This is a genomic window from Acinetobacter sp. XH1741 (assembly GCF_041021895.1).
GTDB lineage: Bacteria > Pseudomonadota > Gammaproteobacteria > Pseudomonadales > Moraxellaceae > Acinetobacter.
The window spans coordinates 2,593,454-2,651,124 of sequence record NZ_CP157428.1; the positions used below are offsets into that span (position 1 = coordinate 2,593,454).

The 57,671-nt window shown below is 37.4% G+C and carries 57 protein-coding genes and 1 pseudogene (2 of these 58 running past the window's edge); 19 read left to right on the forward strand and 39 right to left on the reverse strand.

Annotated elements, in window-relative coordinates; translation table 11 throughout:
- Positions 1-195, forward strand: partial view of an acyl-CoA dehydrogenase family protein gene (locus tag ABLB96_RS12325; protein WP_348897115.1) — the end only. It extends 1,011 nt beyond the left edge of the window; only the last 195 of its 1,206 coding nucleotides appear in the window; the start codon falls outside the window, past its left edge; it ends in the stop codon at positions 193-195.
- Between the two features lie 116 nt (positions 196-311).
- Here ABLB96_RS12325 and ABLB96_RS12330 read toward each other — a convergent pair whose 3' ends face one another.
- On the reverse strand, positions 312-1,535 hold the full coding sequence (locus ABLB96_RS12330; RefSeq protein ID WP_348897116.1) for an alkane 1-monooxygenase: 1,224 nt from the start codon (positions 1,533-1,535) through the stop codon (positions 312-314).
- 171 nt (positions 1,536-1,706) lie between these two features.
- Between ABLB96_RS12330 and ABLB96_RS12335 the strand changes: the two genes are divergently transcribed.
- Positions 1,707-2,675 (forward strand): AraC family transcriptional regulator, encoded by a 969-nt coding sequence (locus ABLB96_RS12335; protein WP_348897117.1) that lies wholly within the window; start codon positions 1,707-1,709, stop codon positions 2,673-2,675.
- A gap of 36 nt (positions 2,676-2,711) precedes the next feature.
- Here ABLB96_RS12335 and ABLB96_RS12340 read toward each other — a convergent pair whose 3' ends face one another.
- The 3 genes from ABLB96_RS12340 to ABLB96_RS12350 form a co-directional block, all read right to left on the reverse strand.
- The gene (locus tag ABLB96_RS12340) at positions 2,712-4,577 is read right to left on the reverse strand and encodes a SurA N-terminal domain-containing protein (protein ID WP_348897118.1); all 1,866 of its coding nucleotides are present in this window, start codon (positions 4,575-4,577) and stop codon (positions 2,712-2,714) included.
- 130 nt (positions 4,578-4,707) lie between these two features.
- Positions 4,708-4,980: an HU family DNA-binding protein gene (locus ABLB96_RS12345; protein ID WP_001043034.1), complete on the reverse strand. Its 273-nt coding sequence runs from the start codon at positions 4,978-4,980 to the stop codon at positions 4,708-4,710.
- Positions 4,981-5,149: 169 nt separating this feature from the next.
- Positions 5,150-5,605 (reverse strand): phasin family protein, encoded by a 456-nt coding sequence (locus ABLB96_RS12350; protein ID WP_272346916.1) that lies wholly within the window; start codon positions 5,603-5,605, stop codon positions 5,150-5,152.
- A gap of 210 nt (positions 5,606-5,815) precedes the next feature.
- Here ABLB96_RS12350 and ABLB96_RS12355 point away from each other — a divergent pair, with 210 nt between their 5' ends.
- From ABLB96_RS12355 to fdx, 8 genes are all read left to right on the forward strand, one after another.
- Entirely contained in the window at positions 5,816-6,460 is a 645-nt protein-coding gene (locus tag ABLB96_RS12355) for a hypothetical protein (protein ID WP_348897119.1), read from the forward strand.
- A gap of 110 nt (positions 6,461-6,570) precedes the next feature.
- Positions 6,571-7,044, forward strand: coding sequence for an Rrf2 family transcriptional regulator (locus tag ABLB96_RS12360; protein ID WP_002050146.1), 474 nt, complete (start codon positions 6,571-6,573; stop codon positions 7,042-7,044).
- A 1-nt stretch (position 7,045) separates the two neighbouring features.
- Entirely contained in the window at positions 7,046-8,263 is a 1,218-nt protein-coding gene (locus ABLB96_RS12365) for an IscS subfamily cysteine desulfurase (protein WP_004701914.1), read from the forward strand.
- Between the two features lie 66 nt (positions 8,264-8,329).
- Positions 8,330-8,716 (forward strand): Fe-S cluster assembly scaffold IscU, encoded by a 387-nt coding sequence (iscU, locus tag ABLB96_RS12370; protein ID WP_000331713.1) that lies wholly within the window; start codon positions 8,330-8,332, stop codon positions 8,714-8,716.
- A 30-nt stretch (positions 8,717-8,746) separates the two neighbouring features.
- On the forward strand, positions 8,747-9,067 hold the full coding sequence (gene iscA / locus ABLB96_RS12375) for an iron-sulfur cluster assembly protein IscA (protein WP_348897120.1): 321 nt from the start codon (positions 8,747-8,749) through the stop codon (positions 9,065-9,067).
- A gap of 84 nt (positions 9,068-9,151) precedes the next feature.
- Positions 9,152-9,670, forward strand: coding sequence for a Fe-S protein assembly co-chaperone HscB (hscB, locus tag ABLB96_RS12380; RefSeq protein ID WP_348897121.1), 519 nt, complete (start codon positions 9,152-9,154; stop codon positions 9,668-9,670).
- A gap of 38 nt (positions 9,671-9,708) precedes the next feature.
- Positions 9,709-11,568: a Fe-S protein assembly chaperone HscA gene (gene hscA / locus ABLB96_RS12385; RefSeq protein ID WP_348897122.1), complete on the forward strand. Its 1,860-nt coding sequence runs from the start codon at positions 9,709-9,711 to the stop codon at positions 11,566-11,568.
- Positions 11,569-11,586: 18 nt separating this feature from the next.
- The gene (gene fdx, locus ABLB96_RS12390; protein ID WP_174744058.1) at positions 11,587-11,925 is read left to right on the forward strand and encodes an ISC system 2Fe-2S type ferredoxin; all 339 of its coding nucleotides are present in this window, start codon (positions 11,587-11,589) and stop codon (positions 11,923-11,925) included.
- A gap of 56 nt (positions 11,926-11,981) precedes the next feature.
- On the opposite strand, the gene ABLB96_RS12395 is transcribed toward fdx, so the two are convergent.
- The 8 genes from ABLB96_RS12395 to ABLB96_RS12430 all read right to left on the reverse strand — a co-directional run bounded on the left by ABLB96_RS12395 (position 11,982) and on the right by ABLB96_RS12430 (position 21,230).
- On the reverse strand, positions 11,982-13,445 hold the full coding sequence (locus ABLB96_RS12395) for an adenylate/guanylate cyclase domain-containing protein (RefSeq protein ID WP_348897123.1): 1,464 nt from the start codon (positions 13,443-13,445) through the stop codon (positions 11,982-11,984).
- A 52-nt stretch (positions 13,446-13,497) separates the two neighbouring features.
- On the reverse strand, positions 13,498-13,932 hold the full coding sequence (locus tag ABLB96_RS12400) for an HIT domain-containing protein (protein WP_348897125.1): 435 nt from the start codon (positions 13,930-13,932) through the stop codon (positions 13,498-13,500).
- A 200-nt stretch (positions 13,933-14,132) separates the two neighbouring features.
- Positions 14,133-17,594, reverse strand: coding sequence for a transcription-repair coupling factor (gene mfd / locus ABLB96_RS12405; protein WP_348897126.1), 3,462 nt, complete (start codon positions 17,592-17,594; stop codon positions 14,133-14,135).
- Positions 17,595-17,728: 134 nt separating this feature from the next.
- Positions 17,729-18,085, reverse strand: coding sequence for a hypothetical protein (locus ABLB96_RS12410; RefSeq protein ID WP_348897128.1), 357 nt, complete (start codon positions 18,083-18,085; stop codon positions 17,729-17,731).
- A gap of 78 nt (positions 18,086-18,163) precedes the next feature.
- Positions 18,164-19,096 (reverse strand): Dyp-type peroxidase, encoded by a 933-nt coding sequence (locus ABLB96_RS12415; protein WP_348897144.1) that lies wholly within the window; start codon positions 19,094-19,096, stop codon positions 18,164-18,166.
- A gap of 144 nt (positions 19,097-19,240) precedes the next feature.
- Entirely contained in the window at positions 19,241-20,020 is a 780-nt protein-coding gene (locus ABLB96_RS12420) for a glutathione S-transferase N-terminal domain-containing protein (protein ID WP_348897129.1), read from the reverse strand.
- A gap of 25 nt (positions 20,021-20,045) precedes the next feature.
- A complete protein-coding gene (gene rraA / locus ABLB96_RS12425; RefSeq protein WP_348897131.1) occupies positions 20,046-20,552 on the reverse strand; it encodes a ribonuclease E activity regulator RraA in 507 nt (168 codons plus the stop codon).
- Positions 20,553-20,564: 12 nt separating this feature from the next.
- Positions 20,565-21,230, reverse strand: a complete 666-nt coding sequence (locus tag ABLB96_RS12430) for an NAD(P)H-binding protein (RefSeq protein WP_348897132.1) — start codon at positions 21,228-21,230, stop codon at positions 20,565-20,567.
- A 212-nt stretch (positions 21,231-21,442) separates the two neighbouring features.
- Here ABLB96_RS12430 and rpsT point away from each other — a divergent pair, with 212 nt between their 5' ends.
- The gene (gene rpsT, locus ABLB96_RS12435) at positions 21,443-21,709 is read left to right on the forward strand and encodes a 30S ribosomal protein S20 (RefSeq protein WP_002117906.1); all 267 of its coding nucleotides are present in this window, start codon (positions 21,443-21,445) and stop codon (positions 21,707-21,709) included.
- A 55-nt stretch (positions 21,710-21,764) separates the two neighbouring features.
- Here the strand turns inward: rpsT and ABLB96_RS12440 are convergent, their stop codons facing one another.
- A complete protein-coding gene (locus ABLB96_RS12440) occupies positions 21,765-22,499 on the reverse strand; it encodes a phosphoglycerate mutase family protein (RefSeq protein WP_348897133.1) in 735 nt (244 codons plus the stop codon).
- Between the two features lie 57 nt (positions 22,500-22,556).
- Positions 22,557-23,414, reverse strand: a complete 858-nt coding sequence (locus ABLB96_RS12445; protein ID WP_348897134.1) for a 3'(2'),5'-bisphosphate nucleotidase CysQ — start codon at positions 23,412-23,414, stop codon at positions 22,557-22,559.
- 307 nt (positions 23,415-23,721) lie between these two features.
- On the opposite strand from ABLB96_RS12445, the gene ABLB96_RS12450 reads away from it, so the two are divergent.
- Entirely contained in the window at positions 23,722-24,090 is a 369-nt protein-coding gene (locus tag ABLB96_RS12450; RefSeq protein ID WP_348897135.1) for a hypothetical protein, read from the forward strand.
- Between the two features lie 55 nt (positions 24,091-24,145).
- Here the strand turns inward: ABLB96_RS12450 and ABLB96_RS12455 are convergent, their stop codons facing one another.
- From ABLB96_RS12455 to ABLB96_RS12485, 7 genes are all read right to left on the reverse strand, one after another.
- Positions 24,146-24,805 carry an SOS response-associated peptidase family protein gene (locus ABLB96_RS12455; RefSeq protein ID WP_348897137.1) on the reverse strand — a complete coding sequence of 220 codons (660 nt, stop codon included), beginning with the start codon at positions 24,803-24,805 and terminating at the stop codon, positions 24,146-24,148.
- A 108-nt stretch (positions 24,806-24,913) separates the two neighbouring features.
- Positions 24,914-26,644 carry an ABC transporter ATP-binding protein gene (locus tag ABLB96_RS12460; protein ID WP_348897138.1) on the reverse strand — a complete coding sequence of 577 codons (1,731 nt, stop codon included), beginning with the start codon at positions 26,642-26,644 and terminating at the stop codon, positions 24,914-24,916.
- A 12-nt stretch (positions 26,645-26,656) separates the two neighbouring features.
- Complete coding sequence (locus ABLB96_RS12465) at positions 26,657-27,799, reverse strand: ABC transporter permease (RefSeq protein ID WP_348897139.1); 1,143 nt, start codon at positions 27,797-27,799, stop codon at positions 26,657-26,659.
- A 7-nt stretch (positions 27,800-27,806) separates the two neighbouring features.
- Positions 27,807-28,745: an ABC transporter permease gene (locus ABLB96_RS12470; protein WP_039251373.1), complete on the reverse strand. Its 939-nt coding sequence runs from the start codon at positions 28,743-28,745 to the stop codon at positions 27,807-27,809.
- 12 nt (positions 28,746-28,757) lie between these two features.
- Positions 28,758-30,791, reverse strand: coding sequence for a M3 family metallopeptidase (locus ABLB96_RS12475; RefSeq protein ID WP_348897140.1), 2,034 nt, complete (start codon positions 30,789-30,791; stop codon positions 28,758-28,760).
- A complete protein-coding gene (locus ABLB96_RS12480; RefSeq protein ID WP_348897145.1) occupies positions 30,792-32,615 on the reverse strand; it encodes an ABC transporter substrate-binding protein in 1,824 nt (607 codons plus the stop codon).
- A 15-nt stretch (positions 32,616-32,630) separates the two neighbouring features.
- Complete coding sequence (locus ABLB96_RS12485; RefSeq protein WP_348897141.1) at positions 32,631-34,421, reverse strand: ABC transporter substrate-binding protein; 1,791 nt, start codon at positions 34,419-34,421, stop codon at positions 32,631-32,633.
- Positions 34,422-34,583: 162 nt separating this feature from the next.
- Here ABLB96_RS12485 and ABLB96_RS12490 point away from each other — a divergent pair.
- The 6 genes and pseudogenes from ABLB96_RS12490 to ABLB96_RS12515 all read left to right on the forward strand — a co-directional run.
- A pseudogene (locus tag ABLB96_RS12490) lies at positions 34,584-34,676 on the forward strand (hypothetical protein); the annotation flags it as partial.
- A 519-nt stretch (positions 34,677-35,195) separates the two neighbouring features.
- Positions 35,196-37,868, forward strand: coding sequence for a TonB-dependent receptor (locus ABLB96_RS12495; protein WP_348897146.1), 2,673 nt, complete (start codon positions 35,196-35,198; stop codon positions 37,866-37,868).
- Between the two features lie 109 nt (positions 37,869-37,977).
- A complete protein-coding gene (locus ABLB96_RS12500) occupies positions 37,978-38,700 on the forward strand; it encodes an energy transducer TonB (protein WP_348897147.1) in 723 nt (240 codons plus the stop codon).
- Positions 38,701-38,740: 40 nt separating this feature from the next.
- Positions 38,741-39,622, forward strand: a complete 882-nt coding sequence (locus ABLB96_RS12505) for a MotA/TolQ/ExbB proton channel family protein (protein WP_348897148.1) — start codon at positions 38,741-38,743, stop codon at positions 39,620-39,622.
- Positions 39,623-39,637: 15 nt separating this feature from the next.
- Positions 39,638-40,060, forward strand: coding sequence for a biopolymer transporter ExbD (locus ABLB96_RS12510; protein ID WP_348897149.1), 423 nt, complete (start codon positions 39,638-39,640; stop codon positions 40,058-40,060).
- Between the two features lie 19 nt (positions 40,061-40,079).
- Positions 40,080-40,493: a biopolymer transporter ExbD gene (locus ABLB96_RS12515; RefSeq protein ID WP_348897150.1), complete on the forward strand. Its 414-nt coding sequence runs from the start codon at positions 40,080-40,082 to the stop codon at positions 40,491-40,493.
- A gap of 70 nt (positions 40,494-40,563) precedes the next feature.
- Here ABLB96_RS12515 and ABLB96_RS12520 read toward each other — a convergent pair whose 3' ends face one another.
- The 3 genes from ABLB96_RS12520 to ABLB96_RS12530 all read right to left on the reverse strand — a co-directional run bounded on the left by ABLB96_RS12520 (position 40,564) and on the right by ABLB96_RS12530 (position 45,343).
- Entirely contained in the window at positions 40,564-42,729 is a 2,166-nt protein-coding gene (locus tag ABLB96_RS12520; protein ID WP_348897151.1) for a malate synthase G, read from the reverse strand.
- 368 nt (positions 42,730-43,097) lie between these two features.
- Positions 43,098-44,240 (reverse strand): cell division protein ZapE, encoded by a 1,143-nt coding sequence (gene zapE / locus ABLB96_RS12525; RefSeq protein WP_348897153.1) that lies wholly within the window; start codon positions 44,238-44,240, stop codon positions 43,098-43,100.
- An 83-nt stretch (positions 44,241-44,323) separates the two neighbouring features.
- Positions 44,324-45,343, reverse strand: a complete 1,020-nt coding sequence (locus ABLB96_RS12530; protein WP_348897154.1) for a helix-turn-helix domain-containing protein — start codon at positions 45,341-45,343, stop codon at positions 44,324-44,326.
- A gap of 684 nt (positions 45,344-46,027) precedes the next feature.
- Here ABLB96_RS12530 and ABLB96_RS12535 point away from each other — a divergent pair.
- Positions 46,028-46,939 (forward strand): lysine exporter LysO family protein, encoded by a 912-nt coding sequence (locus ABLB96_RS12535; protein ID WP_348897155.1) that lies wholly within the window; start codon positions 46,028-46,030, stop codon positions 46,937-46,939.
- Here the strand turns inward: ABLB96_RS12535 and pyrF are convergent.
- The 15 genes from pyrF to ABLB96_RS12610 all read right to left on the reverse strand — a co-directional run.
- The gene (pyrF, locus tag ABLB96_RS12540) at positions 46,936-47,634 is read right to left on the reverse strand and encodes an orotidine-5'-phosphate decarboxylase (protein ID WP_348897156.1); all 699 of its coding nucleotides are present in this window, start codon (positions 47,632-47,634) and stop codon (positions 46,936-46,938) included. The genes ABLB96_RS12535 and pyrF overlap by 4 nt on opposite strands.
- Before the next feature lie 167 nt (positions 47,635-47,801).
- A complete protein-coding gene (locus ABLB96_RS12545) occupies positions 47,802-48,167 on the reverse strand; it encodes a lipopolysaccharide assembly protein LapA domain-containing protein (RefSeq protein WP_348897157.1) in 366 nt (121 codons plus the stop codon).
- A 24-nt stretch (positions 48,168-48,191) separates the two neighbouring features.
- Positions 48,192-48,494 (reverse strand): integration host factor subunit beta, encoded by a 303-nt coding sequence (locus tag ABLB96_RS12550; RefSeq protein ID WP_002050043.1) that lies wholly within the window; start codon positions 48,492-48,494, stop codon positions 48,192-48,194.
- A gap of 156 nt (positions 48,495-48,650) precedes the next feature.
- On the reverse strand, positions 48,651-50,324 hold the full coding sequence (gene rpsA / locus ABLB96_RS12555; RefSeq protein WP_002050239.1) for a 30S ribosomal protein S1: 1,674 nt from the start codon (positions 50,322-50,324) through the stop codon (positions 48,651-48,653).
- A gap of 104 nt (positions 50,325-50,428) precedes the next feature.
- Positions 50,429-51,115, reverse strand: a complete 687-nt coding sequence (gene cmk / locus ABLB96_RS12560; RefSeq protein ID WP_348897158.1) for a (d)CMP kinase — start codon at positions 51,113-51,115, stop codon at positions 50,429-50,431.
- Positions 51,116-51,125: 10 nt separating this feature from the next.
- Positions 51,126-51,566: an SRPBCC family protein gene (locus tag ABLB96_RS12565; protein WP_348897159.1), complete on the reverse strand. Its 441-nt coding sequence runs from the start codon at positions 51,564-51,566 to the stop codon at positions 51,126-51,128.
- 70 nt (positions 51,567-51,636) lie between these two features.
- Positions 51,637-52,140: a tRNA adenosine(34) deaminase TadA gene (tadA, locus tag ABLB96_RS12570; protein WP_348897160.1), complete on the reverse strand. Its 504-nt coding sequence runs from the start codon at positions 52,138-52,140 to the stop codon at positions 51,637-51,639.
- A gap of 8 nt (positions 52,141-52,148) precedes the next feature.
- Complete coding sequence (locus tag ABLB96_RS12575) at positions 52,149-53,273, reverse strand: enoyl-CoA hydratase/isomerase family protein (RefSeq protein WP_348897161.1); 1,125 nt, start codon at positions 53,271-53,273, stop codon at positions 52,149-52,151.
- Positions 53,270-53,983 carry a uracil-DNA glycosylase gene (gene ung / locus ABLB96_RS12580; protein WP_348897162.1) on the reverse strand — a complete coding sequence of 238 codons (714 nt, stop codon included), beginning with the start codon at positions 53,981-53,983 and terminating at the stop codon, positions 53,270-53,272. The genes ABLB96_RS12575 and ung overlap by 4 nt, the downstream gene beginning before the upstream one ends.
- A 50-nt stretch (positions 53,984-54,033) precedes the next feature.
- Positions 54,034-54,630: a 6-carboxytetrahydropterin synthase gene (locus ABLB96_RS12585; RefSeq protein WP_348897163.1), complete on the reverse strand. Its 597-nt coding sequence runs from the start codon at positions 54,628-54,630 to the stop codon at positions 54,034-54,036.
- 229 nt (positions 54,631-54,859) lie between these two features.
- Complete coding sequence (gene gspK, locus ABLB96_RS12590; protein ID WP_348897164.1) at positions 54,860-55,819, reverse strand: type II secretion system minor pseudopilin GspK; 960 nt, start codon at positions 55,817-55,819, stop codon at positions 54,860-54,862.
- Positions 55,819-56,634 (reverse strand): type II secretion system minor pseudopilin GspJ, encoded by an 816-nt coding sequence (gspJ, locus tag ABLB96_RS12595; RefSeq protein ID WP_348897165.1) that lies wholly within the window; start codon positions 56,632-56,634, stop codon positions 55,819-55,821. Before gspJ ends, gspK begins: the two co-directional genes overlap by 1 nt.
- Positions 56,634-57,014, reverse strand: a complete 381-nt coding sequence (gene gspI, locus ABLB96_RS12600; RefSeq protein ID WP_348897166.1) for a type II secretion system minor pseudopilin GspI — start codon at positions 57,012-57,014, stop codon at positions 56,634-56,636. The genes gspJ and gspI overlap by 1 nt, the downstream gene beginning before the upstream one ends.
- Positions 57,004-57,558 (reverse strand): type II secretion system protein, encoded by a 555-nt coding sequence (locus tag ABLB96_RS12605; protein WP_348897167.1) that lies wholly within the window; start codon positions 57,556-57,558, stop codon positions 57,004-57,006. The genes gspI and ABLB96_RS12605 overlap by 11 nt, the downstream gene beginning before the upstream one ends.
- Before the next feature lie 9 nt (positions 57,559-57,567).
- Positions 57,568-57,671: the end of a TetR/AcrR family transcriptional regulator gene (locus tag ABLB96_RS12610; RefSeq protein WP_000375838.1), read on the reverse strand. It continues 505 nt past the right edge of the window; 104 of the gene's 609 nt are visible here — the last part of the coding sequence; its start codon lies off the right edge, out of view — the gene reads right to left on this strand; the stop codon is at positions 57,568-57,570.

A 57,671-nucleotide genomic window follows, 5' to 3' on the forward strand; every position in this document is an offset into this window, starting at 1 on the left:
GCTGGCCGTGTAGGTAATGAAATCACTTTAAAATGTGTCGAGTTGGCAGCAAGTGTGGGCTATAACGAAGATGAATTACTTGAAAAATGGGCGCGCGATTCAAAAATTCTTGATATTTTTGAAGGAACTCAACAAATTCAACAACTTATTATTGCTCGACGCGAGCTTGGCAAATCTTCAAGTGAGTTAAAATAAGAATATTGCAAGGGGGTTTAAACTCCCTTGTTTCTTAGTACTATGAATTATCTGCAAAATAAAAACCCTCTAATCACATGATTAGAGGGTTTGGTATTTCAGGAATATATTTTTATTTAGTTAGCTTGTGTAACTTCTAATGACTTATCGACTACACCAAATTTTTTAAAGATTTTTGCACGACGTTTTGGTGAAATATTTGCTTTATTTAAATCACCTTTGTAGTGATCAAATACACGCTTGTCCATCATTTTAAACCACAATGAAGGAATCAACGCTGGTAATAACATACTTGCATAACCACTTGGTAACTCAGGAGCTTCATCGAAATGACGAAGTGCTTGGAATGGACGAGTCGGATAAGCATGATGGTCTGAGTGGCGTTGCAGCTGATATAAGAACAAGTTTGTCACTACGTTGTTATTATTCCAGCTATGCTCTGGCATTGTACGCTCATATTGGCCATTTTCCTTTTTCTGGCGTAGCAAACCATAATGCTCAATATAGTTAATAATCTCAAAAAGACTAATACCGTAAAATGCTTGCGTCGCTAAATAAGGAATCGTGCCTTTACCAAAAATTCCTACCATAGAGGCATGAAAAGCAGCGGTCATACCCCAGCCTTGTAACAACTCATTATCAAGTGACCAGAACTCTTTGCCTTTACGCTTTAAACGATTTTTTTCAATTTCAATTGCTGACTTGAAAGATCCAACAACTGTACGTGGCCAGAACTCATAGAATGTTTCACCCATACGAGAAGAAGCTGGGTCTTCAGGTGTCGCTGCACGTTTATGATGTCCGTATGGATGCTCAATACGGAAATGGTTGTAACCAGTAGGTACTAAAGCAAGATGAGATAAAATATGATCTATACGATCATGTTTATGGCTTAATTCATGGGCTGTATTAATTGCAATACCATTAATTGCACCCATGGAAATTCCAAGCAAAATTTTATCAATAAATGAAGTAGTTTTACGGCTAGTTAAATAACATGCATAAACATTTGCCGCATATTGTAATGGAATAAAACTCTTTACCAGTCGTGAATAATACGGGTCTTTCTCAAGAAGTTTAATTTCTTCATCAGTTGGATTACGCGCATCTTTACCAATAAGTGTATCAATTGCAGGAATCACAACATGTAATAAAAGTGGTCCACCTAGAGCAAATACTTTCTTTAATGGGCGGGGACCAAAGTGGTAACCAGCTAAAATACCTAAACCAATTACAGGTAATGCTGGACTAATCATCCATAAATAGCGTTTGCGATCTATTTCACGCATAGACACTGGCACTGGCATAAGTTCTTGCTGAACATTTACTGGTGCATTCATAGTCATATTTCCTTTTTCTATATATCTATATAGTTAAAGAAATACCATTTGCTTAACAGTAGTAACCGTCCAAAAAACCTATGTCAAAGTCTTTGGCATTTTCTTCCACTTTTTTGTCCTAAAAACACATGTTGATCTATTTCTATAGCTCACTATAATTTTATTAAAATAATGATTGATCACATAAATATGGATGCACTAAGTAAATTTTTTGATGATATCCACTTAAATAAGTCTGAATACATCTATATAAAAGCACAAGATGAATGGGCTTTTAAAACACAAGATCAATCCGCTTTACTTGCTTATATTGTTTTAACTGGTTCTGTCTATATACAACTGAATGCATCAGAAAAAATAACAGCAACAGCTGGGGATATTATTTTAATTCCTTCAGGAAAAGCTCATCATGCTACAGATTCAAAAGCGACTGCCAATAAACTGATAGATCCTGTCGATATTACCCCTTTGTTTATCGGGCATCGACAAGATCCAATTGAATTAGGTTCATCAGCATCTGAAAATACATTATTGCTCTGCTTACGCTGTCAAGTTGACACGTATATGGCAGGACCACTTATTAATGCATTACCATCTATCATGCATATTCAACCAGAGAATCAAACCACTCCTCCTGAATGGTTGCAAATCGGACTTTATTTTTTAGCAGTCGAAACACAAAAGATTCAACCCGGACATGACAAAATTATTGATCACTTAGTCAGTATTCTTTTAATTGAATGTATTCGTGATCATATTCAACAAATGTCTGATCAACAAAACTGGCTGGGAGCCTTAACACATCCTGAGTTAAGTAATGCCCTATCTGCAATTCACAGCCAACCAGAAGCAAACTGGACTGTTGAATCACTTGCGGAACAATGTTGTATGTCACGTTCTAAATTTGCCAATCTTTTTAATAGTATTATTGGTGAACCACCACTCACCTATTTGCAACATTATCGCTTTCGTTTAGCAAGCCAATATTTACGTACAAGTAATTTATCAATTCAACAAATTTCAAATAAAGTAGGCTATTCATCAGAAACAGCATTTAGTCAGGCATTTAAGAGAATATTTGATTTATCACCTAAGCAATATAGACAAAACTATATTGGCACTAGTCTAGATCAGGAATAAAAAAAGCGCCGAAGCGCTTTTTTTATTCGTTCAATTTTATTTGATTTTAGCGTGTGACTTTAAATATTCACTATAGTCTTCGAGTATTTGCTGTCCACGAGATTGACGATAAAGCTGTTTTAATTGCTGTAATTGATCGGCTGGCATAGCGTTTACAGCAGCTGAATTTACATTAGAAACAGCAACAACGACTAACTCATTTGGTAAGTTCGCTGTTGTAACAGACCACATACCAGGTTTTGGCACAGGAACACTAAATGCAGCACGTTCAATCGCACGTTTTAAACCTTGTGAACGAGTAAATACACCCGCTGATTCAAAAGCAACTTTATTTTTTGCTACGACTTGTTCAGCTGGCTGAGTTTTAAATTCAGTCAACATTGTAGCAATTTTAGCTTGAGCTGCATTACGTGCCTTTTCATCAATAACTTTAGCTTTTGCTTCATTCATCGCTTGAGCAAGTGGTTTAACACCAGCTGCATGATAATCACGCACTTTGATCCAAACCGTGTCTCCATTCGTTAATTGAATATTTGATGAAGCGTTACGATCGCCATTTTTTACATCATCATTAAACAATTTAACTTTTACGTTAGGATCACTTAATTGTGGATTTTGAGTGGCTAAAGTTACACCTTTTAATGATTCAATTTTTGTACCTTTCACTTGCTGTACAACTGCATCTAAAGAATCATTACCAACAATCGTTTCATTTAAACTATTTACAGTATCTGAATAAATATTAGCAACTTTATTCTTTTCAACTTCAGCAGTTAAACGTGCTTTTTCAGCTTCAAATGAAGGAATTTGGGTAGCTTGAGTTTCAGCCTCAATAATATGATAACCATATTGTGTTTTTACTGGCTGTGAAACTTGCCCACTTTTCAAACTTAAAACAGTTTTATCAAATGCATCAGAGAAAACGCCAGGTGCATATGCTTCAACTAAGCCACCTTTTGCTTTCGAACTTGGATCTTCAGAGAACTGAGATGCAGCCTGTGCAAATGAAAGACCACCTTGAATTTTTGCATATACATCTTTAGCAAGTTTTTGAGCTGCTGCATCATCACGACCATCAGTCGTAATAAGAATATGCTTCACTATACGTTTAGCATCTTTTTGCTGAGTCTTTACAAACTTTGCATACGCTTGTTTAAGCTCGGCATCTGTTGCTGGTGCTGGCTTAGTCATTAAAGAAGGAGATAAAACAACATAATCTACATCAACAGAAGCAGGTTGCTTAAACTCATTTTGATGCTTGTTGTAGTAGTCAGTCGCTTCTTGATTAGAAGCTGTTAAGCCCGCTTTATAAGCGTCTAACTTAATACTAGACAAGTGCAAGGTACGTTGTTCGGTTTGCAAATTCGCAATTTGCATTACGTCAACTTTACTTACTAAAGCATAATCTGAGAAAGTTGAAGTCAACATTTTTAAAGCATGATCTTGACGCAAACTCGCAATTAACCCTTGGCTTGTCATTCCGATCGAACGCAAATAATTTTCATATAATTTTTGTGAAAACTGGCCATTTTCTTGCAAGCTCGGCTGTTGCGATAACATTTGCTCAATTTGAGCATCGCTTAAAGAAATACCTAATTTTTCAGCTTGCTGAATAAGTAAATTACGAGACACCAATATATCAAGAGCTTTGGCTTGAATTACAGGTAAATTAAGTAAACTCTCATCACCCTTTACGGCAGCTAAATATTGTTCTTTATACCTTTGCGTTAAAGTTTCAAGGTCTTTTTTTGATATCTCCTGTCCATTTACAGTTTTTGCGACATCTGCCTTGTTTCCCCTATTAAAATATCCATTAATACCTACAAGCGCTAAAGGGGTCAAAAACAAAATTAAAAGGACTTTGCCTAGCCAACCCTTAATGACTGTACGAAACGATTCCATAAGTATTCCAATATTTTATTTCGGGAGAATTTTAACTGAAAAACCACAATGAATGAATGAGCAATATTGGTCAATTCAGATTTTTAATAAAAAACGCGCCTATATTGGCGCGTTTAATCATCTTAAAAGATTAAGCAACTGAATCTTTAAGACCTTTACCAGCTTTAAAGCTAGGTACTTTTGTTGCTTTAATTTGAAGCTCTTCACCAGTTTTAGGGTTACGACCAGTACGTGCAGCACGCTCTTTTACACTGAAAGTACCAAAACCAACTAAAGTTACTGTGTCACCCTTTTTAAGTGCTTCAGTAATTGACGCAATTGTCGCATCGAGTGCCTTGCCTGCATCAGTCTTAGATACTCCCCCTTTTTCAGCAATTGCATCGATTAATTCTGATTTATTCATGAATAAAACATCCTCTTAATATCGTTTGTTTAAGGTCCAAGGCTATAGTTTAAAAGGCCATGACGCCTTTATAGCAATGCTTTGGGGGAAAACGCAATACTAGAGCAGAGCTTTTAGCAAAAATAAATGCTAAAAAACTGTTATATATTTGCTAAATCCCTACATTTTTTTACTTTTCATTCAATTTTGCTTTCAATTTCTGATTTTCTTCAATTAAAGCATCAACCTTAATATGCAACTGAACTAGAAGCTGTTCGATGTGCTGTAAATCCTTTGGTGTAACCAATCCAATTCGATTTAAAGAATGATTCACACTCGTATCTAGAATCTTTTCAACCTTATCTTTTGTATCAGATACTGACTCTTTTGCTTTTTCGGTTACTTTACCAACAGTTGTATCTGCTAAATCACCTGTTTTAGACTCTAGCTCTTCTCCTACTTTGACTAGAGAGTCAAATAGTTTGTTCCCTTCTTCTTCAGCGCGAGAAAAAGCACCCAGACCCGCTAACCAAATTTGTTTGGTATACTTTCTAAAATCTAATGCAGATTTTCTAGAACTTTTTGATTTTAATTTATTTTTTTCTCCTTGCTCTTCTGCTTGTGTTTCTATATTCGCATTATCCATTGATCTAAGCTCCTGATCGGATGAGACAGACTAAGTCTTATTTAACCACAAAATATTCTTATAATAACAAAGTCAAGACTTGATACATTTATGAAACTGTTCTACAAAACAATCATGTCATGTAAATATATTTAACAGGACATTGTGTTAAGTTTGAGATAGGATGTCTCAATCCCTCAATTAATCTCTAATATTTAAGGATAAACTTTTATGAGTGAAACGCAACAAAGACAAAAACATCCCCGTCTGTTGCTGAATATTGTTCTAATTATTTTAGAAACTTTTTTCTCATTTATTCTCACCCACGATGGTGTGCTTCGCTTGCAAGCGAAAAAGTTTATCTCAAATAAAACAACGATCCGTATTAACAGTTATTTACCCTTTTTTAACTTTTATGTGCAATTTACTGAAAAAGGTCTTTTATTCGATATCCACTCACATGATCGTCGTATTGATTTAGAAATTAATAGCACCCTCATTGATCTTATTAAAATTTTTGCTTTTTCAAATCAACGCAGTCTAAACAACATGCGAATTGATGGGGATGCAAAAACAAAAAAAGAACTTATCGATTTAATTTCTCACCTGACTTTGCCTAAGCTATTAGCAGACTGGAAACAGTGGTTCAATACAAGCGATGAAGCTGAAGCACTTGCCTCACATAAAAGAATTGCTCCACTGCTTGAAAAAATTGATCAGCAACGTTCTGAAATAAATTCACTACAGGTGGAAATTAAACAGTATCAAAATCGATTAGCGCGCCTACAAAAGCGTCAACGAAACATTAACTTGTGCTTTGGTATAATTAGCCTAATATTTATTGCTTATTTCATATATAATTTGTGGGTAGCCTAACTTATTTTTTCTATCTTGATCCTACACTTGAATTAAAAATAAAAAAACTTGACTATTTTAGTCGGGATTCATAAAATCCTATTATCTAGTCTTAACATGTGTATCGAATCATGCGCCTTACAACTCGCGGTCGCTACGCAGTGACTGCTCTACTTGATTTAGCTTTGCAGCCAACTGAACAAACGATCACGCTCGCCGAAATTGCCGCACGCCAATCTATTTCAGTTGCTTATTTAGAGCAGTTGTTCGCTAAACTTAAGCGTCATGGGTTAGTTTCTAGTGTTCGTGGTGCAAATGGTGGTTACCATTTGGCTCGAAACGCTGATGAAATTACTGTGTTAGAAATCATTGAAGCCGTAAATGAAACTGTTGATGCAACACGTTGTGACCATAAAGGTAACTGCCAAAATGGAGCGATGTGTCTTACTCACGATTTATGGCAAGAACTCTCTCATCATATTGCCGACTATTTAGCTAAAATCACTCTTGCCGACCTCATTAGCCGAGACAACGTTCAAACTGTTGCATTACGCCAAAATGTGACTGGCACAGATTCAGCTCTTTTATCGGGTACAGGTATTTGATATGAAACGTCCAATTTATCTTGATTACGCAGCAACCACTCCAGTAGATCCGCAAGTTGCAGAACGTATGATGGAGTGTTTAACTTTCGACGGTACCTTTGGTAATGCTGCATCTCGTTCCCACGCTTATGGCTGGCAGGCAGAAGAAAAAGTTGAATATGCACGTGAACAAGTCGCAAATTTAATTAAAGCTGATCCACGTGAAATCGTTTGGACTTCTGGTGCAACTGAGTCTGACAACCTTGCTCTTAAAGGTGTAGCTCAATTCTATGCATCTAAAGGCAAACATATCATTACAAGTAAAATTGAACATAAAGCTGTTCTAGACCCTTGTCGTGAATTAGAAGAACAAGGTTTTGAAATTACCTATTTAGAGCCACAACCACAAACAGGTTTGATTACTCCTGAGATGGTTAAGGCTGCCCTTCGCCCAGATACTATTCTTGTTTCTCTTATGATGGTAAACAATGAAATTGGTACAGTTACAGATGTAGCGGCGATTGGTGAATTAACACGTGCCAACAAAACATTTTTCCATGTAGATGCAGCTCAAGCTGCTGGTAAAGTTGATATCGACTTATCTACTATGAAAATTGACCTAATGAGTTTCTCAGCTCATAAAATTTATGGACCAAAAGGCATCGGTGCATTATATGTTCGTCGTAGCCCGCGTGTTCGTTTAAAAGCACAAATTCATGGTGGTGGTCATGAGCGTGGTATGCGTTCTGGTACTTTAGCGACTCACCAAATCGTTGGTATGGGTGAAGCTTTTGAAATTGCAGGCAAAACAATGCATGCAGAACAAGAACGTCTTCGTAAACTCCGCGACAAACTTTGGAATGGCTTACAAGATCTTGAACAAGTTTTCTTAAATGGTCACCCAACTCAAAACGTTGCTAACTATTTAAATGTCAGCTTTAACTTTGTTGAAGGTGAATCTTTAATGATGTCTCTTAAAGATGCTGCTGTATCAAGTGGTTCTGCTTGTACTTCTGCAACTTTAGAACCTTCATATGTTCTTCGCGCATTAGGTTTATCTGATGAGCTAGCACACAGCTCAATTCGCTTTAGTTTTGGTAAATACACAACTGAAGAAGACATTGACCACGTGCTTACAATTACCAAAGCCGCTGTTGAGAAATTACGTGAACTTTCTCCGCTTTGGGACATGTACAAAGAAGGCATCGACCTTTCTACAGTTGAATGGGCAGAACACTAATTATTGAAATTAGTGTTTTAACCCTCATATTAATATTAGGCTGACCCCGAGGTTTGGAGAAGCGAAATGGCTTATAGCGAAAAGGTAATTGATCATTACGAAAATCCACGTAATGTTGGCGTTTTAGACAAAAACTCTGAAAATGTTGGTACAGGCATGGTGGGTGCACCTGCATGTGGCGACGTGATGCGTTTACAGATTCAAGTAAATGACAACGGTGTAATCGAAGAAGCTCGTTTTAAAACTTATGGTTGTGGTTCTGCAATCGCATCAAGTTCTCTTGTAACTGAATGGTTAAAAGGTAAAACGCTTGATGAAGCTCAGGCAATCAAAAACATTGATATTGCAACTGAGTTAGCTCTTCCACCAGTAAAAGTCCACTGCTCTGTACTGGCTGAAGATGCGATTAAAGCTGCGATTGAAGATTATCGTAGTAAAAAATCAAAAGTTTAATTTGTTACCATTATAAACGTTGGAGTTTTCATGATTCATTTAACTGAAAATGCTGCGACTCATATTAGCAATTACCTTAAGAACCGAGGTAAGGGTGAAGGCATTCGCGTTGGTGTGAAAACTACTGGTTGTTCTGGGTTGGCTTATGTGCTCGAATTCGTAGATGAAATCGATGAACATGATCAAACTTTCGAACAGTTCGGCGTTAAGGTTTTTGTAGATCCGAAAAGCCTAGTTTATTTAGAAGGCTTAGAAATGGACTATGTTAAAAATGGCCTTAACGAAGGGTTCGAATTTAACAATCCTAATAAAAAGGGTGAATGTGGTTGTGGTGAGTCATTCACTGTTTAACCGTCTCCTTTCCTTTTTCTCATTAAAACAGTGTCTTTAACAGCACTGTTTTAATGTATTTAATTTACGTGGACCCCATTTCTAATGAATCATTTTGAGTTGTTCAATTTACCTGTGGCACTCGATATCGATTTGGCAAGCTTAAAATCAAGTTTCTTGAGTTTGCAGCAGCAATATCATCCAGACAAAGCCTCAGATAAAGATCAAGCATTGATCAAATCAAGTGAAATCAATCAAGCTTTTAAAACGCTTTCACAAGTTGATAGCCGTGCCGCTTACCTTTTAGCTCTTAAAAAGCAAGATCATCACCTTGATCAATCTATTAGTGATTTTGAATTTCTACAATCTGCTTTAGAACTTCGTGAACAACTTGATGAGGCTGCATCATCTGAACATTTACGTACTTTAAGGTTAGAAGTACAGCAATGGATTGATGGTTTGGTCCGTGAATTCAAAATCGATTACAGCGAAGAAGATTGGGCAGAAGCACGTGATACCGTACGTAAATTACGTTTCTTTCAACGTGTTTTAAACGATATTGATAAAGCAGAAGATCAACTGTTAGATGAAGAAGACAGCTTTGATTTAGATGATGATTTTTAATTTTGCTTTCTCTACTTTATTTTCAAGGGATTTAACTCATGGCACTTTTGCAAATTGCTGAACCGGGTCAATCCAGTGCCCCACACCAACATCGCATTGCGATTGGTATTGACCTAGGAACAACACACTCTTTAGTTGCGACAGTGTTATCAGGCAAACCTAAAGTACTCAATGATGTTCAAAATAGAAGATTACTCCCTTCTATTGTTCATTATGGAGAAAATACGACTCATTATGGTGAAGAAGCAAAACCATTTATCATTGCAGATCCTAAAAATACAATTGTATCTGTTAAACGATTCATGGGACGTTCAAAAGCCGATATAAAGTTTCAGCACCCTTATGAATTAGTAGGCTCAGAAAATGAAATGCCTGCTTTTGAAACCCGTGCTGGACGCAAAACACCAGTAGAAATTTCAGCAGAAATTTTAAAACAATTAAAAGATCGTGCTGAAGACAGCTTACAAAATCCTGTTAATGGAGCTGTGATTACAGTCCCTGCCTATTTTGATGAAGCTCAGCGTCAAGCAACTCGTGATGCAGCTCAACTTGCTGGCTTAAACGTATTACGCTTATTAAATGAACCTACAGCCGCTGCGGTAGCTTATGGATTAGATCAAGAAAGTAATTTAGCAACCGATCGTAATTATGTAATTTATGATTTAGGCGGTGGTACTTTTGACGTATCAATCTTACGTTTTTCTCAAGGTGTATTTGAAGTTTTAGCAACCGGTGGCCATACGGCTTTAGGTGGTGATGATTTAGATCGTCTCATCGTAAAATGGGCAAAAAAACAACTTAATCTTGATGTATTAAGTAATGAAGATTATGCCGTATTTATTGTAGCTGCACGTCAAGCCAAAGAGCAATTATCAACTCAAGATTCAGTTGAATTAAAACTACTTGAAAATGTACTAACTCTTGATCGTCCAACTTTTGAAAGCATTATTCAAATTGCTTTAGATAAAACGATTAGTGTTTGCAAGCGTGTACTACGTGATGCAAAACTTGAGTTAACCGATATTCAAAATGTTGTTTTGGTTGGTGGTTCTACTCGTTCTTATGCAGTTCAAAAAGCAGTACGTGACGTTTTTGACCAAGAACCTCTTTGCACGATTAACCCTGATGAAGTTGTAGCAATTGGTGCTTCTATTACTGCTAACCAATTAATTGGTAATAGCCAAGATGGTTCGCTTCTTTTAGATGTAACCCCTCTTTCTCTTGGTTTAGAGACTATGGGAGGTTTAGTTGAGCGACTAATCTCTCGTAATACAGCTATTCCTGTTGCACGTCGTCAAGAGTTCACGACCTATCAAGATGGCCAAACCGCTATGTTAATTCACGTGGTGCAAGGCGAACGTGATTTAGTTGAACATTGCCGTTCATTAGGTAGATTTGTGCTTCATGGCATTCCTCCAATGACTGCTGGTCAAGCTCGTATTGAAGTCACCTTCCAAGTCGATGCAGATGGGTTACTCACTGTTTCTGCTCGTGAAGCTACTTCTGGTGTGCAAGCTCATATTGATATCAAACCGTCTTATGGTTTATCTGAAGCAGACACTGAACGCTTATTAATTGAAGGTTTCCAACATGCCGAAGAAGACAAAAATCTTCGTCATCTAAAGGAAACTAAAGTTGAAGCAGAACGTGAACTTGAAGCTTTAGAACAAGCTTTAAAGGTAGATGCAGATTTACTTGATGAAGAGCAGCTTGAAGCACTCAACTCTGCAAAAGAATCATTAAAAGCTCAACTTGAAGGCAGTGATATCCAAGCGATTGAGCAAGCAGTTCAACAGCTTAAAGTACACAGTGATGCTTTTGCAGCACTACGAATGAATCGTCATATTGACCATGCCTTAAAAGGCACGAAGCTCGATGATTGGTCAAAATCAAATTAAAAGGTATAGGTGATCAATATGCCACGTATTAAAGTACTTCCTCATGCTCAGATTTGTCCAGAAGGCGCTGAATTTGAGGTTGAACAAAATGCAAATCTTTGCCAAAGTTTGCTTAGCAAAGGAATCAAAATCGAACACGCTTGTGACATGTCTTGTGCATGTACAACCTGTCACGTAATTGTTCGCAAAGGTTTTGATAGTTTAGAAGAAATGAATGATGTTGAAGCCGATCTTTTAGATCGTGCTTGGGGACTAGAACCTGACTCTCGTCTTTCATGTCAGGTTAAAATTGTAGATGAAGATCTTGAAATTGAGATTCCGAAATACACTATTAACCATGCTTCAGAAAATCATTAATTTCTAATAATAAAAAAAGCTGCTTTAGCAGCTTTTTTTATGGATGTGATTTATATCTAATCTTGCTCTTGATCTACATTTATTGGCTTAATCTCATCTTCGAGTCTAAGCTGAGCAACGCCATGAGTATTCACCAAGGTTTGTTGAACTTTAATGCGTTGAATCATTTTTTCAAGCACTTCAACTAATTCAGGATATTCGTAGTTCTGTACTTCTTCTAAGTTCAATACTAAATGGAAACCTTTATATTCATAATCAAACCATTGCTGATGATCTGACTTGTTGCCAGTATATTTTTCCATGACTTGCCATGTTTTTACTGCACCTTGGATACCCTTTAAATAGATTGGTGTTTTAGGTGCACATAGAAAATCACTTTTAATGAGCTGATAAGTATCATCCGAAATAAGTATTTCATCGATTTCAGCAGCATACTGTAAACGTGCTGCTAAATTTACATCACGACCTACGATTGTATAAGCCATACGATGTGTTGCCCCATAGTTCCCAACGTGGCAATAACCTGTACTAATCCCCATACGGATATGTAAGGCTGAATATCCCATCTTTTTCCAGCGCTCACGCAACAATTTCATTTGTTGACGCATAGCAATTGCCATCTCTACACAAGATTTGGCATCTTGTTCAACCCCTTGCGAATTCGGATCTCCAAAAAATATGAGAATGGCATCTCCCATAAATTTATCGACCGTTGCCTCATATTGCTTCGCAATTTCAGTCATATGACTTAGATAGTCATTAAGCAAGAAAGCTAAATCATCTGGGATTAAAGTTTCCGACAATTCAGTAAAACCCTGAATATCAGAAAAGAACACAGTCATTTTTTTACGTTTATATTCAATTTTTGCCTCAGCCTCACCACGCATAATCGATTGCCATAATTGTAATGGCGCATAACGGCTTAACTGATTAGCAAAAGCGATATAACGCGTCATTTGGTCATAGTAGTGCTGACGCTGCTGACTAATCTTTTTAACCCAACGATGTTGGTAATAATTTCCAATGGTGATAAACATTACCAAGCCAAGTAAGGTAATGACCGTTAACTCTTGGCTTGTGGCTTCAAAATATGGATGAAAACCAAATAGGAAAAAAGTGCTTAAATAGAAAATAATCGCACCAAGCAGACTTGTTAAACAAATTACTGCAAACGAAATACGACTATTAATTGCTGAGTAAAACAAAGCAAAAAGCGCAATAAATGTGGGAACAAGATTGAGGTGTACTCCCGCCAGAGTAACCGCCACCACAATTGCATCTATAGCAAAAAAAACACTTTTTTGGGTTTTCTTATCAAATTGATATTGTAGCCAATGTTCTAATTTAGAACTAACAAAAAGTAAAAATAGGAAGAAAGGTGGAATATAGATTTGATAATTAGTATTAGGTGAGGTAAAGGCATAGATCACTAAAATTAATGACAGAATCGAATATCCCATCAAACGATGAAAATATGCAAACTGCTTAGGTTCCCGATCTATAAACCTCTCTAATTGCACCCTATCCTCCACATTTCAATGTTGCCACATTGGCATGTGGCATAACATTGATTTAGTCCATGCGCCAATCAAAAGGCATATCACCTTGACCACGTAAAGCTAGCATAAGGGTCTGACGCATGTGAGCCAAAACATCACTTGTGTATGGCACAGCCGGTGTTCCCCACACTGGTTTAGGCCAAACTACGTCATTTTGATAGCGGACAACATGATGGAAATGTAATTGAGGCACCATATTACCTAAAGCTGCCACATTCATTTTGTCAGCACGAAAAACGCGAGATAATTGGCTCGATAACCAACTTGATTCACGTAAAAATTGTTCTTGGTCAGCTTGACTCAATTCATATAATTCCGTGATTCCAGGTACACGAGGTACTAAAATCAACCAAGGAAATTGCATATCATTCATTAAACGACATGTTGAAAGCGGAAAATCGCCTACAAAAAAAGTATCTTGAGCAAGTTGTGGATGCAAACTAAACATATCTTTTATAAATGACAATAAACAATAATGGCTAATACTATCACATCAGTTTTGATGTGAATATTATTAGTAGCCCGTTTGCTTACAAATAACAATGTTTTTATGCACTTATTCATATCTCAAGGTATAAATTGTGCATAAAATCCAATCACATCACTACAAATTACTGAGCTAACTATCGCAGCCTAAAAAAACAAATCTTAAGCATGTAACTCACTCATCAATTTCTGTAATAAATCATTGATAAATTGAATCCGTTTTTCATAGTCTTCGAGCTGAACCATAACCTTCAAACGTTGGCCACCTTCCATCCGATAATATGTTGGATTCTTTTGCATTAACTGAATAATACTAATGGCCTGAACTGGGGTATCTGGTGAAAATTCAATGTTTCCACCTTGAGTATTGATATCAACTTTTGTAATACCCAATTGTTCTGCTTTTAAGCGGATCTGGTGAACACTAAACAAATGTTTAACCGATTGTGGCGGCACGCCAAAACGGTCAATAAGTTCCATTCGAATATTATCGAGTTTTTCTTGAGTATCTGTATTACTAATGCGTTTATAAAATAATAAACGTTGGTGAACATCGCCTAAATAATCATCTGGAATAAGTGCTGGTATGTGTAAATTGATTTCAGCAGTTAAAGATAGCGGTGCATCAAAATTCGGTGTTTTACCTTGTTGAATGGCCTTAGTCGCTTTCTCAAGCATTTCCATATACAAACTATAGCCTATTGCCTGCATTGAACCGCTTTGTTGTTCACCCAACAACTCACCTGCACCACGAATTTCTAAATCTTCCGTGGCAAGCATAAAGCCCGCACCTAAAGTAGAAGCACGTTGAATAGCATCCAGACGTTTTTCAGCATCACCTTTTAAGTGTTTTATTGAAGGGACTAATAAGTAAGCATAAGCTTGATGGTGTGAACGCCCTACACGTCCACGCAACTGGTGTAACTGAGCTAGACCCAGTTTATCAGCACGCTCAATTAAAATTGTATTGGCATTTGGAACATCAATACCCGTTTCAATAATAGTCGAGCATACCAAGACATTGTATTCTTTGTGATAGAACTGCTGCATAACTTGCTCTAGTTCACGTTCACGCATTTGTCCATGTGCTACAGCGACACGAGCTTCTGGTACAAGAATACGAACATTTTCGGCAGCTCTTTCAATGGTATCGACTTCATTGTGTAAGAAGTAAACTTGCCCACCACGCAATAACTCACGCAAAATCGCTTCTTTGATTGAAGCATCTGTATGTTCTTGTACAAAAGTTTTTACGGCTAAACGACGTGCTGGTGGAGTAGCAATGATGGATAAATCACGCATACCCGAAAAAGCCATATTAAGCGTACGAGGAATTGGTGTTGCAGTAAGTGTCAACATATCAACATCAGCACGCAGTGCTTTAATTCTTTCTTTGTCACGCACACCAAAGCGATGCTCTTCATCGACGACCATTAAGCCCAAATCTTTAAACTGGACATTTTCTTGTAAGAGTTTATGCGTCCCCACCACAATATCGACTTTACCATCTGCCAAATCTTCAATGTTTTTCACATGCGTTTTATTTGAACCAAAACGTGATAACACTTCGATACGTACAGGCCAATCAGCAAAACGATCTTTAAAAGACTCATAATGCTGTTGAGCAAGCAAAGTAGTAGGAACTAAAACAGCAACCTGTTTGCCATTTTGCACTGCGACAAATGCTGCACGCATGGCTACTTCTGTTTTACCAAAACCCACATCGCCACAAACCAATCTGTCCATTGGTTTTGCTTGCTGCATATCATAAAGAGTCACCTCAATTGCATTGGCTTGATCAAGTGTTTCTTCATAAGCAAAGCCACTCACAAATTGCATATAGAGCGACTGATCTAATTCAAAAGGGAATCCTGGTTTAGATTGTCGACGTGCCTGAATATGTAAAAGTTCAGCCGCTACATCATGGATTTGTTCCAAAGCTTTACGTTTAGCTTTATTCCATGCATCAGTCCCAATTTTATGTAATGGTGCTAAATCTGGGTCACCGCCACTGTAACGGCTAATGAGATGTAAATTAGTTACAGGAACATAAACTTTTGCTTCTTCAGCATAGTCTAATTGCAAGAACTCATAATCTTGCCCCTCAATCGCTAAAGTAATTAAGCCAGCATAACGCCCTACACCATGATCAATATGTACAACCGGAGCACCAATGCTTAACTCGGTTAAACTGCGAATAAGAAACTCTTCAGAAACTTCTTGCTGACGTTTCCGACGACGCTGTACAACACGATGCTCGTAAAGTTGGTTTTCTGAAATAACGGTTAACTGGTTGGTTATCAGCAAGCCCCGATCTAGCGGTGCATTAGTAATCGCAATTGCAAATTGACTCGTTTTGAATTGCTCAAAACTCTCAACGCTTGGAATTTCACCTAAACTCGAACGCAACGCGTCTTTTAAGCTTTCACGACGACCAGCACTTTCCGCAACCAATAGAACGGGGTGATTTGCATCATCAATATATTTTTTTACAGCGGTAAATGGTTTTTCTTTTTTTGGATCGACCGGTAATTTAGGGGGCTGTTCAGTTTTAAGATTAAGCGCACCAGCTTTTTCCTCAACAACCTCTGCACTTACCAGCATGCGCGGAAATTGATTTAAAGCACTGAGCAAATGATTTGGAGAAATAAATAACTCTTCTGGAGGAAGAATGGGCTGGTCCATATTATGTCGTCGGTCTTCATAACGACGCATAACTTCTTTCCAGAAATTTGTTAAATCAGCATCAATATCATTATTTGTAATTACAATGCAATTCTTTGGTAAGTATGTTGTAAATATACTTTGAGATTGCATGAGCTGTTTATCAAAAAATAATGGTAAATAAAATTCTATTCCTGGCGAAGCTATCCCATCCAAAACATCTTGGTAAATCGGATTTTTCTTAGGGTTCGCTGTAGGAAAAAATTCTGAATACCGGTCTCTAAAAACAGAACGCGCTTCTTTTAATGGAAATTCTTTGGCGGGTAAAACTGTAAAACTTTTAAGTGTTGTGGTTGTTCTTTGCGTTTCAGGATCAAAGAATTTCAAAGAATCAATTTCATCATCAAATAGGTCTATACGGATAGGTGCTTCTTGCCCAGATGCAAAAATATCCATAATACTACCGCGCACAGCAAACTCACCATGGTCATAAACTGTGTCTACTAAGTGATAGCCCGCCTGAACCAATCTTAATTTTTGTTGTTCCAGATCAAATTTTTGTCCCACTCGTATATCAAAGTGCTCACCTAGAACCCATGAATAAGGTGCGACCCTTTGAGCTAAAGTACTCGCTGAAATCAGTAACACACCTTGCTGTGGCATATTAGATAAAATGGCAAGACGTTCCGACACAATATCTTGATGAGGAGATAAGCGGTCATAAGGTAAAATTTCCCAATCGGGAAAAATAGTCGGTTTTATTCCATAAAATTCAAGTTCACTTTCTAATTGAGCAACATGCTGGTTATTTCGAGCGACTAAAACCAATAAAGAAGAATGCTGGTTAACAATTTCTTTAAATAATAAGGCTGCGGATGAACCTAATAACGACCCCACCCAACGCTTTTCACCTGCCTTGAGCTGTTGCAAATTCAATTGAGAGATTTCTTGTTGAAACATGTATATGGCTTTTATGAGCTAAAAAGATATGAGGTTAATAGTAGCATGATGTTTTTAGTGAATTGAGTTATTTTTCTGAAATCAAGCTACTAGTTTATGATGCTTTTTTAGAGTTATTGAATAATTCTTTGAGCTTATTTGTCCCGTAAAAACATCACATAATATTGGTTTAATACTTGGATGACAGCTTTAAGTTCAAGTAACTTTTCTTGCGTATTACCTAGTCGTTCAGCATATCGTTGAGTCGCAATCTCTAAATCGATTTTTTCATTAATTTGTGGCGTAATCAGAAATAATTTACGTAAATCATTAAAATTCTGTAATTTGCGATTTGAAAAATACTCAAGATGCTCTGACCATTTTTCATTAATCACCATATCTTTAATGATTGGCCCATGTTCAAAATCAAAATGTAACTGATTTTCTTGTAAATAAATTTGCTCAGGTGTTTCTTTTGAGTTTTGAAAGAGCTGGGTTAACTTTTTAAACATTTCATCACATCATATTAATTTAAATTTACGTGAGGGAGGCAATCTATACCTCCATCACTTAAGCTTAATTCTTAACGATTAGTCATCGCCCAAATCATCAAGAAAATCTACTGTCGGCACAAAGAATAATGTTCCAGTTTGCGCGGTACTAAAGTCAAGTAATCGATCAAGATTACCCTGCTCATTTCCTAAGAACATGTTTTCAAGCATTTGGCGTGTTGTGCTAAATTTACGTGAGTAACCAATAAAAAAAGTACCATATTCATTTTTTGAAGGATTGGCAAAAGGCATATTCGCACGCATAATTTTTAGTTCATTGCCTTCTGCATCGTGAGCTTTACTGACTACATTATGTGCTGTTAAAGGCTTTTCATCATCACCAAGTTCAATATCATTAAACTTTTTACGCCCAATCACTTTTTCTTGTTCTTCATCGCTTAATGCACGCCATTTTTCCATGTCATGCGTATATTTTTGAATAAAAGCATAACTCCCTCCTACAAAGTCTGGGTCTTCACTACCCACTAAAGCCCATTGTGCAGCAATTACAGGTTCAGGGTTTTCTGTGCCATCAACAAAACCAATAATTGCACGTCCATCGAAATAACGGAAACCATGTACTTCATCAATTGGATAAGTCACATTGCCCAATTTTTCATTAATTATACTTCCGAGCTCATAGCACAAAGCTTGTCGATCAGCTCGAATATGAAAAAATAAATCACCTGGTGTTGAAACAGCGGTGTACTTTGGCCCTTTAATTTCTTGAAATGTTTCTAATTCTTGAGGCTTTGCTTGCTCTGGAAATAAAACATCCCATGCATTTGAGCTAAAACCGAATGTGGCATTAAATTTACTTTCTGGATAACGATTAGATAAACTTCTAGTTAGTGCTGAAAAATTAGCAGCAAAATCTTTTACTTTTTCTACAACAGAATCACCTTGAGCTAATCCTAATACAATAAATAATGCATTTTCTCCAGGATGACTCGTTACAGGCTGAATTCTCATACATTCCATAAAACAGGCCTTATTTTGGTAATTTACGGTAGTAATTTAGCATATTCATGTTTTTATCGTACGATTTCTTATTGTTCTCATCTCTTAAAAGAGACTGAGTTTCCCCAATCTCTAGTAAGTTTTTCTAATTTATATTTAGCTGCCATATTGCTTTTTTAAGTATTTTACAATTTTGGCAGATTCAAACATTTTAACGCCAGTATTTGGATCCACTAAATAAGGCACTTGCATTTTACCTTGCATAATCGGCAACATTTTTTCTCGTTTTCCACCTTTTAAAGGCACATATTTGCCTGGTTTTAAACGAAGAATTGCTGGCCCTTGATCTTGCCATCTTTCCTTTGCCACATTGTGTAAAACATAAGGAATTTCAAGCTCACATAGCAAACTTCTTACGACTCTCGAATATGGGCTGGCTTCAAAGCTCCATAGTTCAAGTTTTTGCTTGGGTGCAGCTCTATTTACTATTTTCTTATTAATCCAAACTCCACGAGCACCATTCAATAAAGTACCCGCAATTGCGAGATATGGCTTTGAAGGATAATGTGAAAATTTCTCTGGTGTTTGTCCAGTTTTGCCATAGTGTTTAAATAAGTGATGAATAATTTCTTGTGATTCGTATAGCTTATCACCTGTATTTTCATCAACTAAAAAAGGAAACTGTAATTTACCACCTGTTTCTTTGACAATAGAGCGGTATTTCAATCCTCCTTTAGGACATGGATGAATTTCAACATCCAGATTTAGAAGCGTAATGACTTCCCGAACGCGACGACAAAATGGTGAACCTTCAAATTCATATAACTTTAAAGTTTTATCAGGTTGATTAGGAAATGCTGTACCCGTCACCCCTCTACCACCTTGAGCAATTGCGGATGCAACTGCTTGTAGTACTTTAATTTGATGATTCACCATTAACACTTTCCTTTATATTGTGGAACTAGACTAATTTTTCTTTTGCAATCACGATTCCATTGTTATCTGCATAGATAAAATCGCCAGATTGAATTGTGACTCCACCAAAATACAAAGGAATATCTACTTCACCAATGCCCTTACGATTACTTTTTTGTGGAATTGCAGCCAATGCATGTACACCTAAATCTAAGGTTGCAAGTGCATCAACATCTCTTACACAGCCGTAAATAACCACACCACTCCAGTTATTTTTAACTGCCGATTCCGCAATCATATCTCCCATAAGTGCGCAGCGCATTGAAGCACCACCATCCACTACTAAAACTTTACCTGTACCTTCTGTTGCTAATAACTCTTTTACACGCGAGTTATCTTCAAAGCACTTTACAGTTACAACCTGTCCACCAAAAGTTTGACGTGCACCATAACTTTTAAAAAACTTTCCATCCATGGATGGTGTGACCACCTGTAAATCTTTTTCCGGGTTATCATCTAATAAATCACATGTTACAAATGGTACTGTCGACACTTTTATTCTCCCTTATCGAGTTTGTTGTATGCTCAGATTATCATATCGTTTAAAGGCTTCAATTTGCGTTAGCGCCGCTACGACCATAGTATGAGCCAATTGCTCAGCTGTAACAGGCTTATATTTGAAAGGTTTATTCCATTTATTTTCAATAAACTTAAATAAGCTTTGTCCTAGGTCTTCAATAAAACGTACATCACTACGCTTACCAATTAATAACGAAGGTCTAAAAATAGACAATTTTTCAATATCTAAACTTTGAAGATAGTCTTCTAACTGTCCTTTTACTTTATTGTAGAAAATGGGTGAATGAGCATTTGCCCCAAGAGCACTCACAATTAAAAAATGAATATGTTTGTCTTGGATCAAATCTGCAAAATGAGCATTTATTTCATAGTCAACTGCATAAAAGCCCTGTTTTGAACCTGCGATTTTTAATGTTGTCCCTAAGCAACTAAATGCATGAGTGTGGTCATTTACATCTTCATCATTAAGCAATAAAAAATCTTCTACAACCAACTGAGTAACTTTCTTATAAGTATTAAATAGTTGTGATTCTTTTCTTACCACCACGGTTATTGCTTCAAATTCTGGTGTTTGCTCAAGTTGTTCAACTAGCGCTAAACCAACAAGTCCTGAAGCACCAATTATAATTGCTTTTTTTGCGCTTATAGTCATTTTTTATCCAACCCTCTTTAAGTTTGTTTCAAATTTAACCTTTTCTTACGGTTTTAGCAGCCCCTAAAACCGCTTAAAATGCTCGCAAGGCTTGACTTCACGGTATTGATTCATCACAATATGGCACTTGTTTACGGGCTGGTGATGGTTACACCAGTTTACTGGATTGACCACAGCCCGCCCAGACCAACTTATTTTCAAGGAGTGCAAGAGTGGCAAACTCTGCTCAAGCTAAAAAACGTGCGCGCCAAAACGTAACAGCGCGTAAACACAACGCAAGCTTGCGTTCTATGGTTCGTACTTACATCAAGCGTACTTTAAGTGCAATCGCTGGTGGTGATTATGCAGTTGCTACAGAAGCTTATAAAAAAGCTGTTCCTGTAATCGACCGCATGGCTGATAAAGGCATCATCCACAAAAATAAAGCTGCTCGTCATAAGAGCCGTTTAAATGCTCAAGTTAAAGCGTTAGCTAACTAATTTGAAGTATGTAAAAAAAGCCCAATCGGGCTTTTTTTATTGTCTATATTTTTGCTTATTGTTCTTTATGAAACTTAGATACATCTAGTTCGTAAGCTTCACTTCTCCAAATCCACTTTAATTTACAATTTGGAAACTCATCACCTTCAAACCACACAAATAGACCTTCCATCATTTCAGGCCAATCAGCTTTTTGTATCTGATTATTACCCGAAATTACAGCGACAATAGCAGCAATAATCGTGTCGTGACTTACCGCTAAACTTAGCCCACTTTTAGTTTTAGGATGAGTTCGATAAATCAGCTCTAGAACATCTAAAACGCCTGTAATTGGATGTTTCATGCCAGGCAAAGCATTATTCACAAAACTATTAATAAAACCGAGCGCTCCCTGTTTGCGAAAATAAGGCGCGGCCTGTTGAATATCGAGTACAAAACTACCAGGCTCAACCAACAAACCCTGTTCTACGATTTCTATTGTATGTGTATTAGATTGAGGGCTCACTCCATCTGCGCCTTCAATCATAAGCGCGGCAGTATCTACACAACGTTGAATTGGGCTAGAAATGCAGTGCTGAATCACACGATCCGTATTTTTAATTAAATAGCTTCCCCAAGCCTCTGCAAGCTCACGACCTTCTGGAGTCAGTTGAAGATCATATCCTGCCAAACCTTGCCCATCGACTAACTCTCTTAAAGAGTGTCGTGTAAAAAGCGTGACTGGGGTTGAAGCATCAGGCAATAAATCAATTGCTTCAAACATGCTTTTAGGCAATAAATCGAGTGCCATTTTTATCTTTTCGTCTTTTCTCAATACTTTGCCACTATAACATGTCTACCATAACTCTCAATCCAAAACACCTGATTGAGCCAAAGCTTCAAATGCTATTTTTTTGCTTTCTTGATCACGAAATGCGATAAAGCCGCCATTTAATACAGTATCTCTTTGATTATATTCAAAAGGGCTACCTTTTAAGGTAAGTAAACCGCCTCCTATACTTTCCAATAACCCCTGACCCGAACTTGTATCCCATTCAGATGTAGGATGAAATCTAGGATAAATATCAATCTCACCTTCTAGCATCATACAAAATTTATAAGCACTACCTGCTTCACGGCGAATCACCGTACGACTCTTTTCAATAGGTTGAATAAATTTTTGATATTTCGGGTTTTTACTACTATGGCTTAAACCAATTTGGACTGGTGCTTGTGTGGAGTAAGGTGTTTTTTGATATTGATACCATTGTTGTTGACTAAAGCTATATTTAAAGGGTAAATCTTTTAAATACCCCAAATAAACAACCTGTTCACAAGGCACAACGATCACCGAGAAAACGGTTTCATGCCCTTCAATCAGACTCAAATTTATCGTGAACTCATCTCGTTCATGTATAAACTCTTTTGTGCCATCAAGCGGATCTAGCATCCAGCAAGACGTCCAATCATGGCGAGCGCTATAGTCACTTTCTTCTGATAAAACTGGCAACTCAGGTGTAATCTGTGCAAGGCGATTTAATAAGAAACTATTTACCTTTAAATCTGCTTGGGTTACAGGTGAATCGTCATGTTTTTCTTGAATAGTAAATTCATATCCAGCCGAGTAGCTCTGATATTCTTGTAATAGGATCTGGCTAGCCTCTTCCAAGATAGGTAGCAGTTGTTCAATCAGGGGATCTGTGGGGCGTGTTGTTGTTATAAACATAAATAAGCTCTATTTACTTTCCTTTTCATTATAAGTGAATTATGACAAATTCAGTATTCACCAACAGTCTAGTATCTTTATAAGAATACTTTAACTCTCATTAAGAATCCTATTATTCCTTTAAAAGCTGAGTTCTTATATTTTAACTGGGTAGGTGCTTATCACTTAGAAGAAAATAACGTTATTTTTTGTATAGAAACTAGCTATAACTTATGAAAAATAAACAACTTAAAGCAACTTCAACCATTTCCTTTTCACACATTTCTTGCTATGTTCAATAGCACAATAACAAAATGGAAGATTAAATATGATGCTATATGGATATCACTTCTCAACAATCGAAAATAACTGGGAAGACTTAACACCATTAAATGAGTTTTTACAAACATTTGCAGATGATGATGGTGACGTCTCTCAACGAGACAAAGAATCACTTAAAGAAATTATTGCTAAATCAGATACAGCTTTGGCCTTAGCCAAAGAAATGGGCTGGGATGGTAGTTATACAGGCTGTCCTTATCTATTTTGGTTACCAAGTAAAAATACTCAATCGTTTGAATATGGCTTTGTCTTTAAACAAACCTCAGATAATTCAACTTTTGTGATTTCACCGATTGAACTGGCTTATTTAGCACAAGACACTCAAGTACAAACTTTAAGTAAAAATATTGAATAAATATAAAAAGGTTATTGGCTAAAAAATGAAGGCCAATAACCTAACCAGACTGTATTTATTCAAACATGCTTAATTGAGGTGTAGGTTTTAGAATTTTCTCTTTAGGTACATGTAAGCACTCAAACTCCTCAACAGGAAAACCTTCAATAAAGCTTGAAATATCGGGCGTTTCTAAACTTAGCCATTCATCTAAACGGTCATGTGGAATCACAATCACCGATCTTTTGACATCGCCCGGTTCATGAAAATCCTTCATCATGGGATGGTCTATAGCATCCATAGTTAACATGCTTGCTGAACGGATAATATTTTCATTCATTTTGCAAATTTCATAGATTGCAGCAATGAAAAAAGCTTGCCCATCCTTACGGCGCACACCCCACCGCTCTGGCTTATCATTTATATATTTACTTTCATAAAACTCAGTCACAGGGATTACACCGAACTTACATTTAAGAGCAGCTTCTTGAAAACTCGGTTTTTGGAAAATCGTTTCATGACGGGCGTTATAAGTATGTTTTGCTATATTTGTATCTTCAGCCCATTTTGGAACCAACCCAAACATCACTTCCCGCCACTCAAGCCCTTGTGGAGATTTGAATAGTAATGGCGTTGTTCCAGCAGGATAAACCTCTTCGGCATAGCTAAACCCAACCATAGGTAACTTAAGTTGCTGTAATTGAGCTAGCGTTAAAGGCTTAAAGTTGGCACACATAGTAAGATTAAAGATACTCTAATTTCCCATACCTTATTTTATAAGTATTTACCCTACAAACCAAATAAAAAGGCACTCGAAAGTGCCTTTAACGACACAACTTTACGCTTATGAAACGTGTTGAAGCCCTTGCGGAATCGCCTGCAATAGACGTTTAGTATAATCATGTTGAGGATGTGCATAGAGTTCATCCGAATTGCCAATTTCCACAACCTCCCCATGATTCATGACCATGACTTGATCAGAGATATATTTCACAACCGATAAATCATGAGAAATAAAAATATAGCTAAGTCCAAACTCATCTTGTAAGTCTTGTAATAAATTAAGTACTTGCGCCTGTACCGAAACATCTAAAGCCGAAACAGACTCATCACAAATCAAAATTTCAGGCTTTAGCGTTAAACAGCGTGCAATCGCAATACGCTGACGCTGCCCACCCGAGAACTCATGGGGGTATCGATAATACGCTTGTTCAGGCAAATTGACTCTCTCAAGTAACCCAAGTGCAATTTGCTTACGCTCAGCATCATCTTTACCTATGCCATGAATTTGCATAGGTTCCAATAAAATCTGTCCAATAGTAAAACGTGGATTCAGTGAAGCATACGGGTTCTGAAAAATGATCTGAATTTTCCGCTGATATTTAGCAAATTCTTTTTCAGTTAATGAAAGAATGTCTTTACCTTTAATAAAGGCTTCCCCACCTGTTGCTTCATGTAAACGCATGAGCAACAAGCCCACAGTAGTTTTACCTGAGCCTGATTCTCCCACCAAGCCAAGTGTTTTTCCTTTAGCAAGTTTAAAAGACACACCTTTTACTGCCTGAAACTCTTCTTTGCCAAATAATCCTTTACGACTATAAAAGCTTTTTTTAAGATCTTTTACTTCTAAAATAATTTGCTCATTGCCATTTAAACCGCGTTTACGCTGTGGAATTTCTGAAGCATCAAAGCTTTGCTCTACCAATACATTATCTTCTTGACGCATAAAATCGCTGGTTACAGGTAAACGATAAGGTCGCTGTGACATTTGAGGACGACAGTATAATAACGCTCGGGTATATACATCTTTAGGTTGTTCTAGAACTTGTTCAGCAAGACCTTGCTCTCGAATTTCACCATGACGCATCACAATGACTTGGTCTGCAATTTCACCCACTAAGGCCAAATCATGCGTAATAAAAAGCATCGACATTTGACGGCGCTTACGCAATGACTCAAGTAAATCAATAATTTGTTTTTGAATCGTGACATCAAGTGCTGTAGTTGGTTCATCGGCAATGAGTAACTTAGGTTCACAAGCAATCGCCATTGCAATCATGACACGTTGCTGCTGACCACCAGAAAGCTGGTTAGGATAGGCATCAATCTTAGTTTCCGGTGAAGGTATACCTACTTCTTTGAGTAACTCTAAAACACGTTGACGAGCCTGTTTACGGCTCATGCCCATATGTAAGCACAAGACTTCTGCAATTTGGGTGCCAACCGTAAAAACAGGATTTAATGATGACATGGGTTCCTGAAAAATCATGGCAATATCTTTACCGCAGATTTTTCGCATCTCTTTACGAGATAAGCTTAGTAAATCTTGCCCTTCAAAAACAATCTTACTTTTTTCATCAATTTTACTTTGGCCTACAGGCAGTAAACCCATCGTGGCTAAAGAAGTGACTGATTTACCACTACCGGATTCACCGACTAAAGCAACAGTCGTATTCGCGGGAATATCAAAAGAAATTCCTTTTATAGTTTCGATATACTGCTTATCTTCACCTTTAAAGCTTACTCGTAAGTTTTCAATATGGAGTAATGGAACACTTTTTTGTTGTTCTGACATTAGCGTTTCCTCTTATTTTAATTTTGGATCTAATGCATCACGAAGTGCATCAGTAAACATTGAAAATGCTGTGACCAAAACAGCCATCGCGACAGAGGCTGCAACAAGCTGCCACCATTTTCCTAAAAGTAGTTCACTTTGAGCTTCATTTAACATGCTGCCCCAAGACACTACGCCCACTGGTACACCAAAGCCCAAGAAGCTCAAAATAACTTCCGATTTAATAAAAGAAACCACTAAAATCGACATTTGGACTAAAGCAATATGACTGACATTAGGAAAAATATGAATAAACATACGGCGAAAATGTCCAACTCCAATTGCTTTGGCAGCCAGTACATATTCACGTGCTGTATGTTTCATATACTCAGCACGAATTAAGCGGTAAACACCCGTCCAACCTGTTAGCCCTAAAATCAGAACAATAGATAAAACACCTTTTTGTTGTAATACAGCAGCAATCGCAAGCACTAATAATAAATATGGAATGGAAGTAAAAATATTATAAAACCAGTTAAGAATGTCATCGACCCAGCCACCAAAGTAGCCTGAAACTGCCCCTAACAGTGTTCCTATAGTTACTGCGAGTAATGCAGAAACAAGACCTACAATAATTGAGGTTTCAGCACCTTTGATGGTTTTTTTAAGAACATCTTGCCCCCATTTGTCGGCTCCAAATATAAGTGTGCTTTTAAGTTCACTTTGTTGATCGAGCAAATGTCCTCCTAGTTGATGATCAATTGCTTTCATGTCATCAGCTAATGGGTCCACTACACCATAATAATCAATCGTACTTCCAGAACCCTTCTCTTGCTTAATTTCAGTTTTAAGCTGATGAATAACATCTTTTAAGGGGTCTACTGGATTTTCCGGCAAATCTTGATCTACAGCAGCTGTATTTTTCAAAGCTTCGGTTGTCTTATCTGTACCTATAAATGTAGGGGGTGCATAGCTCACTGCAACTTCTTTATTCCAGTCAGATGCAATTACACCTGTAAGTGACAGTAGTAATATAACCAAATAGAACAGCACAACAATGAGCGATGCGATTGCAATTTTGTCGGCCCGAAGACGGCGCATTGCAAGTCGCCATAACCCAGCTGATGCCGGAGCTTTCTGGCTTTCTAATTTTCTTTTTGATAGAACACTTAGCATAAGCCACCTACTTCAACTGTACACGTGGATCAACCACTTTGTAGACCAAATCGGCAATCAAGTTAAAAATCATGGTTGCTGCGGCGATATATACTGTAATTGCTTTAATAACAGGAAAATCACTTCGCTCAACCGCAATAATGACTTCTCGACCAATCCCGGGAATACCAAAAAAACGTTCAATTAAAAATGCACCTATGAGCAATGCAGGTAGAGTCGCCATTACATCGGTAATAATAGGAATTGAGGCATTACGTAAAACATGTACACCTAAAATTCGGCTTTCTCCTACCCCTTTAGCCCGTGCTGTTCTAACGTAATCTTGATTAATCTCATCGAGCACAAAACTACGGTATAACCGTAAAGTAGGTGCAATACTCACCACCAACATGATTAAAATTGGTAGTAAGGCAAACTTAAATAAATTATCGGTAAAATTATCGCTCCAGCCCTGTACTGGAAACCAACTTAACTGATAAGCCAAAACATATTGAAAAACAATAATGTAAACTAATATGCTGATTGACATGCCGATGGTACATAACATCATGACCATACGATCTGTTAAAGTGCCTCGTACGGCCGATACAGCCAATGCCAAGCCAATTGAAATAACGGTTTGTAAAATAGTCAGTGGAATTAAAAGAGTTAACGAAGGACCTAAGCGAGTTAAAATAATTTGTGAAACTGGCTCACCTGTGCTCCAGCTTGCGCCATAGTCAAAAGTGAGAATCTGCTTAATAAAAATCCAGAGCTGGACATAATAAGGTTGATCAACACCTAACTGCTTACGGATATTTTCAATCTGCTCAGGATTAGACATCTTACCTGCCAGAATATAAGCAGGATCTCCACCCACCCAGTTAAAAAGAATAAAGATAAACAGTACTACTCCCAACATGGTTGGAATCATCTGCCATAAACGCCGAATAACATATGCCAGCATAGTGATAATTCCTTATTTAACCCGTTGCCCGGTAATTTCATTAAAGAATGCTTTATTGTCAGGATCACGACCAAGGAAATCTTTAACCAACTCAGCTGCTGGTTTTTGGCTACCCTGCGATAAAATCGTCTGGCGGTAACGTTGCCCGACTTGTGGGTTATTCAAGTTATCTCCATAAGCGGAAAGCATGTCTAAAGCTAAAACTTCTGACCACATGTAACCGTAGTAGCCTGCTTGATATCCACCCATCAAATGTCCAAACTGCCCTGGAAATTCAGTTGTTGGCACATAACCAAGTGTGGTTGCTGCTTCCATTTTTTGCCAAGTTTCTAAAGGTTTTACTTTTAGGGCATCGGCTGTATGAAGTGCCATATCATACTGTGCATAAAGAGTTTGACGTGCATAACGCAAACCACGACCATAGTTATGTACGGCTTTTAAACGGGCAATTAACTCATCATCAACTCCTGGACATGCTGGGTCACAATAATCCGCTACTTTAGATAAAGTTTCTTTACGGCGTGCCCACTCTTCATACATCTGAGATGGCGCCTCTACAAAATCACGCTCTACAGATGTTCCAGACTGACTGGCATAACGAGTATTAGATAAAATGCCATGCAGAGCATGACCAAATTCATGAACAAAAGTTTCAAGCTCATCACTGTTTAATCCTTTACGATTAAAGTTAGTGACTAGTGCTGAAACAGGTAAGCGGTTGGTTAACGTACTGCCACCATATACTCCCCAAACGGCAGCATGCCCATATTTCCCTTCGCGAGGGAATTTATCCATATATAACCCACCAAGAAGCTTTCCTGTCTTTTTATCAACTACATCATAATATTCAACTTCGCTCTGCCATGCTTTCACTTTGACAGGTTTAAAATCAATACCGTAAAGGTCAGACGAAATCGCAAATAACCATTTTTGTGCAGCTAAAGTAGGGAAATAATCACGGAGCTTTTCCTGATCAATCTGATATTTGCTCTTACGAAGTTTTTCGCTCCAGTAAGCTTCACTCCAACGCGTTATTTCGGTTTTATCTAATGGTGTTTTTAAGGTTTGAGATTTAAACAAACGAAGTTCTTCTACTTCTTTACGCTCAAGTGGTGCTACCGTTTTTTGTACTTCTGCCAAAAATTGATTTACGGCTTCGGGCGTTTTTGCCATACGGTCTTTTAACACCCAATCTGCGTAACTTGCCTTTCCAAATAATTGAGCAAGCTCATAGCGTAAATCTATTGCCTGTTTGAGTAGTTTTAAGTTTTGTTCAGTACCGCGTCGTGTAAAGGCGATTTGATATCTTTTTCGGGCGTCATCATTATCTGCCAGTTCCATAAATGGGCGATATTCAGGATACTCAAAGCCTAATAGATAATTGCCTTTCGCATTTTTCTTTAACCCAGAAATATAACTTTCTGGTAGTCCTTTCATCTCTTCAGGAGTAAATTCTATTTTTTCAGGGTTATCACGAATATTGCGGTTATATTCTTGCTCGAGTTTAGTCAACTCGTCCAGAATAGCTTTCATTCTTGCACGTTTTGTTGGTTCTAATTGAACCCCTGTGTCTTCAAACTGATCCAGAATATCCTGACGGTATTTTTTATCTATCGGATCAGTCGCTTTTGTATTCTTAATGAAGTTATATAATTTTGAATTTTGGAATATATCAGTATGAAACTGATTAATCTTGATTTCACAGTCTTCTGCCGCTTTACGTAATTTTGCATCTGGGTCTACATTACTATAGAGACCTACGGGTCCTGAAAAATCTTCAAGATGAGCAAAAATTTTATCCCACTTTGCTAGTATCGGAGCGGCAGCAGCATCGGTTTTAACAGGTATTTTTTCAAAACTTGAAATCTCTTGCTGGATTTTCTTTAAATTAGAATCGCACCATGTGGGAAGTTGCTCTGCTTTAAGTAATGGTAACGTCGCACGTGTCGTCTCTGCTGATGCAAACTGACTTATACCTATCGTCAACATACATAAACTAGTCATTTTCAGTGTGTTATTTTTCATCGTGTCTCCAATTTTTTTCATTTAATGATTAGATTTCGTATTTGTATCAATATCGAAGTACATCCATTCAGCATGTAAAATCGGATGCTTCTTATATCCAATGATTCTTGGTTGAGCCAACATATTTCTATAACGTGCATACAACACTTGCACTGGCATATACACTTCTAACAAACGTGTCATTTTTCGATAAATCACGTCTCTCTCAGGGCCTGGCTTAACCTGTTGAGACTGACGGTATAATTGATCAAACTCTGGTATTGAACCGCAAGACCAGTTGGTCATATGAGTATTGGGGCCATAAAAATTCTGCATAAAATTATCCCCATCTGGATAATCGGCAATCCATGCAGAAGAACCAAACATTCCGTCACACTGTTTTTGTGCCCGAATGAGATCTGAAAAAAGCATAGGCTTGTACACCATACGGATATTCAAACTGTCAAAGTTCTTTTTCCAAAGCTCAGCGCTTTGTTGACCAATACTGTCATTACGCGCCATATATTCAATGACCAGAGGCTTGCCATTTGGTTGTGTACGCCATCCTGATGCATCTTTTTTATAGTTATATTTATCTAATAATAGATTTGCTGCTTTTACCGAATATGGGGTACTGCTTCTATATTGCGGGTCAGCCCCCACTATACCTGGCGGTACTGGAAAATGTAGACGCTCAGCATCACTATTACGTACTAATTTAATTTCTTGATCTATTGAACGAGACATTGCAATTGCACGGCGTAAAGCGATTTTCTCTTTACTCATTCCTCCAACAACAGGATTCTTAAGGTTCCAATAGTTGTAACTAATTTCCGGATCAACAATACGAGATAAATGCACACCATCTTTTGCAAGTTTAGGTCTTAACTTGCCATCTTTAATGGCTTTCGAAACTAATTGCCCTTCAAGTTGAATAATATCAACTTCACCATGTTGGAATGCCAACCATCGTGACTGGTTTTCTTCCATTACCTGAATATCAATTGTGCCGATTTGAGGCATTTGTTTACCTTTGAGGCGTTTCACAATTGCTTGGTCTTCAGCACTACTGGCTACAAAGTTCCAAGTAAAACCGCGATAATCAGGATTCGCTTTTAAAACAATACGCGAAGCAGGCACCCACTTACTGAGCATATAAGGTCCTGTCCCTACTGGATGCCCCATAACAAAGCCAGATTTATCTTTATATTTTTCGATAACTTCACGCGCTACAGCCCCTGTAGGGTCATGTGCTAGTAATAAAGGAAAGTTATAATCAGGCTTCACTAACCGAATAACCAAGGTGTACTTGTCAGGTGTTTGTAAACCGTTCACACTTTGATCATAGTTAAACTTTCCTGTTTTACTGGCTGATTGTACTAACGCATCCATACCTTGAATTTTGTTCTCCAACAACCAGCTATTGGGCGAACGTAAATTTGGGTCCAATAAACGCTTAAAAGAGTACGCATAATCGTAAGCCGTTAACTCTCTAGGTTTACCTTTAAAAACAGGGTCAGGCGTAAAATAAATACCTTTTTTAATGTGAATAGTATAAGTCAGACCATCTGCACTCACTTCTGGCATAGCAGTTGCGATTTGGGGAATAAGCTTTGCTGGCCTTGCTAAATAGTCATAGGTATATAAAGTTTCAAATATCGACGTGGTTACATGTGCCGAATATAAGTCATGGATATAAGCTGGGTCGAAACCTGTTTCAGCTGTTGGGAACGTATAATGTAGAACTTTATTTGGATCGGCTGGGCTTCTGGCAAAAATAGTTGTGGCACCCGTTAATGCCATACTGGCAAATAATAGACCTACACTACAGTGCTTGAGCTTTTGTTTTAAATTTTCAGTCATGATGATCTTTATCTAAAATTATTTTTTAATAGGGGTAATATCAAGATATTGCCAGTTTGTATTCATCATCGGATGAGCTTTAAAACCCTTAACTTGTGGCTGTATCAGCCAATTACGAATTCGAGTTACATGAACAATCCAAGGATTATCAGCTTCGATCTGGCGATTAAGCTTTTCATAATATGGTAGCCGTTGTGGCGGTGGTAAATGAATGGCCTGAGTATAGAGAGCATCATATGTTTTAGACTGATAACAAGCATGATTTCCCTGTCCAGCATTTGGTCCATATAGTAATTGTGCAAAATTATCTCCTTCAGGATAGTCAGCAATCCATGCCCCGCTCCATATCATATATTTACATTGAGTTGCGGCTTTTAAGTTATCTGCAAAGTTACTGACTTTAAAGTCAGCACGAATGCCTATTGCATCAAGATTTTTTTTCCAGAGTTCCGAATGAATAACTGATGCCGAGCTATTTTCATTATTAATTTTTAAAACTAAAGGCTTGCCGTTTGGTAATGTCCGATAACCATCTGCCCCTTTTTTATAACCATAATAATCAAGTAGTTTATTTGCTAATAGCGGATTATATCCTACGCTACTTTTATACTTTGGGTTATACCCATTTACACCCTCAGGTATAAACATTTCTGCTCTAACTGCCTGACCTTTATATGCCTGCTTTATGCTTTCTTTTTGGTCATAGGACAAAGTAATTGCTCGACGAAGTGCTATCTTTTCTGGACTAAAACCACCAATGACTGGATCCCGCATATTCATCATGGTATAGGTAATTTCGGGATCTTTATTTGGATAGTGCTTGATTCCTCTTTTCTGAAAAGAAGTTTTAAGTTGATTTCCATCTAAGGCTTGAGGAACAGCATCGGCTGTAAGTTTGTCAAAATTTAATTGACCAGATTGAAAAGCCAACCATCGTGACTGTTGCTCTTCAATAATACTGACCACCACCTTGCCAACTTGCGGCATTTTCTTTCCAGACATTTCTTTAACAAGCTGGTTATCCCAAGGGGTTCCTGTGGACTTAAAGTTCCAGACAAAACCACGATAATCAGGATTGGCAACCAACTCGACTTTACTTCTTGGGACATATTTACTCAACATGTAAGGGCCGGTAGCAACCGGATGCATACCAATCCGGTCACCGTAATAATCAACAACCTCTTTAGCAACCGCCCCAAATGTAATATAGGCAAGAATGTAAGGAAAATTAAAGTCTTGCCGTGTTAAAGTAAATTGTAGAGTATATCGATCAATCGATTTAAGCCCTGCAATTGGCGCAGCATAATCAAACTTTCCAGTTTTCTTTGCTTGAGCTATAACTGCATCAGCTCCGACTAATTTGCCATCAAGAAAAGAAACGGAAGGTGCTCTGTTTTTAGGGTCTAAAATACGTTTAATAGAATAAACATAATCTTCGGCCACCAGCTCACGGCGTTTACCTTTAAAAGCAGGATCATCTGTAAAATAAATCCCTGGTTTAATTTTAAATATATAAACTTTGCCGTCTTGTTCAACCTTAGGCATAGTTTCTGCCGTATAAGGAACCAGTTGTAGCGGACGAGCTAAATAATCATATTTGAGTAAAGGTTCAAAAATAGCTTCTGCAATACTTGCACTATAGAAATTGGTGGTTTTAACCATGTCAAAACCATCATCAGGTGCTTCATAGGCAACATGCAAAATCTTGTTTGGTTGTGCTGGCGTAACTGCGTAAGCACATGGAATTGATGTAATAGCCAAACTTAAAATGGCGAGCTTAAAAAATTTTAATTTCAAGTTCATATCCACATAACTAATTTTTTTAAAAGATATTAACCTTTTGAGTAACATCTAAATCCGCATAAGAAAAGTTCTTTTTTCAGCAGATAGGCCTATTTGGGATTGGGAATTCACTTTCCTTTATCATCTTTTTATTTGATCAAATGGAAAAATAAATTCAAGCACCCAGTATTTGTAACTACTGAATATAAAGCGAATTTCATGCCATCTATTGGTATTCATAATAAAATATTTAAGATTATTAGAAATTCATATTTTTATTAAGTACTTAAATCCGTTTGAACTATATAAACAAAAGTCACTTTTTGCCAAATATTATATTTGCATATGTTAATCATTTAGCATCCTAAATGCACAGAAAAAACACATGACTGATTCATTATGAGTCAAATTTAAACAGTAGCAATACACTCAAAATAACAAAATAAAGATTTGATATTAAATAAAATAATAATAAATTTTATTATGCCAGATAATATAACATTACATTGAAAAAAGTTCTAAAACGATACATTTTTATTTATTAAGCATGTGAAGAATCAAACAATGTGTATTTTTTATACAAATTAATTTGAAACTTTTCGCCAATCTTAAAAAATTTGCCAAATGGAAAATTTATTTCACTTTAATAAAACTACAGGCATTATGCTCAAACATAATAAAATCAATATTTATCAATATTTTGCATAAACTAAAAAAAGAAAAATATATAGTTGGCACTTGCTTTGCTTAAAACCATTCCAGCAATATCGCTAACTACAACAAAAAGGGATCAAATCCACGATGAAAAAAAAATACAATGTTCGATCTCAGGTAACCCCCAAGATCGGCAAAACAATACTTAAATTAAGCACCCTTAGTTTAAGCATGATGTGTCTTACCATGGCACAAGCAGCAGAAACCGATCAATCAAGTAACGATGATAAACCTGCAAAAGTGGTAAAAGTTGCCGTTACAGGCTCTTCAATCAAAGGTGTTGCCGCACAAAGTGCTTCACCCATTACTGTAGTGAAAGTTGATGAAATTTTAAAACAAGGGGTAACTACAACTGAAGAAGCTTTAGCCAAAATTAGTGCAAACCAATCGAACTTTGTCACTGCAAATAACGTAGGTACTAGTAAAACTGTAGGGTCAGCAGCAAACTTAAGAGCTTTAGGTTCAAATAAGACACTTATTTTGCTGAATGGTCGTAGATTGGCTGCAAATGCATACGATAGTGGCGTAACAAATTTAAATATTATTCCACTCGCCATGCTAGATCGTATTGAAGTTTTACGTGATGGTGCTTCTTCCATTTATGGAACAGATGCGATTGGTGGGGTTATTAACTTCATTACTAAAAAGCAGTTTACGGGTCTTAACTTAACCGCTGGGTATCAAAAACCAGAGGAAAAAGGTGGAGATCAACAAGACTACAGTATCTTTGGTGGTTATGGTGATTTAGAGGAAAATGGCTTTAACGTTTTTGGGGTTGTCGATTATCGAAAAGGTGACGATGTCATGGCCAAAGACCGCAAGGTTAGCCGACGCGGGGGTATCTTACCTGAATTAGGTGTGAATAAAACCAGTAGTGGTTCCTTCCCTGCCAATGTCCCTGGCCTAGGTAATCCTTATGCAGCTACAGGTTGTGGCAATGACCCTCTAGTAACCAGTCCTGATGGCAAAACATGTAGATATAACAGCCAAGCTGTCATTGGAATTGTTCCAAAGACAGAAGATATTTCTGTAATGGGCCGTGCCACTTTTAAACTTAGTGACAATTTTAATGCGATTGCAGAATATTTATATGCAAGAAATGAGGTCACCACTTCAGTCGCACCAGATGTATTTTTTGATCTAAGCCTAGACCCTAGCAGTAAATATTATCCAGGAAATGGCATAACCCCTGCTCTTGCTGGAGCATCGGGGCCCCTTGATCTTTACTTACGTTCACAAGCTGGTAATCGTATCAGCAACAGCATTAACCAGTCACACCGAGTATTTGCTGGTATAGAAGGTGAAACGCATGGGTGGGATATTAATTCAGGGGTGACCTATGCACATAGTAGTGCTTCCGATGCAATCTTAAGTGGCTATTTAAACTATGACAAAACTCAAGAAGCTTTAAACAATGGCACTTTAAACCCATTTGGACCTCAGAACCCTGAAGATGCTGGCGTATGGGATCAGCTAGGTGTTAAAGGTAAATATTTAAAAGCCAACCTTGATACAACCACTGTTGATTTCACTGCAAGCCGACCTATATTTAAGCTACCAGCAGGTGATGTAGGATTCGCCATTGGGGCAAGCTATCGTTATGAAGATTGGACTTCAAAAGTTATTGCAGATGTTGCTCGACTAGCTCCTAGTACGGGTAATGATCCGAATGAACCAGAAAATAAAGGCGATCGTAATATTAAGTCGGTATTTACCGAGTTTCATATTCCACTACACAAAACTTTAGAAGCTCAAATTGCTGCCCGTTATGATGACTACAGCGATTTTGGTAATACATTTAATCCAAAGTTTGCACTTCGTTGGGAACCAATTAAACAACTCATGTTCCGTACAACCTATAGTACAGGTTTCAGAGCACCTACACTTTGGGAAGCTGATGGGCCAAACTCAGTAACAAATACAGGTGGAACATATGACGACCCAGCACTTTGCGCTGGTGGAGTTGTACAACCGGGTGGCAAACAAGAACGTGACTGTAATATGCAGTTCAAACGCCAAAATGGTGGGAACAAAAATCTTAAACCAGAAGAGTCAACGTCTTTTACAGCAGGCTTAGTATTTGAACCTGTTAAAAACCTAGCCTTCACTCTTGATTACTTCAACATCGAAGTAGATAAGCAAATTGCCACACTATCTGAAGCTGCTATTTTTGCGGATCCGGTGAAATATGCAGATAAATTTGTACGTAATTCTGATGGTTCACTAAATTATATTATTACCACACAACAAAATTTAGGTGGCATTAAAACGTCCGGTTTTGATGTGGGCTTAAGTTGGGTTTCTCCAATGACGGCTACAGGTCGCTTTGGTTTCAATATCGATGGCACATATGTAACAGATTACAAATATCAATCTGAACCAGGGGGTGACTGGAAAGGTGTTGCAGGGTCATATAGCGGTTTAGATTATCAATCAATTATTTTGCGCTGGAAACATACTGCCAACCTGAACTGGAACTATGAAAACTGGGCATTAAACCTACAACAAAACTTCTCACGCGGTTATCAAGATCAAAACGCGAATGATCAAAACCATAGAGTAAGTGATTATACAACCTACAACATTTCAGGCACTTACAAAGGCTTTAAAAATCTAGAGTTAACAGCAGGCATTAAAAATATTTTTGATGAAGACCCACCTGCTTCTAACGTAATTGATAACTTCCAAATGGGATATGACCCACGTTATGCAGATCCTTTAGGACGTACTTATTTTGTACGAGGTACATATAAGTTCTAAATGGTTGTTCTGCAAATCTAGCCCTCAACAGTTAGTTTGCAGAACAAATACTCATTCTTAGCAAACAGTCATTTCAAAAAATTGTTTGTCTACAGTTTCAGGAGTAACTATGGGCATGACTTTTACAGACATAGAAAATAAATCTGCCAAACGCCTTATTGGTATTGCCGCAGTACTTTTTCTGCATCTTCTTGTTGCCTATATTCTGATGTCAGGTTTAGCAAACAATATTCAAAAACCAGCAGAAAAACCTGTGGAATTACAAATTATTCAGGATATAAAACCGCCTCCTCCACCAAAACCAGAGGAGCCTAAGCCTAAAGAAAAGCCACCTGAACCACCCAAAATGGTAGAAAAAGTTGCCAAGGCTCCTGAACCACCTAAGCAAGTTGAGAAAGTAGCCACTCCGGTACAAAAAACGACTCCGGTAGCTCAACCAACTAAAGTTGCAACTCCAGCTCCAGCCGCGCCGGCTGCACCTAGTGCGCCATCGCCAAGTCCAGTTGCAGCACCCGCTCCGGCAGCGGCTGCTCCTGCACCTAAACCAGCTGGCGCAACTCATGGTGTTTCAGAAGGTTCCGCGGGTTGTGAAAAACCTGAATATCCACGTGAAGCACTGATGAATGAAGAGCAAGGTACGGTGCGCATACGTGTTCTTGTTGATACTTCGGGCAAAGTCATTGATGCCAAAGTGAAAAAATCGAGTGGCAGCAAAACCTTAGATAAAGCGGCAACTAAAGCTTACAGCTTATGTACGTTCAAACCAGCAATGAAAGATGGCGTGCCTCAGCAGGACTGGTATGAAATTGAATATCCATTTGTAATTGAATAAACGATCAAATTAGTAAGAAATTAAAAATATTGGAGATAATATGATGAAAAAATCAACTCAACCACTAGTACGTTTCGCTTCTGCAAGTTTAATCGCAGCATGTTCATTGCTTCCATTAAGCACAGTTTTTGCAGAAGAAACGAGCAATGCTCCTGTTGCAACAGCAACCACTGAAGCGACTTCAAACACAAATACACCAACTCCACCACCAAAACCTGCAACAAGTGAAACTGTTAAAAACCCGTATGGCCTAGAAGCTCTTTGGCGTGAAGGTGATTTAGTTGCTAAATCTACCCTATTTATATTAGTGCTCATGTCAATTGGTACGTGGTACATCATTGTCTCTAAATTCTTACAACAAGCAAAAGTAAAACGCCAAGGTAAAGAAGCAGAAAAAAGTTTTTGGGAAGCTACTTCTCTTGATAATGCCACTGACGGGCTAGAACAAAGTAGCGCATATCGTTTTATTGCAGAAAAAGGCATTAACTCGACTAAGTCACACGGCGGCTCTTTACTTGAACGAATTGACTTCAATACCTGGGTGAGCATTTCAATACAACGAGCAATTGAAAAAGTACAAAACCACCTAGGTGGAGGTTTAGCCTTTTTAGCAACCGTTGGGTCTACAGCACCTTTCGTGGGTCTATTCGGAACAGTATGGGGCATCTATCACGCGTTAACTGCAATCGGGATTTCAGGTCAAGCATCTATTGATAAAGTTGCAGGCCCAGTTGGTGAAGCACTTATTATGACCGCTATTGGTCTAGCAGTCGCAGTACCAGCTGTACTAGGTTACAACTGGTTGACTCGTCGCAATAAAGCAGTGATGGAAAATGTTCGTTCATTTGGTTCAGATTTACATGCAGTTTTATTAAGCGGAGAAATTAATACCAATAATTCTGTTAACCGCAGTATCAAATAATCAGGAGCACACATTATGGGTATGAGTGTTGGTTCTGAAGATGATGAAGAAATGATTGGAACAATTAACACGACGCCTCTCGTTGATGTCATGTTAGTTTTACTTATTATTTTTCTAATTACGATTCCGGTAGTTACACATACTGTTCCGGTGAAACTGCCAGAAGAAAAAAATACTCCGTATGCAACTACACCTGAAAACATCCAGCTTTCAGTGAATAAAAAAGGAGACATTTTCTGGAATGAAAGTTATGTACCGAATAAAGAAATATTGTTAGCAAAATTACAAGCTGTGGCACAAAAAAGACCGCAGCCGGAGGTACATATTCGAGGAGATCAGCTTACCCATTTTGAAGCGATAGATCAGGTCATTAGTACGACCAAACAAGCTGGTATTGGCAAAATTGCCTTTGTTACTACCCCTCCAGCCTCCCAGTAATGATTTTAAGGAGAATTTTATGGGTATGAATGTCGGTTCAAATAATGATGATGATGTGATGTTAGAAGTCAACATGACACCGCTTATTGATGTCATGTTAGTACTCATTATTATGTTTATTATTACCATTCCTGCACCAAACAACGCGATTAATATTAATTTGCCAAATGGCACACCGCCGCCAACAAATGAAAAGCCACCCGAAGTGATTGATGTAAGAATTGATGCAGCAGGCAAAGTGTTTTGGAATAACCAACAGGTTTCAGACCGCACCGCACTAGAGAAATTATTCCAAGGCGTGGTTGCCAAAAAAGATCAAGACCAGATCAAACTTAAACCAGACCAAATGGCTGAATATAAAAACGTGGCAATGGTCATGGCTACAGCGCAGCGTTTAGGTGTCACTAAAATTGGAATTGTAAGTAATAATTAAGTTCTATATTTATTTACTCATCCAAATAAAAAAAGCCTCCGAAGAGGCTTTTTTTTATGACAGGTTAAAATTAGTCACCTGTATAACCTTTTAACTTTAAGCGAGCAGCATGAAGTAACGGCTCAGTATAACCAGAAGGTTGTTCACAACCTTTAAAGATAAGATCAGAAGCTGCTTGGAAAGCAATATTCGTTTCAAAGTTAGCTGCCATTGGTTTATACAATGGATCATTAGCATTTTGCTCATCAACAATTTTTGCCATGCGTTTAAGCACTTCTTCAACTTGTTCACGAGTCACAATACCGTGACGCAACCAGTTTGCAACGTGTTGAGAAGAAATACGTAATGTTGCACGGTCTTCCATTAAGCCTACGTTGTTAATATCAGGAACTTTCGAACAACCTACGCCTAAGTCAACCCAACGAACAACGTAACCTAAAATACCTTGGCAGTTATTTTCAAGCTCATTGTTAATCTCTTCTGCTGACCAGTTAGTTTCTGGCGCAAATGGAGGAGTTAACAAGTCGTCTAATGACAACATTTCTTCAGCTTTTAATTGATCTTGACGTGCTTTTACATTTACTTGATGGTAATGCATCGCGTGAAGTACGGCACCTGTTGGTGATGGAACCCAAGCACATGATGCACCAGCATTTGGATGTGCAGCTTTAGTTGCCAACATATCTTTCATGCTATCAGGTTTTGGCCACATACCTTTACCAATTTGAGCTTTACCTTGTAAACCACATTTCAAACCAATTGCAACGTTACGGTTTTCGTAAGCAGCAATCCATTTTTGTGTTTTAACAGCTTCTTTACGAACAACTGGTGCAGCTTCCATAGAAGTATGGATTTCATCACCTGTACGGTCCATGAAGCCTGTATTAATAAAGATCGTACGGTCTTTAGCTGCAGCAATACAGTTCTTCAAGTTTACAGATGTACGGCGTTCTTCATCCATAATACCGATTTTTACAGACTTTGCTGGTAAACCTAGTGCTTGCTCAGCGCGTTCAAATAATTCAACCGCAAAAGCAACTTCTTCAGGACCATGCATTTTTGGCTTAACAATATACATAGACCCTTTACGAGAGTTTTTATTTTCGTTTGTACTACGAATATCAGCAACTGATAACAATGGAGTTACCAATGCATCCATAATACCTTCGAAAATTTCTTCACCATCTACCAAAATAGCTGGGTTAGTCATTAAATGGCCTACGTTACGAAGTAACATAAGTGAACGACCATGGAGTTTTGTTGTTCCACCGATCAAGTTTTTAATTTCACGGTCTTTGCTTAAAGCACGAACAACTGTTTTACCATTCTTTTCAATAGATTCTTGAAGTGTACCCTTCATTAAACCTAACCAGTTGCGGTAGCCTTCAACTTTTTCTTCTGCATCTACAGCTGCGACAGAGTCTTCAAGATCTTGAATCGTTGTAACTGCAGCTTCAAGTGTTAAATCTTTAACACTAGCTAAATCAGTTTGGCCGATTGGGCTATTCGCATCAATTTCAATAATGACATGCAAACCATTACTTAAAAGTACGACTTCTGATGGGTTCGCTTCTTCACCATTGAAACCCACGAACTGAGCTTCATGCGCTAAACCTGTTTTAGTACCATCTTTTAAAGTAACAGCAAGTTTATTTTGCTCAATTGCATATTTAGTCGCATCAGCATGTGAACCTTGTGCAAGCGGGAAAACTTCATTTAAGAAGTTTTTAGCAAACTCAATCACTTTTGCACCGCGTACAGGGTTATATCCTTTTCCTTTTTCAGCACCACCCTCTTCTGAAATTACATCGAAGCCGTAAAGTGCATCATATAAAGAACCCCAACGTGCGTTTGCAGCATTTAAGCAATAGCGTGCATTACGCACAGGTACGACTAACTGTGGCCCTGCCAATAATGCGATTTCTTCGTCAACATTTTCAGTAGTAATCTGGAAATCTTCAACTTCTGGTAATAAATAACCAATTTCTGTTAAAAACGCTTTATAAGCACCTAATTCAAATTTGTTATTACGGTGCCATTCATCAATTTTTGCTTGTAATTCATCACGCTTAGCCAATAATGCTTTATTTTTTGGGCTAAGATCGACAACAACTTGCTCAAAGTTCTTCCAGTAAGTTTCACTATCTAAACCAGAACCTGGTAAAGCTTCATTTTCGATAAAATCGTAAAGTTCTTTAGCAATCGCTAACTTGCCTTTTTGAATACGTGCAGTCATTGTCTTTCCTGAAGTTGCTACTTTTTATACCAAGAGAATCCTAGTATACCGATTTAAATTAAGCTGAATACTAATATCACATTCCTAAATAGTAAGCATTTTCCGTTGCAAAACTATTGACAAAGATAAATTTTTCTATATAGGAAATATTAAAATTCTAACTAGGATTCCCAATAATTTATTCAATATTTAAAGATACTGAAACTAGACTTTTTGTTAACAGCCAAAAGTTTCATGATCTTGTTTTTTCTCAAGCGTATTTAGTTATATCAAACTTTGCGTAATGAAAAAGTATTATTTAGCTAAATTTATCTATTTTTGTTGTAAAAAAAAGCGCTCTTAAAAGAGCGCTTTTTCTATTTAATTTCTTAAGAGGTTTTAGCCTCATCAATATGACGGTGCTCTGAATGCAAGTATTCATCCGACTGCATTTCGAGTAAACGAGAACGAGTACGTTCAATTTCAAAAGCTAATTTTTCACCTTGATAGATATCAATAATACTATCTTGAGAGGTTAAAAGTAATTTTACGCCACGATCATAAAATTCATCGACTAAATAAATAAAACGTCGAGTACCTTCTGACAAGAAGTCCGTTAAGTGCGGAACATTACTCACGAGTACAGTGTTATAAATATTAGCAATCTCGATAAAATCTGCTGGGCTACGCGGCTTAAAGCAAAGTTCAGAGAACTCACACCATAAAACATCTTCTGTATGCCCTAGAGTTTCAACCACACGGTTATTGATCACAATCGGTTCTTGAGAATTTGTTTGAGTATGAGTTAAAGCACTATAACGCTCTGATATCCAGCTTTGTGCCTCATTACCTAATGGTGACTTAAACAATTGAGCTTGTTTTAATACACGTAAACGGTAATCCACACCTGCATCTACATTTAAAACAACACAGTTCTTTTTAACCATTTCAATTGTAGGTATGAAACGATCACGGTGAATTCCGTTTTTATATAAGCCGTCTGGTGCAATATTTGAAGTTGCAATGAGTGTCACACCACGAACAAATAACTTTTGGAACAAATCACTTAAGATCATTGCATCAGTTACATTCGACACGAAAAACTCATCGAAACAAATCACCACAGCATCTTTATAAATTTGATCAGCCACAATATCGAGTGGATTACGTTGACCAGAAAGTTTATTTAATTCTTTATGGACATGTTGCATAAAATGGTGAAAATGCATACGTGTTTTGCGGCGAAATGGCACAGATTCATAAAATTGATCCATAAGCCATGTTTTGCCACGACCTACACCACCCCACATATATACACCTCTTGGAGAGGTTTGGCGGCGGAAACGACGGAAAGCTTTTTTAGAAGCTTTATAACGATTTAAAAGTTCTTTCCATACACGATCTAATTCTTGCACTGCCTGTGCTTGTGCTTCATCTGCCATAAACTGACCTGAAGCTAAAGCCTCAGCATAGCGCTCTGCTGGGGAAGAAGGAGTAAATGCAGTACTATGAGAAGATTTTAAATTTAACATATCATTTTATTTCAATTTTAACTGAAGAGAGTATAGCGAACATTTTGTCCGACCACATTAGCTTTTAGCATCAAGAGTTCTACTCAATAAAACTCTTTTCCATATTGCCGAGGGCTCTGCCCAAACCATCTTTTAAACGCATGATTAAAAGCGGCAGGTTCAGAATAGCCAAGCGATTCAGCAATGACCTCAATTGAATATTCTTTATATTCCATAAGTTTAAGTGCCTTATTCTTAATAATCTGTTCACGAATTTGTTTATAACTCGTATTAAGCTGCTGCAATTGATGCCTTAACGTCCTTTCAGGCATTTTTAAAGCAAAAGCGGTTTCCGCCATGCTCGGGATAATTCCGTGTTGTAACTCTAGATAATCTTGTACATATTGAATAATTGGAGGTATTTGACGATCTTGTTCATTTAACCTTTTTATCTCTTTAATACACTTAGCCTCATAGATGCGATGAGTAATAATATCTGCTGAAGGAATTTTGATTCCAAGCACATCTTTACTTAGGCTAAATGCTGCATGTGTAGAATTAAAGTGCAGATCACTTCCGTAATATGTGAAATATTGAGCTACTTTATCGGGGTCATTTGGTTTTGAAAAAGGTAAATCTATACGCATAGCAGGCATTTTAAGGCCCATCATGGTGTAAATATCTTGAATAAACTTGTAAGTACTAGAAATTTCACATTGGGTACGAAGCAACCCAATTTCGGTTTTTGAGTCGACTGGTAAATAATTTAAAATTATTTGATTTTCGGTCTCTTGTAATCCTAAGGTACCAAATAAATGAGTAAGTTTTTGATAGTGTATGCCTTTTTCTAAAGCAGTTTGTATATCTTGACTGGTCACAAGCAACATCAATAAAGGACCGTAACCCGCTAATGCATAATGCTGTCCAATGAATAGACCTTTTTCAGGATCAACATTTTCACTAATAATTTGCTGGATATCCCATTCTAAACTGTCGTGAATTGTTGAGCTTGGGTCTAAGGCATCAACTTTGATTCCTATATGTGCCAAACGTGAGTCGACATCAATGCCCGCTTTGCGCATTCCTTGAATTAAATAGATTAAACCAAGTGTCGATCGTTTCATTCTTCTATCAATTTTCTTAGACTTAAATGTTTTACTATAAAGAAGCAATAAAATTAATTGCCGAATCTATCAATTTTCACATTGATGTCATCATGTTTAAACTGATTAAAAAATATTAGTCTTATTGGTAATCCTCTTTAACATATGCAGGATTCACCATGCTTAAGGCTAAACCGCATGTTATTCAAAAAGCTAAAATCGCAAGTATTGGTATTACTATCGTTCAAACTTAAATTATGAAATATGGGTAAAATTAGCTAAAACATTTATACGTTTTTAAGTACAAGATAAAGACACAGCCAAAAGCAAATATCAGACTTTGTAATTAGCTATAAATTTATTAATTTCAATTAAATACTCCCAACATTTAACCTCAAAAATATTGTATTAGTGAAGAATGATCTCCAAGGAGTTAAAGAAAACAGCATTATCACAAAAGGCGAAAAAGAATGAGTGATCAATTGCCTGATTTATCGAAAGACGACGCTACCTTCAATGAGAGAATATAGAGACAACCTCAATGTGTTGGATGGTAAGCTAGTGATTATAATAGTTGGAGGTATGGGCTAGAAACTCACAAAGTTAATCCCCAAAACTATTTGCTATTAAATAAATGCTTTAAGAGCTATGCAGCGTTATAGGTTCAATACATAATAGATACATTAATAACAATCTATCTATTATATGCAATCTGTTAGCCTCATTATTCAAATTTTTCTTGTATTAGCTTTTGGTTACTTTTTAGGCCCTAAACTCTCATTAAATATTCGGCAATTTATTTTTAAAATTCTACCTTATTTTTCTTATATTTTATTAGCAAGTGTCGCTTTAGAATTAACACTTGCACTTGATCAAATTAAAAACCCTTCCTCAATACTTCCACCCGCCCTATTAATTGCATTTACAACTTCACTAGGCTCTTTTTTCACTTGTTTATTTGCATACACAATTTTTGATAAAGAAAGTGTTAAAGGAAAAATTTCGCTCCAGCTTTTTATCAATGCCCTAAAAAATATTGCGAAAGCATTTCTAGCTTTAACTGTAGGTGTAATGCTAGGTATTGCCCTGACTCAGTTAAATGTACACATTCCTTTTAACAGCTGGTATCTATTATTACTTTTTATTTTTTTAATTGGAATCGAACTTGCTTTTACTCATTTTAATCGAACATGGTTAAGCTGGAAAATTCTTATTGTCCCTCTGGCTGCGTTTGTAGGGTCATGTATAGCTGGTTTTCTTAATTATTTCTTGCTAGGTAACCACTTTACGCTTAATGAAATGTTGGCTCTAGCCCAAGGATATGGCTGGTATTCAATGTCAGGTATTTTATTTACCCAGTTACATTCGGCCGAGTTAGGTGGTATTGCATTATTAACAGATTTATTTAGAGAAATAGTTGCAATTTTACTGATGTACACTATGGGATGGCGCTTTCCACGTCCAGCAATTTCAAGTGCTGGTGCTACATCAATGGATGTGACATTAGCTATGGTTAAGCAGTCATGTGGCACTCATTACGTACCACATGCCATGATGAGTGGCTTACTACTAAGCCTACTCGCTCCACTTTTAATTACAGTTTTTTTAAAGCTTTAAGCGATAGAAGCAAGAATTGACTTCAACATTTCAGTTGGCTTTTCAGCTTTGGTAATCGGACGGCCAATCACTAAATGTGTAGAGCCATCAAGCATAGCTTGCTTTGGCGTTACAATACGTTTTTGGTCATCTGCATTGGTTCCTTCTGGACGTATACCAGGAGTAACTAAAGAGAAATCATCACCAATCAACTCACGAAGAATTTTGGCTTCCTGAGCAGAACAAACTACCCCATCTAAACCACTATCTTTTGTAAGCTGAGCTAATCTTTTAACTTGCTCTACAGGTTCAATATCTAAACCAATATCTTTTAAATCTTCACGGCCCATTGAAGTTAATACTGTTACCGCAATTAATTGAGTTTGATAATTACCTGCCTTTAAACGCTCTACACAAGTTTCCATCATTTTACGACCACCTGATGCATGAACATTAACCATCCATACACCTAAATCGGCAGCAGCACATACAGCTTGAGCTGTTGTATTTGGAATATCATGGAATTTTAAATCTAGGAAAACTTCAAAATTTTGTTCTTGAAGTTTTTTTACAACAGATGGGCCTTCGTGAGTAAAAAGCTCTTTACCTACTTTTACTCGGCATAAAGCAGGATCAAGCTGTTCAACAATTTTTAAAGCGTCATATTGGCTTTTAGCATCTAACGCAACAATGATACTCAAGAGACTTTCTTCCATCACATAAAATCAGCGCTATTATAATAGACAAGTCAGCTACTAATAAAGAAATCTATTGAGTGTAGTTTTTGAATTGGACAATATAATTTTTAATTTTGATAGATACTTAGAAATATGGAAAGGAAAAATACTACTCTTTATAACTAGATAAAGAGTAGTACCAATAATTATAAAGGTGTAGAGTTTTTATCTTGGGGATAAATATCTACAACTGTTTTCTCATGTCTTACATTCGCAGCTGCTTCTGCCGCTGCCAATTGAGCACTTTGAATTTGTTCTTTTCTCAAATGATCAATATCTTTACGAAGACGTTTGATTTCCCAGCCTTTTTGAAAAACTCGGAAAACCTGTACACCTAATAAAAGTCCAACCACAATTCCAAGCGCCAAGGTAAGTAGCAATAATAAACCTAAACGCATTGCAGGAACTTGAGTAAATAATAAATCAACAGGAAGTTCTGTTGGGTTCTGCAAAACAAGTGCTAAAGCATAGCCAAATACAATAATGAGTAATGCAATTAGAATATAACGCATAGGCACCCCACTTATGAGTTTTATTTATTTTCCAGATTCATTCACTGCATCACGAAGTGCTTTACCTGGTTTAAAATGTGGAACCGCCTTCGCAGCCACGTCAACTGACTTACCAGTTTTCGGGTTACGACCAACTCTAGGTTCACGGTGATGTAAAGCAAAGCTACCAAAACCACGGATTTCAATACGATTGTCAGTCGAAAGAGCTTCGATCATTTGATCAATCATGATTTTAACCGCTTCTTCCACCAAGGGTTCAGCCAAGTGTGGATTTTTTAGCGCAATGCGTTCAATTAAATCAGACTTATTAAGAGCTTCAGTAGTCATCTACGACCTCGTTATTTATTACTACTCTAAGTCGTTTGATAATAACCTGTTTAAATACAAAACGGTAGCGCAGTATGTTGAATACTACGCTACCGTTTACAGTAATTTGTATAAAAAGCACAATTTCGTTACATGAAACTGTACTTTGTTAACTTATTACTTCATTTGTGCTTTGATCAAGTCACCAATAGTCTTAGGACCATTTTCTTGAGAAGCTGATGCTGTACGTAAGTTAGCAACTGCTTCTTTCTCTTCAGCTTCGTCTTTCGCTTTGATAGACAAGTTGATAGAGCGAGATTTACGATCAACGTTGATGATTTTCGCTTCAACTTCTTGACCAACTTCTAAGAATTTAGTTGCATCTTCAACGCGGTCACGGTTGATTTCAGAAGCTTTAAGAGTCGCTTCAACTTCGTCAGCTAACTTAACAGTTGCGCCACGAGCATCAACTGCAGTCACAGTACCTTTAACTAAAGCACCACGTTCGTTAGCAGCTAAGAAATCATTGAACGGATCGCTGTTCAATTGCTTGATACCAAGGCTGATACGATTACCTTCAGCGTCTACAGACAAGATAACTGCTTCAACAGTGTCACCTTTCTTGTAACGACGGATAGCTTCTTCGCCTTGTTCGTTCCAAGAAATATCAGACAAGTGAACTAGACCGTCGATACCGCCATTTAAGCCAATGAAGATACCAAAGTCAGTGATAGACTTGATTGTACCAGAAACTTTTTCGCCTTTCTCATGAGACTTAGCAAACTCTTCCCATGGGTTAGCACGAGTTTGTTTGATACCAAGGCTGATACGACGACGTTCTTCGTCAACTTCAAGAACCATAACATCAACTTCATCACCAATCTGAACAACTTTAGATGGGTGGATGTTTTTGTTAGTGTGGTCCATTTCAGAAACGTGTACTAAACCTTCAACGCCTTCAGCGATTTCAGCGAAACAACCGTAATCAGTTAAGTTAGTAACACGTGCTTTAACGATAGAACCTTTAGGATAACGGCTCATGATCGCTAACCATGGATCTTCGCCTAATTGTTTAAGGCCTAAAGATACGCGGTTACGTTCACGGTCAAATTTAAGTACTTTAACAGTAACTTCTTGACCAACTTCAACAACTTCTGAAGGGTGCTTGATACGCTTCCAAGCCATATCTGTGATATGAAGAAGACCATCAATACCGCCAAGATCAACGAATGCACCGTAATCAGTAAGGTTCTTGATAGTACCTGTAACTGTTTGACCTTCTTCAAGTTGAGCAAGTAATGCTTCACGGTCAGCAGAAGATTCAGCTTCCATAACAGCACGACGAGATACAACAACGTTGTTACGTTTAGCATCAAGTTTGATTACTTTAAACTCTAACTCTTTACCTTCAAGGTGAGTAGTGTCACGGATAGGACGAGTGTCAACTAATGAACCTGGCAAGAACGCACGAACAGGACCGATGTCAACAGTGAAACCGCCTTTAACTTTACCAGAGATAACACCAGTAACGATTTCGCCATCTTCAAAGATTTTTTCAAGTTTAGTCCAAGTTTCAGCACGTTTAGCTTTTTCACGTGATAAAACTGTTTGACCCATACCGTTGTCAAGAGCTTCAACAACTACGTCAACAGTATCGCCAACCTGAACTTCAAGTTCACGTTGTTCATTTAAAAATTCAGCACGATCAACAATGCCTTCTGATTTAAGGCCAGTGTCAACAGTAACCCAGTCGCTATCGATGTTTACAACAACACCTTGGATGACTGCACCCTTTTCAACATTGAGGTTTAATTCACTTTCTTCAAAGAGGGCTGCAAAAGATTCGGTCATGATATACCTGATAAATTCAGCGGTCTTGGATCAGACAAGGCCGGTTTAGTTAAGTATCAACATAGTCTTTATAGACTGATCAAGCTATGCGTCAACTGATAATCTTAGTTGCTAATAGTACGGCTATCGACGTAATCAACCATTAACTTAAATACTTGATCGATCGTTAATTCCGAACTATCAATGATATAAGCATCTGCGGCTGGCTTGAGAGGAGCAACTTCTCGCTCCATATCTCTTTTGTCACGCGCTTGTATATTAGCTAAAATGTCGTTTATTTTAGCATCTAGCCCCATACCCTGCAACTGTTTTACTCTTCGCTCAGCTCGCGACTCAGCCGAAGCCGTCAGATAAATTTTAGCATTGGCTTCTGGGAAAATTGATGTTGCCATATCTCGGCCATCTGCAACCAAACCTGGAGTCTGTGCAAAAGCTCTTTGACGTTCAAAAAGTGCCTGTCTTAGCTCTGGTATTGCTGCAACTTTAGAGGCGTATTCCCCAACTCGTTCTGTGCGAATAGTTTGTGATACATCCTCTTCATCAAGGAAAACTAATGTTCCTTCTGCTGAAGTTTCAAACTTAATATTAAGTTGACGAGCATCTTCAACACACTCATCTAAATGACTATCTAATTTTTCCAATAAATCATGTTTATGTAATGACAACCCCAACAAACGATACAAGGCTCCAGAATCGAGTAAATGAAATTGATAATACGCAGCAAGCTTCGCCGCTAATGTACCTTTACCCGAACCACTCGGACCATCAATAGTAATAATTTGAACTGTCATTGAACTCTCACTAAGAAGCAAATGCTTTAGCTAATCTCGAAAAGCCTAGTGTAATCGCTAGTTTTAGCTGTGCAAGAATTAATTTACTTACAACAGGAGCTTTTGCAGTCAATTCGATCCGATAAGTAACCAAGGTAATATAAGGGGTAATTTCAGAAAACTCGATACGACCTAAATGATGTTTAACTAAAGGATTATCAATCAATTTATATTCAATGCACTTATTTTCCTCAAGATGAGTAATTTCTTCTTTAAGAGGTTTAATCACACCAAAGCCCATACGGCGAACAGAGCCTACTCCATCTGGTCTTTCAGGGTCTGCCGAGTCTTTCACACGCACAACTTGTAGTGGTGCAAAAGCCTTATTATAAGTTGCGTGTTTAGAAAGTAGGTTAAATACATCGCCAAGCGGAGCATTAAATTCTTTTTGTATGCTGATGACATTACGCATGAAAATTCCTTATTTAAATAAAATCATGTCAATGAAACGGCGTTAGTTTGCCATAACACGATGACACTTTTTAATCATTTAAGGACGTTTTTTGTTGCTTCTCTTGTTTCTTTTGTTCACGTCTTTGTTTAAAGAAAAGACTTAACTGTTGAGCACATTTTTCATGTAAGCATCCATGCTCAAAAGTAAATTTGTGGTTGTAATAGCCATTTTCTAATAATTGACGTGCACTTACGAGTGAACCTGCTTTAGGCTCTGTTGTACCAAATACAATATGTTTAATTCTTGCATGTACTAATGCACCTACACACATTGTGCAAGGCTCAAGCGTAACGTACAAAGTTGCATCTTCAGGTAAACGATAATTTTGCAATAATTGGCAAGCAGAACGAATAGCTTGAATTTCTGCATGAGCCGTAGGGTCAGACAAACCAATAGGAGCATTAAAACCAGCTCCAATTAGCTTATTTTGACTAACAATTACAGCTCCAACAGGAATTTCTCCCTGTTCGGCTGCTAATTCAGCTTGCTCGTAAGCAAGCTGCATCCAATATTCATCACTAAATTTAGTCATTTAATTTATTATGACACTACACCATATTGTCTGAGTAATGCATTCCAGCTATCAATAGATGTTAGTGGAGGATCATTTGCTAAAATGCCTCTTAATGTAAGGTCTTCGCATGCCTTCCATTCTGGTGATAAATCTTTATCAACCAAACGAGCACGTACACCTTCTACGAAATCAGGGTGACGAATTTTCCATTCAGAAATTTGTGCTTCTAAGTCAAAAACTTCATCCCAAGAATGAACTTGCTTACCCCATTGCCATAACAACCAAGTAATTGCTGCTGTGCTCGGTGAACCCTTTTGCAAGTTTTCGCTGGCTTGACGTAACCAATCACTACTTGCATCACGTAAGCTTACAATTGCTTGATAATCTTGCTCAAAGCTTGAACCACGGCAAACACTATGAATAACATCTAACGAATTTTGTAATGGTCCAGCTGCAACCGGGCGATGCAAACTATTTAAAGTATCGTCAATCGCGCGGAAATCACCTGCAGGATAATGTGCCCAATTAATATTGAGTACTTTTTGTAGAACATTATCACGTTGCGCTTCACAAATATGTGTCGCCCAACCAATGCTATATGCCCCAGCAGCAGTCATAATCGAGCCAGTCAAACCAGTAAATAAACCAATTTGTCCGCGGTCAGCAAGAAAACGGCTTGCTCCAACATCTGGATATAAACCAATGTTAATTTCAGGCATTGCTAAACGTGAATACGGCGTAACTAAACGGAAAGGTGCAGCCATAAACAAGCCTAAACCACCACCCATTACATAACCTTCACCCCACACCACAACTGGTTTAGCATAGTTGTGCAGAAGTAAATCCAAAGCATATTCTTGCTGGAAAAACTTATTTGCTGTTTCTACTTCCTGATTAATTACCAGTTGACGTAATTTGCGTACATCTCCGCCTGCACAAAAAGCTTTTGGTGTGGTTGAATCCAACCAAATTGCTTTTACTCGCTCATCATCACGGAAGTCTTCAAATACTTTTAATAAAGCCGTTACGATTGATTCATCTAAAGCATGTAATGATTTAGGTCGATTCAAACGTACAATACGCCAACCATTCTTTGCTTCTTCAACTACCAGATCCGGATGATAGCTATTTACATTGGGAGAGTTCATCATGCGTCCAATTGCCAGTCTATGGGCTCAATGCCATGTTGTTTCAAATATTGGTTCGTTTTTGAAAATACTTTACATCCGAAGAAACCACCACGATTAGCCGCAAGTGGTGATGGATGTGCAGCTGTTAAAACTAAGTGTTTTTCTCTGTTTATACGTTGTCCTTTACGTTGCGCATAAGCACCCCATAAAATAAAAACTATGTGTTCTCGCTCTTCATTCAAAACATCGATTACTGCATCAGTAAACTCTTCCCAACCTTGTTTTTGATGTGAGGTCGGTTGTCCAGCTTCTACAGTAAGTACGCTGTTTAACAAGAGCACACCTTGTTCGGCCCATTTGGTTAAATCACCATGACGCGAAACTGGTACACCTAAATCTGTGTTTAGTTCATGAAAAATATTACGTAAAGACGGTGGTAATGCAATTCCTTTTTGCACAGAGAAACTTAAACCATTCGCCTGATTAGGGCCATGATATGGATCTTGACCTAAAATAACGACTTTCACATGTTCCAATGGTGTAATATTTAAAGCACTGAAAATTTGTTTGCTTGGAGGATATATTGTTTTTTGAGCCTGTTTCTGCTGAAACAAGAAGTCTCGCAAACTATCCATATAAGGACTCAGCAAAAATGGCGTTAATGATCTTTTCCAGCTTTCTTCTAATTGAACTTTACTGAGTTTGTCTTGCTGTTGCTCAGTTAATTGCATTAATGTCATCCTAGATCAATTTTCATTTCTACGAATAAAAAGAAGTTAACTTACACTTCTACTTGTAAGTTAACATGTGGATTTTGAAATTTAAGCCCTTGTTTTAAATTTTCATACATTTGTCGATCAGTCCATTCTGACTGGACTTGTTCTGAGAAAATTATTTCATCAAGGCTTAACAAACCCATTTGTTCATTTTGAATATCTTCAAGAAAACTTTGTGCATATCCAGTATCTGTTTCATGAACAATAACTGAATAGACTTCAACATCGCCTTCCCCATTTTGAGTGACGGTTGATTGTAATACTTGCTGAGCTAAATAGAAGAAGATTCGGGAAAACTGCTCGGCAGATGGAGACACTGGTAAAGAAATCCAACGTGCACTAAAAGTCTTACAAGCATCGATATATTGTGGATCATCTTTTTCCCAGAAACAAATCGCATGATCAAAACTATCAAAAAGGTCCTTAATTACGCCTTTTAATAGTCCAAAATCATATACCATTTGTCCATGATCTAATTTCGAAGCTTTAAGTAATAACTCGACTTTATAACTATGCCCATGAATAGATCGCTTACAACGATCCGATGTACAGTTACGTACAACGTGTGCATTTTCAAACTTAAATAACTTACGAATTAACATGTGCCAAATCGATCATTCCTTCTAAGAACATTATTATAAAGCAAAAGATAAAAACTTCGCATCACTTTTCAAATAGAAACAATTAGCAAAAAGTATGACATGACTTGTGAAGAAATTTTGAAGATATTGTTTTTTGCTTTAAATATGACCTTTAGAGAAATATGACCCTATCCTTTCCATTAATAAGTTTCAAGTATTACAGACTTATTAAAAATATCAATAAATTTATTTAGTTAAATGGTGATAAGCTTCTTGAATAGACATATACCTGCTTATCTTTACGCATTAACGCACTGGTAAACTGTCGTTTTCTATTGTTTAGAACAACTTCAATCTGAGCTTGAAAGAAGTTGGATTTAACATCAATAAACCTGCTTACCTGTTTTTTCTTTTCACTATCAACTGCTGAAAAAGCATTCAACTGCCATAATTCATCAGCATTTTGGAAGAACTTTAAATTTTGTTGGCGTGACTGCAATTCTTTTTCTATAGATCCAATATCCAGTTTTTCATCAATACTCGCCAAGACTAATGGTGAGGCAGTATTAATATTTAATTTTGTCGTCTCGGGCAAAGCAGAAATATATGGGGCAATCTGATCATATTTTTTACCTTCAAAACCTCTAACCAGTTTTAACTCTTCAATACTATGAAATTTAGTATTAGCAGCCATATAGCTTGGATCTAAGCCTTCATAATAACTACTTTCCGCTCCCATTGGTCCAACTGGTTCATCATTTGGATCTTGCCAATCAATCACAGCTTGACTTAATTCTGGTGGTAGTCCTACACGTACCAGCAACCGCTCAAACCAACTTTTAGCACCTTCATTTACAATACCTTCTGCGGTGGTCAAATTATTTAAATTAAATTTTCCTGACTCATCCAGTAAACGCCCTGAAACAGAACCATCTTCAACTGGAAACGGTGGCATAGGTTGCGCCCATGTTTCTTTTAAATGATCCACTCCACCTGCATTATTTGCATCTTGAATAAGCAATTCAGAAAAAAAAGCTTCCGCACTTTTTGCATAGAGCAAAGATTGATTTTGGCGCATTAGGTAAGCTGTATTTTCCATAGTGTTATTTTGATGCTTAGCTATAGACGCAGCCAAAATTGTAGCCAAGGCCACCATAATAAGTATGGTTAGTAAAGCAACACCACTTTGATGCTTATAAGAAATCGCCATTATGTCCCACCTGACTGGGAAAGTGATAAATCACCTTGGTTTAAACTGTAAATCCATTCATAACTTACCCCCGCCACCGTAATTTGAATTTTTATTCCTTTCGGTAATTTTTTTAACTCATTGGGTTTAGTTGGATCAATATTCACTTCAGGCCATTTGGTTACTTCCTGCGGAGTCAAAACCATAATGTGATATTGTTCGACTTGACTTAGTAGCGTACTCGATAAAGGCTGCTCTCTATTCGAAGTATTTAAATTACTATATTTAAGTCGATATAGTTTTTTCTGGTCTGCATCATAACGATATTCAATTCTTTCAAATGGTGATAACCCTTGTTTTAAAGGATCAGTTACACCTGCCTTACTAAAACGCAGAATTTGATTATCAATTTCTAAAGCAGGATGAAGTTGTCCACCTTGATTTGCCGATAAGGGAATAATTTGCAATGTATCTCGTAGAATTTGTTGATAAGCATCTTGTAATTCAAATAAATGCACTTCATGTTCAGCATTACGATCACGTACTTTGAGCAAATAATCGAAAATTTTCCATCCCAATAAAGATAAAATTGCAAAGATAGCAATCGCTACTAATAACTCGACTAAAGTAAATCCTGAGGCACGAGCTAATCGAGCACTGCTCGATCGTGCCGCAAGATGAGAAGCTATGCTTCGAGAGTGAGAGCCTTTAAAGCGAAGCTTTGTCGGAGCGCAAGACGAAGAGCTATGCTCGAAGTAATTAGTCGCCACACCATCCGATCGTGCCGCAAGACGAGCAGCTACGTCCTGAGTGCGAACATTTTTATTTTTTATCATTATTTCGCTTTCACTGGATAATTAAAAAAGACCATATGAGTAATACCACTTTGTACTTTTCCCTTATCCTGATCATATAAACTAATTTGCAAATCAACTTTTTGAACATTTGGACTAATAGTAGATTCAGCTGATTTATCAATTTGCCAAGTTTCCCCCTGAGAGGTTACCTGTTTACTTTGAGTGCCTTGTAACCATTCTTGATTAATTTCCATCATAGCGACTTCATTCATAGCAACAAACTGTGCTTTGGTCCGTAAAATCGCATTTGAAGTAGATTGAGTATATTGCATTGCCACTTTAGTTAAGGCTACAGCTGCTACTGCAAAGATTGCTAGAGCGACCATAACCTCCAATAGGGTAAAGCCTTTAGATTTCATTTATTTTACCCAAATGATCTATTTGTATTTCTGAACCAATCGGTTTTTGTTCTAAATAAAATTGTATTTTGACCGTCTTGGCTTCGCCATTACCAAGCCAAATTAATTGAGGAGTTTGCTCACCAATTAAATCTGCATTTTTCGCCTTAGAATAATTCTGATTATCTAATGGTTGCACCGTAAAAGATACATGAGAAGGAAGTTGACGTGTTTTAAACTCAGTATATTTTTGCCAGCGATTTTTTATATCTTGCACTTGTAAGGTGCTTTGATCGTGATACTCATATAATTCATAAGAAAATGGTGAGACATCTGTCTCACCATGGGTTTCTAAGGCCAATACACGCGATTGATCAAGCGACTCTTTATTAATTTTCTGCAAATCGAGTAGAAATAACTCCCTCGCTTGCATTGCCTTTTTTTGGTCTATCCCACCAATATTCAACACAACAAGAGAAGTCATAATGGTCATAATCACAATGACTACCATTACTTCAATGAGGGTAAAGCCTTTTTGCGATTGAATAGATAGTTTCGATTTCATATCGACCTATTAAGCGTATTGTTCAACTGCTTGTTTGGGTAAGGCAAGTGCCTGATCAATATAGGCGACTCGTAAAGTATCTCTTGAACCTAAATAACGTTGATAAAAACTTG

Excerpts from the sequence above, each read along its gene's own strand:
- ABLB96_RS12330 (WP_348897116.1), bottom strand. The coding sequence starts at position 1,535 with ATGAATGCACCAGTAAATGTTCAGCAAGAACTTATGCCAGTGCCAGTG.
- ABLB96_RS12335 (WP_348897117.1), top strand. The coding sequence starts at position 1,707 with ATGATTGATCACATAAATATGGATGCACTAAGTAAATTTTTTGATGAT.
- ABLB96_RS12340 (WP_348897118.1), bottom strand. The coding sequence starts at position 4,577 with ATGGAATCGTTTCGTACAGTCATTAAGGGTTGGCTAGGCAAAGTCCTT.
- ABLB96_RS12345 (WP_001043034.1), bottom strand. The coding sequence starts at position 4,980 with ATGAATAAATCAGAATTAATCGATGCAATTGCTGAAAAAGGGGGAGTA.
- ABLB96_RS12350 (WP_272346916.1), bottom strand. The coding sequence starts at position 5,605 with ATGGATAATGCGAATATAGAAACACAAGCAGAAGAGCAAGGAGAAAAA.
- ABLB96_RS12355 (WP_348897119.1), top strand. The coding sequence starts at position 5,816 with ATGAGTGAAACGCAACAAAGACAAAAACATCCCCGTCTGTTGCTGAAT.
- ABLB96_RS12360 (WP_002050146.1), top strand. The coding sequence starts at position 6,571 with ATGCGCCTTACAACTCGCGGTCGCTACGCAGTGACTGCTCTACTTGAT.
- ABLB96_RS12365 (WP_004701914.1), top strand. The coding sequence starts at position 7,046 with ATGAAACGTCCAATTTATCTTGATTACGCAGCAACCACTCCAGTAGAT.
- iscU (WP_000331713.1), top strand. The coding sequence starts at position 8,330 with ATGGCTTATAGCGAAAAGGTAATTGATCATTACGAAAATCCACGTAAT.
- iscA (WP_348897120.1), top strand. The coding sequence starts at position 8,747 with ATGATTCATTTAACTGAAAATGCTGCGACTCATATTAGCAATTACCTT.
- hscB (WP_348897121.1), top strand. The coding sequence starts at position 9,152 with ATGAATCATTTTGAGTTGTTCAATTTACCTGTGGCACTCGATATCGAT.
- hscA (WP_348897122.1), top strand. The coding sequence starts at position 9,709 with ATGGCACTTTTGCAAATTGCTGAACCGGGTCAATCCAGTGCCCCACAC.
- fdx (WP_174744058.1), top strand. The coding sequence starts at position 11,587 with ATGCCACGTATTAAAGTACTTCCTCATGCTCAGATTTGTCCAGAAGGC.
- ABLB96_RS12400 (WP_348897125.1), bottom strand. The coding sequence starts at position 13,932 with ATGTTTAGTTTGCATCCACAACTTGCTCAAGATACTTTTTTTGTAGGC.
- mfd (WP_348897126.1), bottom strand. The coding sequence starts at position 17,594 with ATGTTTCAACAAGAAATCTCTCAATTGAATTTGCAACAGCTCAAGGCA.
- ABLB96_RS12410 (WP_348897128.1), bottom strand. The coding sequence starts at position 18,085 with ATGTTTAAAAAGTTAACCCAGCTCTTTCAAAACTCAAAAGAAACACCT.
- ABLB96_RS12415 (WP_348897144.1), bottom strand. The coding sequence starts at position 19,096 with ATGAGAATTCAGCCTGTAACGAGTCATCCTGGAGAAAATGCATTATTT.
- ABLB96_RS12420 (WP_348897129.1), bottom strand. The coding sequence starts at position 20,020 with ATGGTGAATCATCAAATTAAAGTACTACAAGCAGTTGCATCCGCAATT.
- ABLB96_RS12430 (WP_348897132.1), bottom strand. The coding sequence starts at position 21,230 with ATGACTATAAGCGCAAAAAAAGCAATTATAATTGGTGCTTCAGGACTT.
- ABLB96_RS12440 (WP_348897133.1), bottom strand. The coding sequence starts at position 22,499 with ATGGCACTCGATTTATTGCCTAAAAGCATGTTTGAAGCAATTGATTTA.
- ABLB96_RS12445 (WP_348897134.1), bottom strand. The coding sequence starts at position 23,414 with ATGTTTATAACAACAACACGCCCCACAGATCCCCTGATTGAACAACTG.
- ABLB96_RS12450 (WP_348897135.1), top strand. The coding sequence starts at position 23,722 with ATGATGCTATATGGATATCACTTCTCAACAATCGAAAATAACTGGGAA.
- ABLB96_RS12455 (WP_348897137.1), bottom strand. The coding sequence starts at position 24,805 with ATGTGTGCCAACTTTAAGCCTTTAACGCTAGCTCAATTACAGCAACTT.
- ABLB96_RS12460 (WP_348897138.1), bottom strand. The coding sequence starts at position 26,644 with ATGTCAGAACAACAAAAAAGTGTTCCATTACTCCATATTGAAAACTTA.
- ABLB96_RS12465 (WP_348897139.1), bottom strand. The coding sequence starts at position 27,799 with ATGCTAAGTGTTCTATCAAAAAGAAAATTAGAAAGCCAGAAAGCTCCG.
- ABLB96_RS12470 (WP_039251373.1), bottom strand. The coding sequence starts at position 28,745 with ATGCTGGCATATGTTATTCGGCGTTTATGGCAGATGATTCCAACCATG.
- ABLB96_RS12475 (WP_348897140.1), bottom strand. The coding sequence starts at position 30,791 with ATGAAAAAAATTGGAGACACGATGAAAAATAACACACTGAAAATGACT.
- ABLB96_RS12495 (WP_348897146.1), top strand. The coding sequence starts at position 35,196 with ATGAAAAAAAAATACAATGTTCGATCTCAGGTAACCCCCAAGATCGGC.
- ABLB96_RS12500 (WP_348897147.1), top strand. The coding sequence starts at position 37,978 with ATGGGCATGACTTTTACAGACATAGAAAATAAATCTGCCAAACGCCTT.
- ABLB96_RS12505 (WP_348897148.1), top strand. The coding sequence starts at position 38,741 with ATGATGAAAAAATCAACTCAACCACTAGTACGTTTCGCTTCTGCAAGT.
- ABLB96_RS12510 (WP_348897149.1), top strand. The coding sequence starts at position 39,638 with ATGGGTATGAGTGTTGGTTCTGAAGATGATGAAGAAATGATTGGAACA.
- ABLB96_RS12515 (WP_348897150.1), top strand. The coding sequence starts at position 40,080 with ATGGGTATGAATGTCGGTTCAAATAATGATGATGATGTGATGTTAGAA.
- ABLB96_RS12520 (WP_348897151.1), bottom strand. The coding sequence starts at position 42,729 with ATGACTGCACGTATTCAAAAAGGCAAGTTAGCGATTGCTAAAGAACTT.
- zapE (WP_348897153.1), bottom strand. The coding sequence starts at position 44,240 with ATGTTAAATTTAAAATCTTCTCATAGTACTGCATTTACTCCTTCTTCC.
- ABLB96_RS12530 (WP_348897154.1), bottom strand. The coding sequence starts at position 45,343 with ATGAAACGATCGACACTTGGTTTAATCTATTTAATTCAAGGAATGCGC.
- ABLB96_RS12535 (WP_348897155.1), top strand. The coding sequence starts at position 46,028 with ATGCAATCTGTTAGCCTCATTATTCAAATTTTTCTTGTATTAGCTTTT.
- pyrF (WP_348897156.1), bottom strand. The coding sequence starts at position 47,634 with ATGGAAGAAAGTCTCTTGAGTATCATTGTTGCGTTAGATGCTAAAAGC.
- ABLB96_RS12545 (WP_348897157.1), bottom strand. The coding sequence starts at position 48,167 with ATGCGTTATATTCTAATTGCATTACTCATTATTGTATTTGGCTATGCT.
- ABLB96_RS12550 (WP_002050043.1), bottom strand. The coding sequence starts at position 48,494 with ATGACTACTGAAGCTCTTAATAAGTCTGATTTAATTGAACGCATTGCG.
- rpsA (WP_002050239.1), bottom strand. The coding sequence starts at position 50,324 with ATGACCGAATCTTTTGCAGCCCTCTTTGAAGAAAGTGAATTAAACCTC.
- cmk (WP_348897158.1), bottom strand. The coding sequence starts at position 51,115 with ATGACAGTTCAAATTATTACTATTGATGGTCCGAGTGGTTCGGGTAAA.
- ABLB96_RS12565 (WP_348897159.1), bottom strand. The coding sequence starts at position 51,566 with ATGCGTAATGTCATCAGCATACAAAAAGAATTTAATGCTCCGCTTGGC.
- tadA (WP_348897160.1), bottom strand. The coding sequence starts at position 52,140 with ATGACTAAATTTAGTGATGAATATTGGATGCAGCTTGCTTACGAGCAA.
- ABLB96_RS12575 (WP_348897161.1), bottom strand. The coding sequence starts at position 53,273 with ATGATGAACTCTCCCAATGTAAATAGCTATCATCCGGATCTGGTAGTT.
- ung (WP_348897162.1), bottom strand. The coding sequence starts at position 53,983 with ATGCAATTAACTGAGCAACAGCAAGACAAACTCAGTAAAGTTCAATTA.
- ABLB96_RS12585 (WP_348897163.1), bottom strand. The coding sequence starts at position 54,630 with ATGTTAATTCGTAAGTTATTTAAGTTTGAAAATGCACACGTTGTACGT.
- gspK (WP_348897164.1), bottom strand. The coding sequence starts at position 55,819 with ATGGCGATTTCTTATAAGCATCAAAGTGGTGTTGCTTTACTAACCATA.
- gspJ (WP_348897165.1), bottom strand. The coding sequence starts at position 56,634 with ATGATAAAAAATAAAAATGTTCGCACTCAGGACGTAGCTGCTCGTCTT.
- gspI (WP_348897166.1), bottom strand. The coding sequence starts at position 57,014 with ATGAAATCTAAAGGCTTTACCCTATTGGAGGTTATGGTCGCTCTAGCA.
- ABLB96_RS12605 (WP_348897167.1), bottom strand. The coding sequence starts at position 57,558 with ATGAAATCGAAACTATCTATTCAATCGCAAAAAGGCTTTACCCTCATT.